57 protein-coding genes and 1 pseudogene (2 of these 58 cut by a window edge) are annotated in these 56,687 nt (G+C 63.0%); 38 read left to right on the top strand and 20 right to left on the bottom strand.

Annotated elements, in window-relative coordinates; genetic code table 11:
• Positions 1-147, bottom strand: the 5' portion of a protein-coding gene (gene add / locus NKI39_RS03295; RefSeq protein ID WP_352684648.1) for an adenosine deaminase. It extends 894 nt beyond the left edge of the window; 147 of the gene's 1,041 nt are visible here — the first part of the coding sequence; its start codon is at positions 145-147; the stop codon falls past the left edge of the window.
• A gap of 200 nt (positions 148-347) precedes the next feature.
• On the opposite strand from add, the gene NKI39_RS03290 reads away from it, so the two are divergent.
• From NKI39_RS03290 to NKI39_RS03190, 21 genes are all read left to right on the top strand, one after another.
• The gene (locus NKI39_RS03290; protein ID WP_352830664.1) at positions 348-674 is read left to right on the top strand and encodes a hypothetical protein; all 327 of its coding nucleotides are present in this window, start codon (positions 348-350) and stop codon (positions 672-674) included.
• A 23-nt stretch (positions 675-697) separates the two neighbouring features.
• Positions 698-1,393, top strand: a complete 696-nt coding sequence (locus NKI39_RS03285) for a Rieske 2Fe-2S domain-containing protein (protein WP_352502546.1) — start codon at positions 698-700, stop codon at positions 1,391-1,393.
• Positions 1,390-2,025, top strand: a complete 636-nt coding sequence (locus NKI39_RS03280; protein ID WP_352502547.1) for a glutathione S-transferase family protein — start codon at positions 1,390-1,392, stop codon at positions 2,023-2,025. Before NKI39_RS03285 ends, NKI39_RS03280 begins: the two co-directional genes overlap by 4 nt.
• Before the next feature lie 36 nt (positions 2,026-2,061).
• Positions 2,062-3,864, top strand: coding sequence for an adenine deaminase (locus tag NKI39_RS03275; protein ID WP_352830663.1), 1,803 nt, complete (start codon positions 2,062-2,064; stop codon positions 3,862-3,864).
• Entirely contained in the window at positions 3,865-4,785 is a 921-nt protein-coding gene (locus NKI39_RS03270) for a LysR family transcriptional regulator (RefSeq protein ID WP_352502549.1), read from the top strand.
• A 90-nt stretch (positions 4,786-4,875) separates the two neighbouring features.
• The gene (locus NKI39_RS03265) at positions 4,876-5,376 is read left to right on the top strand and encodes a thiamine pyrophosphate-binding protein (protein WP_352470589.1); all 501 of its coding nucleotides are present in this window, start codon (positions 4,876-4,878) and stop codon (positions 5,374-5,376) included.
• The gene (locus tag NKI39_RS03260; protein WP_352830661.1) at positions 5,373-5,981 is read left to right on the top strand and encodes a thiamine pyrophosphate-dependent enzyme; all 609 of its coding nucleotides are present in this window, start codon (positions 5,373-5,375) and stop codon (positions 5,979-5,981) included. The genes NKI39_RS03265 and NKI39_RS03260 overlap by 4 nt, the downstream gene beginning before the upstream one ends.
• Before the next feature lie 7 nt (positions 5,982-5,988).
• Positions 5,989-7,557, top strand: a complete 1,569-nt coding sequence (locus NKI39_RS03255; protein WP_352502551.1) for a GMC family oxidoreductase — start codon at positions 5,989-5,991, stop codon at positions 7,555-7,557.
• Positions 7,558-7,596: 39 nt separating this feature from the next.
• Positions 7,597-8,970, top strand: coding sequence for an amidohydrolase family protein (locus tag NKI39_RS03250; protein WP_352502552.1), 1,374 nt, complete (start codon positions 7,597-7,599; stop codon positions 8,968-8,970).
• 14 nt (positions 8,971-8,984) lie between these two features.
• Positions 8,985-9,851: an aromatic ring-hydroxylating dioxygenase subunit alpha gene (locus tag NKI39_RS03245; protein ID WP_352612505.1), complete on the top strand. Its 867-nt coding sequence runs from the start codon at positions 8,985-8,987 to the stop codon at positions 9,849-9,851.
• Positions 9,848-13,018: a molybdopterin cofactor-binding domain-containing protein gene (locus NKI39_RS03240; RefSeq protein WP_352830659.1), complete on the top strand. Its 3,171-nt coding sequence runs from the start codon at positions 9,848-9,850 to the stop codon at positions 13,016-13,018. Before NKI39_RS03245 ends, NKI39_RS03240 begins: the two co-directional genes overlap by 4 nt.
• A complete protein-coding gene (locus NKI39_RS03235) occupies positions 12,990-13,478 on the top strand; it encodes a (2Fe-2S)-binding protein (RefSeq protein WP_352612510.1) in 489 nt (162 codons plus the stop codon). The genes NKI39_RS03240 and NKI39_RS03235 overlap by 29 nt, the downstream gene beginning before the upstream one ends.
• Entirely contained in the window at positions 13,475-14,980 is a 1,506-nt protein-coding gene (locus NKI39_RS03230) for an aldehyde dehydrogenase family protein (RefSeq protein ID WP_352612512.1), read from the top strand. The genes NKI39_RS03235 and NKI39_RS03230 overlap by 4 nt, the downstream gene beginning before the upstream one ends.
• A 207-nt stretch (positions 14,981-15,187) precedes the next feature.
• Positions 15,188-16,360 (top strand): galactonate dehydratase, encoded by a 1,173-nt coding sequence (gene dgoD, locus NKI39_RS03225; protein WP_352502557.1) that lies wholly within the window; start codon positions 15,188-15,190, stop codon positions 16,358-16,360.
• A 5-nt stretch (positions 16,361-16,365) separates the two neighbouring features.
• Positions 16,366-17,142: an SDR family oxidoreductase gene (locus NKI39_RS03220; RefSeq protein WP_352830657.1), complete on the top strand. Its 777-nt coding sequence runs from the start codon at positions 16,366-16,368 to the stop codon at positions 17,140-17,142.
• A gap of 30 nt (positions 17,143-17,172) precedes the next feature.
• Complete coding sequence (locus NKI39_RS03215; RefSeq protein WP_352470579.1) at positions 17,173-18,156, top strand: substrate-binding domain-containing protein; 984 nt, start codon at positions 17,173-17,175, stop codon at positions 18,154-18,156.
• A 96-nt stretch (positions 18,157-18,252) separates the two neighbouring features.
• Complete coding sequence (locus NKI39_RS03210; protein ID WP_352830655.1) at positions 18,253-19,773, top strand: sugar ABC transporter ATP-binding protein; 1,521 nt, start codon at positions 18,253-18,255, stop codon at positions 19,771-19,773.
• Positions 19,770-20,771 carry an ABC transporter permease gene (locus NKI39_RS03205; RefSeq protein WP_352830654.1) on the top strand — a complete coding sequence of 334 codons (1,002 nt, stop codon included), beginning with the start codon at positions 19,770-19,772 and terminating at the stop codon, positions 20,769-20,771. The genes NKI39_RS03210 and NKI39_RS03205 overlap by 4 nt, the downstream gene beginning before the upstream one ends.
• A 2-nt stretch (positions 20,772-20,773) precedes the next feature.
• Positions 20,774-21,574, top strand: coding sequence for a FadR/GntR family transcriptional regulator (locus NKI39_RS03200; protein WP_352684659.1), 801 nt, complete (start codon positions 20,774-20,776; stop codon positions 21,572-21,574).
• A 5-nt stretch (positions 21,575-21,579) separates the two neighbouring features.
• Positions 21,580-22,455: an aldose 1-epimerase gene (locus tag NKI39_RS03195; protein WP_352830652.1), complete on the top strand. Its 876-nt coding sequence runs from the start codon at positions 21,580-21,582 to the stop codon at positions 22,453-22,455.
• A gap of 203 nt (positions 22,456-22,658) precedes the next feature.
• Complete coding sequence (locus tag NKI39_RS03190; RefSeq protein WP_352470574.1) at positions 22,659-23,123, top strand: cupin domain-containing protein; 465 nt, start codon at positions 22,659-22,661, stop codon at positions 23,121-23,123.
• Between the two features lie 65 nt (positions 23,124-23,188).
• Here NKI39_RS03190 and NKI39_RS03185 read toward each other — a convergent pair whose 3' ends face one another.
• From NKI39_RS03185 to NKI39_RS03160, 6 genes are all read right to left on the bottom strand, one after another.
• Positions 23,189-23,692 (bottom strand): sarcosine oxidase subunit gamma family protein, encoded by a 504-nt coding sequence (locus NKI39_RS03185; RefSeq protein WP_352502564.1) that lies wholly within the window; start codon positions 23,690-23,692, stop codon positions 23,189-23,191.
• Positions 23,685-26,639, bottom strand: coding sequence for a sarcosine oxidase subunit alpha family protein (locus NKI39_RS03180; protein WP_352830650.1), 2,955 nt, complete (start codon positions 26,637-26,639; stop codon positions 23,685-23,687). The genes NKI39_RS03185 and NKI39_RS03180 overlap by 8 nt, the downstream gene beginning before the upstream one ends.
• A complete protein-coding gene (locus NKI39_RS03175) occupies positions 26,636-26,917 on the bottom strand; it encodes a sarcosine oxidase subunit delta (RefSeq protein WP_352470571.1) in 282 nt (93 codons plus the stop codon). Before NKI39_RS03175 ends, NKI39_RS03180 begins: the two co-directional genes overlap by 4 nt.
• 13 nt (positions 26,918-26,930) lie before the next feature.
• Positions 26,931-28,187, bottom strand: a complete 1,257-nt coding sequence (locus NKI39_RS03170; protein WP_352830648.1) for a sarcosine oxidase subunit beta family protein — start codon at positions 28,185-28,187, stop codon at positions 26,931-26,933.
• A 10-nt stretch (positions 28,188-28,197) separates the two neighbouring features.
• Complete coding sequence (locus tag NKI39_RS03165) at positions 28,198-29,346, bottom strand: M24 family metallopeptidase (protein WP_352830646.1); 1,149 nt, start codon at positions 29,344-29,346, stop codon at positions 28,198-28,200.
• 74 nt (positions 29,347-29,420) lie between these two features.
• A complete protein-coding gene (locus NKI39_RS03160) occupies positions 29,421-30,611 on the bottom strand; it encodes a M24 family metallopeptidase (RefSeq protein ID WP_352470568.1) in 1,191 nt (396 codons plus the stop codon).
• Positions 30,612-30,853: 242 nt separating this feature from the next.
• Between NKI39_RS03160 and ehuB the strand changes: the two genes are divergently transcribed.
• Genes ehuB through NKI39_RS03135 form a run of 5 tightly spaced genes read left to right on the top strand, consistent with a single transcriptional unit; the run spans position 30,854 to position 34,666 of the window.
• Complete coding sequence (ehuB, locus tag NKI39_RS03155; RefSeq protein ID WP_352470567.1) at positions 30,854-31,723, top strand: ectoine/hydroxyectoine ABC transporter substrate-binding protein EhuB; 870 nt, start codon at positions 30,854-30,856, stop codon at positions 31,721-31,723.
• A 54-nt stretch (positions 31,724-31,777) separates the two neighbouring features.
• Positions 31,778-32,506, top strand: coding sequence for an ectoine/hydroxyectoine ABC transporter permease subunit EhuC (gene ehuC, locus NKI39_RS03150; protein ID WP_352830644.1), 729 nt, complete (start codon positions 31,778-31,780; stop codon positions 32,504-32,506).
• Positions 32,503-33,162, top strand: a complete 660-nt coding sequence (ehuD, locus tag NKI39_RS03145; protein WP_023674259.1) for an ectoine/hydroxyectoine ABC transporter permease subunit EhuD — start codon at positions 32,503-32,505, stop codon at positions 33,160-33,162. The genes ehuC and ehuD overlap by 4 nt, the downstream gene beginning before the upstream one ends.
• The gene (ehuA, locus tag NKI39_RS03140) at positions 33,159-33,938 is read left to right on the top strand and encodes an ectoine/hydroxyectoine ABC transporter ATP-binding protein EhuA (protein WP_023717024.1); all 780 of its coding nucleotides are present in this window, start codon (positions 33,159-33,161) and stop codon (positions 33,936-33,938) included. The genes ehuD and ehuA overlap by 4 nt, the downstream gene beginning before the upstream one ends.
• Complete coding sequence (locus NKI39_RS03135) at positions 33,935-34,666, top strand: GntR family transcriptional regulator (RefSeq protein WP_352830642.1); 732 nt, start codon at positions 33,935-33,937, stop codon at positions 34,664-34,666. Before ehuA ends, NKI39_RS03135 begins: the two co-directional genes overlap by 4 nt.
• Before the next feature lie 145 nt (positions 34,667-34,811).
• Here the strand turns inward: NKI39_RS03135 and NKI39_RS03130 are convergent, their stop codons facing one another.
• Together NKI39_RS03130 and NKI39_RS03125 are read right to left on the bottom strand one after the other, a co-directional pair.
• Positions 34,812-35,243: a VOC family protein gene (locus NKI39_RS03130; RefSeq protein WP_352470564.1), complete on the bottom strand. Its 432-nt coding sequence runs from the start codon at positions 35,241-35,243 to the stop codon at positions 34,812-34,814.
• 92 nt (positions 35,244-35,335) lie between these two features.
• Entirely contained in the window at positions 35,336-36,007 is a 672-nt protein-coding gene (locus NKI39_RS03125) for a helix-turn-helix domain-containing protein (RefSeq protein WP_352470563.1), read from the bottom strand.
• A gap of 383 nt (positions 36,008-36,390) precedes the next feature.
• Here NKI39_RS03125 and NKI39_RS03120 point away from each other — a divergent pair, with 383 nt between their 5' ends.
• Both NKI39_RS03120 and NKI39_RS03115 read left to right on the top strand, forming a co-directional pair.
• Positions 36,391-36,756, top strand: coding sequence for a VOC family protein (locus tag NKI39_RS03120; protein WP_352470699.1), 366 nt, complete (start codon positions 36,391-36,393; stop codon positions 36,754-36,756).
• Entirely contained in the window at positions 36,753-37,118 is a 366-nt protein-coding gene (locus NKI39_RS03115; RefSeq protein ID WP_352470562.1) for a DoxX family protein, read from the top strand. The genes NKI39_RS03120 and NKI39_RS03115 overlap by 4 nt, the downstream gene beginning before the upstream one ends.
• 379 nt (positions 37,119-37,497) lie before the next feature.
• Here the strand turns inward: NKI39_RS03115 and NKI39_RS03110 are convergent, their stop codons facing one another.
• Both NKI39_RS03110 and NKI39_RS03105 read right to left on the bottom strand, forming a co-directional pair.
• Positions 37,498-37,890 carry a GFA family protein gene (locus tag NKI39_RS03110; protein WP_352452141.1) on the bottom strand — a complete coding sequence of 131 codons (393 nt, stop codon included), beginning with the start codon at positions 37,888-37,890 and terminating at the stop codon, positions 37,498-37,500.
• Between the two features lie 167 nt (positions 37,891-38,057).
• Complete coding sequence (locus NKI39_RS03105) at positions 38,058-38,906, bottom strand: beta-keto acid cleavage family enzyme (protein ID WP_352470561.1); 849 nt, start codon at positions 38,904-38,906, stop codon at positions 38,058-38,060.
• 96 nt (positions 38,907-39,002) lie between these two features.
• Here NKI39_RS03105 and NKI39_RS03100 point away from each other — a divergent pair, with 96 nt between their 5' ends.
• The 10 genes from NKI39_RS03100 to NKI39_RS03055 all read left to right on the top strand — a co-directional run bounded on the left by NKI39_RS03100 (position 39,003) and on the right by NKI39_RS03055 (position 50,999).
• Complete coding sequence (locus NKI39_RS03100; protein ID WP_352470560.1) at positions 39,003-39,908, top strand: MurR/RpiR family transcriptional regulator; 906 nt, start codon at positions 39,003-39,005, stop codon at positions 39,906-39,908.
• Positions 39,905-41,236, top strand: coding sequence for an aspartate aminotransferase family protein (locus NKI39_RS03095; protein ID WP_352830641.1), 1,332 nt, complete (start codon positions 39,905-39,907; stop codon positions 41,234-41,236). The genes NKI39_RS03100 and NKI39_RS03095 overlap by 4 nt, the downstream gene beginning before the upstream one ends.
• Positions 41,237-41,329: 93 nt before the next feature.
• Positions 41,330-42,283: a TAXI family TRAP transporter solute-binding subunit gene (locus tag NKI39_RS03090; RefSeq protein ID WP_352502597.1), complete on the top strand. Its 954-nt coding sequence runs from the start codon at positions 41,330-41,332 to the stop codon at positions 42,281-42,283.
• 55 nt (positions 42,284-42,338) lie between these two features.
• Complete coding sequence (locus NKI39_RS03085; protein WP_352540080.1) at positions 42,339-44,939, top strand: TRAP transporter permease; 2,601 nt, start codon at positions 42,339-42,341, stop codon at positions 44,937-44,939.
• A gap of 82 nt (positions 44,940-45,021) precedes the next feature.
• Positions 45,022-45,933, top strand: coding sequence for a DMT family transporter (locus NKI39_RS03080; RefSeq protein WP_502898544.1), 912 nt, complete (start codon positions 45,022-45,024; stop codon positions 45,931-45,933).
• A 147-nt stretch (positions 45,934-46,080) separates the two neighbouring features.
• Positions 46,081-46,800, top strand: coding sequence for a FadR/GntR family transcriptional regulator (locus NKI39_RS03075; protein ID WP_352452148.1), 720 nt, complete (start codon positions 46,081-46,083; stop codon positions 46,798-46,800).
• Positions 46,801-46,851: 51 nt separating this feature from the next.
• Positions 46,852-47,826: a sialic acid TRAP transporter substrate-binding protein SiaP gene (locus NKI39_RS03070; RefSeq protein ID WP_023717039.1), complete on the top strand. Its 975-nt coding sequence runs from the start codon at positions 46,852-46,854 to the stop codon at positions 47,824-47,826.
• Positions 47,827-47,970: 144 nt separating this feature from the next.
• Positions 47,971-48,543: a TRAP transporter small permease gene (locus tag NKI39_RS03065; protein ID WP_352470555.1), complete on the top strand. Its 573-nt coding sequence runs from the start codon at positions 47,971-47,973 to the stop codon at positions 48,541-48,543.
• 3 nt (positions 48,544-48,546) lie between these two features.
• A complete protein-coding gene (locus tag NKI39_RS03060) occupies positions 48,547-49,953 on the top strand; it encodes a TRAP transporter large permease (protein WP_352455844.1) in 1,407 nt (468 codons plus the stop codon).
• Entirely contained in the window at positions 49,950-50,999 is a 1,050-nt protein-coding gene (locus tag NKI39_RS03055) for an L-idonate 5-dehydrogenase (protein WP_352470554.1), read from the top strand. Before NKI39_RS03060 ends, NKI39_RS03055 begins: the two co-directional genes overlap by 4 nt.
• A gap of 189 nt (positions 51,000-51,188) precedes the next feature.
• Here NKI39_RS03055 and NKI39_RS03050 read toward each other — a convergent pair whose 3' ends face one another.
• The 9 genes and pseudogenes from NKI39_RS03050 to NKI39_RS03010 form a co-directional block, all read right to left on the bottom strand.
• Entirely contained in the window at positions 51,189-51,497 is a 309-nt protein-coding gene (locus NKI39_RS03050; RefSeq protein ID WP_352470553.1) for a type II toxin-antitoxin system RelE/ParE family toxin, read from the bottom strand.
• Positions 51,494-51,755 (bottom strand): annotated as a pseudogene (locus tag NKI39_RS03045) (CopG family ribbon-helix-helix protein). Before NKI39_RS03045 ends, NKI39_RS03050 begins: the two are co-directional and overlap by 4 nt.
• A gap of 453 nt (positions 51,756-52,208) precedes the next feature.
• Positions 52,209-53,951 carry a relaxase/mobilization nuclease domain-containing protein gene (locus NKI39_RS03040; protein ID WP_352830638.1) on the bottom strand — a complete coding sequence of 581 codons (1,743 nt, stop codon included), beginning with the start codon at positions 53,949-53,951 and terminating at the stop codon, positions 52,209-52,211.
• The gene (locus NKI39_RS03035) at positions 53,948-54,199 is read right to left on the bottom strand and encodes a hypothetical protein (RefSeq protein ID WP_352470551.1); all 252 of its coding nucleotides are present in this window, start codon (positions 54,197-54,199) and stop codon (positions 53,948-53,950) included. Before NKI39_RS03035 ends, NKI39_RS03040 begins: the two co-directional genes overlap by 4 nt.
• Entirely contained in the window at positions 54,196-55,242 is a 1,047-nt protein-coding gene (locus NKI39_RS03030; protein ID WP_352502579.1) for a lytic transglycosylase domain-containing protein, read from the bottom strand. Before NKI39_RS03030 ends, NKI39_RS03035 begins: the two co-directional genes overlap by 4 nt.
• A 4-nt stretch (positions 55,243-55,246) precedes the next feature.
• Positions 55,247-55,573, bottom strand: coding sequence for a DUF736 domain-containing protein (locus NKI39_RS03025; protein ID WP_023674284.1), 327 nt, complete (start codon positions 55,571-55,573; stop codon positions 55,247-55,249).
• 44 nt (positions 55,574-55,617) lie between these two features.
• Positions 55,618-56,178: a S26 family signal peptidase gene (locus NKI39_RS03020; protein WP_352830636.1), complete on the bottom strand. Its 561-nt coding sequence runs from the start codon at positions 56,176-56,178 to the stop codon at positions 55,618-55,620.
• Entirely contained in the window at positions 56,175-56,606 is a 432-nt protein-coding gene (locus NKI39_RS03015) for a replication initiator protein A (protein WP_352470547.1), read from the bottom strand. The genes NKI39_RS03020 and NKI39_RS03015 overlap by 4 nt, the downstream gene beginning before the upstream one ends.
• Positions 56,607-56,623: 17 nt before the next feature.
• Positions 56,624-56,687 carry the 3' end of a helix-turn-helix transcriptional regulator gene (locus NKI39_RS03010; protein ID WP_352502580.1) on the bottom strand. It continues 227 nt past the right edge of the window, so the window shows 64 of its 291 coding nt (coding positions 228-291); its start codon lies off the right edge, out of view — the gene reads right to left on this strand; the stop codon is at positions 56,624-56,626.

The following is a 56,687-nucleotide window of genomic DNA, read 5'->3' as shown; positions in this document are numbered from 1 at the left end:
GTAGAGCTCCGATGTCAGTCTGCCGTCCGGCAGCGGCACCGCGTTCAGCGCCGCCAGCTCGGCGAATGTCTCCGCGGATACGGCGCCCTCGAGGTGCAAGTGCAACTCGACCTTCGGCATGAGCTGAATGAAACTTGACAACGACATCGACGCTCACTCGCCCGGATCGGCAACCCCAAAGCCGTACCTGGTTTTCTTGGGCGACGGACGGCTGCCGAGTTGTTCGATAATCGCGGCTTTTTCCAACTGTCCGATCACCTGATACGCAACAGATGTCAGGGAAGCGGGGCTTGCACAAGCCAAAAAATGATGCCTAACTAGACACATTCTAAAACTGCTTAAAAAATATGCAGGCCGGGAGAAATATAGGCATGAAGCACCTACGGGAAGCGCAGAACCCTGCGCCTCCGCCTCAAACAACGCGCCTGCGCTTCATCGGCCGACTGGTGTCGTCGAGCTTTGGCGAGTTCGCCGACAGGCGTGCCGCTCGGCTCAATCTCGATCTGCTGGTGCACGAAGCCAAGGACGATTTTTTTGTCGTCCAGGTTTCGGGCCAGCCCGATCTCATCGATGCCTTCGAGATGGCATGTAGCTTGGGGCCAATCGACTGTCTGGTGATGGACTGCGAACGGGCCGAAATTTGGGAATATTCCAGAGGGAAAGACGCAGAATGACGATACGGGCTGGATGGCACCCAGTGGCGCTGTCGGGATCGATCGAGCCGGGCAGTTCGGCCGGAATCCGCCTTGGCGGAAACGAGCTGGTGGTGTGGCGCGACAACAGTGGCGCAGCGCATGTGTGGGAGGATCGCTGCCCGCATCGCGGTATGAAGCTGAGCTTCGGTTTTGTCCGCGGCGATCATATTGCCTGTCTTTATCACGGCTGGCAGTACGATGCGGCCGGCCAGTGCCGATACATTCCGGCCCACCCCGATCTCAGGGTGCCGGCGTCCATTACCGTGTCTGCCCACAGATCGGCCGAGGCGGCTGGGATAGTCTGGACGGCACTGGATCCGGCAGCAGCATTACCCGAACTGCCTGCCTTGCCAGAGGAGGTGGTGCCGGTCCGCAGCCTGTATCTCGACAGTCCCGCCGCAATGGTGATCGATGTCGTGAGGGCCATGCCGCCCAGGCCCTTCTCCCGCGGATCCGGGCTCGCTGATCTGAAGGCGCTGAGCGGGATGCTGTTCAGCCTGACGGTCGGCGAAGACACGTTGCTTCTTGGCCTGCAGGAACTGACCGACAAACGATCGGCCCTGCACGTCGTGATTGACGGACCGGCAGCCAAGTATGCCGGCAAGGGGCAGAAGCATTTCTTCGCTTGGACGAGCGAGCTGCGTCATCATCTCGAGACCGGGCGTACCGGCGCGACCTCGACGACGCGGGCTGCATGATGGCGAGGATCACGCTCTACAACTACGAGCTGGACGAAAACTGCTACAAGGTGCGGCTGGCGCTTTCCATGCTCGGCCTGGAATGGCAGACCGTTGCAGTCGATGCATTTCCGGGGGCGGAGCAGAAGACGCCGCCATTCCTGGCCATGAACCCGGCGGGCAGCCTGCCCATTCTCCGCGACGACGAGGTGACGATGTTCGGCGCCGAGTCCATCATCGTCCATCTGGCGCGCAGCCACGATTCAACGGGTGCATGGCTGCCGGCGGATGGTTCGGATTTCGCCAAGGTGATGCAGTGGCTTTTCTTCGCGGCCGGCGATCTCGGCGTTGCCAGCGCCGCGCGCCGCCATGCCATGTTCGGCGCCGGCGGCGACGAGGCTGCGCTGCGGGCCGGTGCCGCGCACGCACTCCGCGCCATGGACGACCATATGACCGCGCGGGGTTTCGAGAAGAAAGAATGGTTCGCTGCGGACCGCCCGACCATCGCCGACATCGCGCTTTTTCCGGCGTTTGCGCTGAGCCGCGATTTCGGCGTCGACCATGACGAGTATCCGGCGCTGCGCCGCTGGGTGCGTCGCTTCCGCGCGGTTCCCGGCTTCACGACCATGCCGGGCATCCCCGATTACCATTGACGCCCAACATTCGACGAGAACGAGGCAAGCAACAGAATGACCTCTCTCACGCGCTTTTCCGTCCAGCCGCTCTCGTCCATGACCCGGCGGCTGGCCGGCGTCGCTTCCGGGCGAGCCGATCCCGATCTGGTCATTGCCGGCGCACGCGTGTTGTCGACCTATTCGGAGCGCGTGCTTCCAGGCCGCGAGATCTGGTTGTCGGGAGGGCGGATCGCCGCTGTGAAGCCGGCCGGCACTTATAAGGGCGGCAGCGCCAGGATATATGACGCCAGGGGCGGCATCGTCGCCCCCGGCCTGGTCGATCCGCACGTCCACATCGAATCCTCGATGGTGACGGCCTGCGCCTATGCCGAGGCGGCGCTGCTCAACGGCACCACGACCCTCTTCTGCGACAGCCACGAGATCGGCAACGTCATGGACGTTGCTGGCATCGAGGCGATGCTGGAGGACGCGCGCCTGGCGCCGTTGTCCATTTTCCTGACGGTTCCGAGCACCGTCCCGGCAACTTCGCCGTTGCTGGAGACGGCCGGTGGCGACCTGACAGCCGAGAAGATCGGCGCATTGTTCGACAAATGGCCGGAAGCCGTGGCGCTAGGCGAGAAGATGGATTTCGTGCCAGTGGCTATGGGCGATGAACGCAGCCATGCCATCCTCGCTGCGGCGCTGAGACGCGGCCGCCCGGTGTCGGGACACGTCTATGGACGCGAATTCGTGTCGGCCTATGCGGCCTCCGGCGTCACCGATACCCATGAGGCTATCGACCGCGAGATCGCCGACGACATGCTCGAGGCCGGCATCTGGCTGTTCCTGCGTGGCGGCCCGCCGACGACACCGTGGCACAGCCTGCCCGCAGCGATCAAGACGATTACGGAACTCGGAGCCTCGCATAAGCGCATCGCGGTCTGCACCGACGACCGCGATGCTGACGACCTGATGCTCTTCGGCCTGGACTGGGTGACGCGCGAGGCGATGAAGGCCGGCATGACGCCGGAGCAGGCCTGGTCGATGGGCTCGCTGCATGGCGCGACGCGCTTTGCAATGGAAGGCGAAATCGGAGGCCTAGGTGGTGGCCGCCGTGCCGACCTGGTGCTGCTCGACGACGGCTTCGATCCGGTCAGCACGTGGTATGGCGGCGAACTCGTCGTCGATGACGGCAGGATCACGCCGCTGCTCGACCAGGCCCTCTCGACCCGCTACCGCTATCCGGACACGGCCTACCACACAGTGAAGCTGCCGAAGCAGATCAAGCTGACGCCGGACCTGCCAACCGCCAAGGTGGTGGCGCATACCATCCGCACCGAACTGCCGGGGATCACGCTCGGCCACCAGAAGATCACGCTCGATCCGTCCAACGACTGGCAGAACCATTTCGACCGCCACGGCCTGTGCTTCGTCACTGTGGTCGAGCGCCATGGCAAGTCGGACGGCAACGTCGCCTACGGGCTGCTCAGCGATTTCACGCTGCGACGCGGCGCCGTCGCATCGTCTGTCGGTCACGACAGCCACAACATCATCATCGCCGGCCTCAACGAGGCCGACATGCAGGTGGCGCTGCGGGCGATCGAGGAAACGCAAGGCGGCGTCTGTGTCGTCGTCGACGGCAAAGTGACTGCCATGGTTGAACTGCCGATCGCCGGCCTTTTGTCCGACAAGCGCGTCACTGAGGTCGCGGAGGAGGTGAAGATCCTCAAACGGGAATGGGAGGCGGCCGGCTGCTGCATTCCCTATATGGGCTTCAACCTCATCCCGCTCTCGGTCATCCCCGAAATCCGTATCACCGACAAAGGTCTCGTGCTGGTGCCGGAAATGGAGATCGTCCCCGCCTTTGAGGCCGCCTGAGTGGATCCCTTCCGACTTGGGCTGGTCTCACCGCGCATCCATTATTTCCAAATGGTCGCGCGGCTGGGCTCGGTTCGCCAGACCGCGCAGGCGCTCAACGTGGCGCCATCCTCCATCAGTCGCGTCATCAAGGGCCTGGAGGACGAACTGGGCACGCCGCTCTTCGAGCGTGTGCGCCAGCGACTGAAACTGACCAGCGCAGGCGAGCTTCTGCTCTACCACGCGCGTCAGAGCATCACCGAGTTGGCGCGCGCCTCGTCCGAGATCAATGATCTCAGTGGCCTCAACCGCGGCTCGTTGTCCGTGGCGATCGTGGAGAGCGCGGCGCGCGGGCTGGTGCCGAACGCGCTGAAGGAATTCTGGAAGCGCCACCCGCAGATATCGGTCGATGTGCATGTCGCCGGGTCGCAGCGCGCCTGCGATGCGGTTGCCGACGGCGAATGCGATCTGGCGCTTGCTTTCGACGTGCGCGTGCCGCGCAACGTGCGCAAGATCGCGAGCACGCCTCTGCCGCTGGGCGTCGTCGCTCATCCGGACAGCCGCCTTGCCGGCCGCAAGGAAGTGAAGCTGTTCGATCTTGCCGGCGAACAGGTCATCGTCTCGGACAACAGCCTTGCTTTGGGCATTTCGATCGACGATGCGATCGGGCGCTCCATGATCGACATCACGCGACGGTCACGGACCAACTCGATCGGACTGATGACCGAGATGGTGCGCCTCAACCTCGGCGTGGTGCTTCGCACCAAGCTCGGCATCGAACCGGAAGTGGCTGACGGATCGCTCGTTTTCGTGCCGTTGCGCGATTCGCGCATGAACCCGCACCGGCTGATGCTGCTCGCCCGGCTGGAACGCGAAATGTCGGATGCGGCCTCCGCATTCGCCGCGCTGCTGGCCCGCATGGTCGAGGCGTTGCATGATTAGTTGTTGCATTTTGCGCATCGATAAAGAGAGTAATTTGTCCCTATCTCGAACAACTGAGCTTTGCGAGACTTCCCGGCCGAAGGGGATGTCATGAAGCAGAGTGCGGTCGACGCGGTCATTCGGGGGCTTAAGCGGGCGGGAGTGAGCATCGTCTGCTACCTGCCCGATTCGCTGTTCAAGGAGCTCTACCCGGCCCTTGATGCCGATCCGGATATTCGCACGATCCGCGTCACCAACGAGGGTGAGGGCGCGGCGATCTGTGGCGGGGTCTTCCTGTCGGGCAAGCGCGCGGCGCTGGTCATGGAAAATTCCGGCTTGCGCGCCTCGGTCGAGCCGCTGGCCCGCATGGGCCTTGGAGCCGGCATCCCGGTCATGATGCTGATGAGCTATCGCGGCGAGCTCGGCGAGAACAACTGGTGGGCAGTCCCGCATGGCATCACCATGGAGCCGGTGCTGAACGCGCTGCGCGTGCCGTACCGGATCGTCACGGAGGAGGCGAAGATCGAGCGCGCCATCCTTGACGCCTATTCCTGGTCCTATGCGTCCTATTACCATTCGGCTGTGGCGCTCGGCGGCGAGGTGGTGCGGTGAGACGCTTCGACTGCATGAAGGCGCTCGCCGCGCGGCTGAAGGATGAGCTGGTGATCCTTTCGCTCGGCGGCAGCGTCGACGAGTGGTACAACGCCGCGCCGCATATGCGCGAGGCGAGCCTGTTCCAGCAGCAACTCGGCTGCGTCACGCCGCAGGCCTTCGGGCTCGCCGCCGGCCTGCCGCACCGCCGCGTCATTTCGCTCGATACGGATGGCGGCCTGCTCTTCAACCTGGGCATCCTGGCCACGCTCGGAAACGAGCATCCGAAGAACCTCTTCGTCGTGGTCTGGGACAATGAGTGCTACCAGTCGATCGGCGGCCCGCCGACCCATACGGCGCTGGGCCGCGTCGACCTTGCCGCGATCGCGCGCGGCGCCGGCGTCGAGAACGCCCATACGGCGCGCACGGTGGAGGAGTTCGACGCACATTGTGCAAGGGGGCTCGCCATGGAGGCACCCTATGTGGTGGTCGCCAAGGTCTCGGGAACGGTCCAGCCGGACATCAAGCGCAAACACAGCGACGGCCGCGAGGACAAGTATATCTTCGTCCGCCATGTCGAGGCGAGCGAAGGCATCGTCATCATGGGCCCGAGCGAGCACAACTGACGAGATCATGGGCACCCTCGGACCTGTCGTCCCCCGACGCGCACTGAAACGCAGCTACGATTACGTGGTGGTCGGCTCGGGTTCCGGTGGCTGTGCGGTGACGCGGCGACTGGTCGATGCCGGCGCCGACGTCCTCCTGATCGAGGCCGGCCCGACGGGTCTTGGGTTCGAAGAGATCGAGGACCCCGGCAAGTGGGTGCCGCTTGGCCGCAGCACCTATGACTGGGGCTATGATTATGCTCCGACACTGAGGGTGAATGGGCGTACCATCGGCATCCCGCGCGGGCGCCTGCTTGGCGGCTCAAGCGCCATCAACGCGATGATGTGGTATCGCGGCCATCCGCAAGATTACGATGCCTGGGAGGCTGGCGGCGCCAAGGGCTGGAGCTTCGCCGACGTGCTGCCCTATTTCCGGCGCTGCGAGGACTGGCGCGACGGTGCAAGCGAGTTTCGCGGAGCGGGCGGTCCGCTCCATATCGAGCGGCCGGCGGCGCTGCACCCGGTCGCGCAGGCGCTGATCGATGGCGCGGCCGAAATCGGCATCCCCGTAATCGACGATCCGAACGGCCCCAGCAACGAGGGGGCGGCGGCCGCGAATTTCAACATCTGCGACGGCAAGCGCTGGAGTTCGGCGACGGGCTATCTCGTGCCGATCCTGGATCACCCGATGCTGACGGTGCTGACCGGATCCGCGGCCATCGGCCTGACGGTCGAAGGCAGCCGATGCGTCGCGGTCAAGCACCTCGTCGGCGGCGAAATCTGCGAAACGCGCGCGCAAGAGAGCATCGTGCTCGCGGCCGGGGCCATCGACACGCCGCGCCTGCTGATGCTGTCGGGCATCGGCGATCCGATCGAACTGCAGCGCCTTGGCATTGCGCTCGTTCGCGCCCTGCCGGGTGTCGGCAGGAATCTTCAGGACCATCCGCTGGCGCAGGCCTGCGTCTTCCGCGCGAAGCGACCGATCGGACCGATAGTGGGCAATGGCGGTGGCTCGATGGTCAACTGGAAGTCGCGGCCGGACCTGCCGCAGCCCGACCTGCATGCCTTCCCCGTCCAGGGCAACAGCGCCGAACCGGCGATCCGCGCGCGCTACGATCTATCCGGCGATGTCTTTTCCTTCGGTGCGGGCCTGATGCGCTCGAAGAGCGTCGGGCACTTGAAGTTGCTCGACGGCAAGCCCGGCGGACCGCTCGAAATCCAACCGAACTTTCTGGCGGAACCGGAAGATCTCGACGCCATGGTCACTGCGGTCGAGATGGTGATGGAGATGGCGGCTGCAAAGGCGAACGCCGGTGTCTTCCGCAACTTTGCCGCACCTGACCGCCGACTGACCCGCACCGAGACAATCGCCTTCATCCGCGAGGCGTGCACGACGTTCTTCCACACCTGCGGAACAGCCAAGATGGGCGAGGACGCGATGGCCGTCGTCGACAGCCGTCTCGCCGTGCACGGGCTGGACGGCCTGCACGTTGCCGATGCCTCGGTGATCCCAACGATCCCGACCTGCAACACCCACGCGCCCGCCACGATGATCGGCGAGCGCGCCGCCGATTTCCTGCTCGCGGCGGCAGCTTGAGGATGTCATGACCGACGGACCGCACACGGAGTACCCGCGATGACCCAAGGTCTCATCCTCGCTGCCGACACGCTGCTCACCATGGATGAAGATAACCACGTGTTGCCTGATGGCGCCGTGCTGGTCGAGGATGGTCGTATCGCCGCGGTCAGCGCACTCGCAGCATTGCGCGCTGCGTATCCGGCCGTGGCCGTGAAGAAACTCGACAATGCGGTGCTTTTGCCTGGGCTGGTCAATGCGCATGCGCATTCCGGTTTTTTGCGCGGCACGGCGGAGCACCTGCCGGTTTGGGACTGGCTGACGCTCCATATCAATCCGATGCATCGCGTGCTGCAGCCGCACGAGGCCGAGGCGGCATCGTGGCTCTGCTACGCGGAATCCGTGCTCGGCGGCACGACCACCGTCGTCGACATGTGGCGGTTCATGGAAGGCAGCGCCAGGGCGGCCGAGGCGATCGGCAACCGCCTGGTCGCCGTGCCTTACGTCGGCGAGCATCCCGACTACAACTACTTCGACACGCTCGACATGAACGAGGCGATGATCGAGGGCTGGCATCGCAAGGCGGGCGGCCGTATCAATGTGTGGGTCGGGCTGGAGCATCTGTTTTATGCCGACGGGGCCGGCCAGCGCCGGGCGATCGAACTCGCAAGGAAACACGACACCGGCTTCCACACGCATTGCAGCGAGGCCGAGATCGAGATCGCGGAATTTAAGCGGCGCTACGGCAAACGCCCGATGTTCGCGCTGGACGACCTTGGCTTCTTCGAAACGCCGCGCGCCATGATCGCCCACGCCGTCTGGCTCGATCGGGAAGAGATCGAGCTTATTTCCAAGCGCCGCGTTTCGGTGGCCCACAATCCTGTTTCCAACATGAAGCTGGCAAGCGGCATCGCGTTGGTGGCCGAGATGCTGAAGGCCGGCGTGCCTGTCGGGATCGGCACCGACGGCGAGAAGGAGAACAACAATTTCGATATGTTCGAAGAGATGAAGGTGACTTCGCTGCTGGGCAAGCTCAAGGACCTCGACGCCGCCGCCATGGATAGCTGGCAGGTGCTGCGCATGGCCACCATTCTCGGCGCCAGGGCGATCGGTCTCGACCACGAGATCGGCTCGATTGAAGTCGGCAAGCGCGCCGACATCATCGCGGTCCGCACCGATACGCCGCGCATGACGCCGGTCTTCCGCGACGGACCCTATTTCAACTTCCATCACAATCTTGTCCACGCCGTGCGCGGCAGCGACGTGTCTTTGACGATGGTCGATGGCGAGATCCTGGCCGAGGACGGCGCGCTGCGCACCGGCGACCTGCGCGAGATCATCGCCGAAATCCATCGCGTCGCGCCTGGCCTGTTCGCCCGGCGCGCCGCTTTCCTTGCCCAGAATTCCGGCGGCAGCCTGCAATGGACTCAATAAGGCGAGCCCCGGTCATGAAGACGACGGACAGGGCGGCACTGGACGATTGGTACGCGGTGGAGACGGTCGCCGACCTGGATGGCGCGCCGAGCCATACGCGGCTGCTCGGCCAGGACATCGAACTGGTCCGTGACATCACGGGCGAAATCACGGTTCGGGAGGTCCTGGACGACGGCAACCGCGGCCCCGCGCTGCCGGTCCGGCAGCGCTACGGCTGCGTCTGGACGACGCTGGGCCTGCCCGGGAAGGAAATCTTCGAGATCGCCGAGGCATCGGAACCCGACCGCCGCTACGTGCCCTGCGGCTGGGTGACGATGCGGGCGTCGGGTTTGCGTGTCGTGGAGAACTTCCTCGACATGGCGCATTTCCCCTTCGTGCATACCGACATTCTCGGCTCGGAGCCGCACACGGAAGTACCCGCCTATCTGAGCGAGATACGTCGCGAAGTAGACGAGGTCTGGGCGACCAACTGCACGTTTTTCCAGCCGCGCATTGCCGCCACGGAAAGCTCCGGCGCGTTCGTGCATCTGACCTATCGCGTGCCGAGCCCATTCGTGGTGATGCTCTATCGCGTGTGCCCCGTGGCGCCGGACCGGCTCGACGCAATCGCGCTGTTCATCCAGCCCATCGAGGAAGACCGCTGCCGCGCCCAGCCGGTCATGTATCTCGTCGACTCGGCTTCGACGCAGACGGCGTTGCTCAACTTCGAACAGGTCATCTTCCTGCAAGACCGGATCATCGTGGAGAACCAGCGGCCGCTGCGCCTTCCGCTCGAGCCGCGGATGGAAATCCCGACCCGCGCCGACAGCGCCTCCATCGCCTACCGCCGCTGGCTGAAGGAAAAAGGCATCCGTTTCGGCACGACCGCGAGAGCCACATGACCGAGTCGGGTCTCCAGGTGCTTCGCCCGACCTCCGTTGCCGAGGCGCTGTCATTGGCAGGCGAGGGCGCGTCGCAACTGGTCGCCGGGGGCACGGCGCTGCAGCTCGGCTGGGCGAAGGGCCTGCCAAAGCCGCGGCGCCTCATCGACATCGGCCGTATCGCCTGCCTGAAGGGCATCCAACTGGCCGGCGACGGGTTTCGGATCGGCGCACTGACGACCCTGGGTGCCTTGGAGCGTGACCGGGCGATAGGCGAGACTTTGCCTCTGCTCGCAGCCGCAGTCCGCGCCACGGCGGGACCCGCCGTCCGCAATCTCGCAACGCTGGGCGGCAACGTCGCGGGGGGCACGGGTTGCCTTCTGCCGGCCCTGCTCGCGATCGATGCGAAGCTGGAGATCGTCTCACCGGCTGGGCACGCCGTCGTGCCGCTCGCGCAATGGTTGGCCGACGCACCGTCAGCGGGCCTCATTGAGACGGTCATCGTTCCACCGCAGCCTGCCGCTCGCTGGACCCATCGCAAAGTCGGCCTGCGCGCCGCCTTCACCCCAAGCGTGGCCGGTGTCGCCGGGTTGATCGAAACGGCGGACGATCGTGTCACGATCGCGCGGCTCGCGGCCAGCGGCGGCGGGGAAGCAGCCCGTCTCGGTCACGCCGAAGCGCTGCTCATCGGCCGGCGCCTCCAAGAGATCGATTGGGCCGAGCTGCACGCCGCAATTCTCGAAGAGGCGCCGGCGATCGATGATGCATGGCGGTCCGACCGCTATCGGCGCAGTGTCGTGGCGAATGCGCTGGTCTTCGGGCTCGGCGGAAAGTTGTCCCAAGGAGCACATTCGCCGCGCCGGCGGACCGTGCCGTCCGGAAATCCACCTGCCGAAATTCTCGTGTCGCGATCGGAGATCGGCGCACGCTGGCACCAGCGGCCGGACGTTGCACCGAAAATCGCAGGCAGGCTCGAATACCTGACCGACCGTCGCGAGCCCGCCATGCTGGTCGGGCGCATTCGGCGTGCCGGCATTCCCCATGCAAGGATCGTTTCCATCGATACGAGCGCGGCCGAGGCGCTGCCAGGAGTCGCGGCGGTTGTAACGCACCGCGACATTGCCGGCAGCAATGCCTTCGGCATTGTCGTGCAGGATCAGCCGGCACTGTGCTTCGACAAGGTCCGCTATTTCGGCGACGCTGTTGCTGCCGTTGCCGCTGTTGACACACGGACGGCCGAACGCGCGCTTGCTCTCGTCAGCGTCGAATACGAGCCGCTGCCAATTGTGAGCGATCCCCAACAGGCACTCGCCGCTGGGGCCGAGCCGGTCCACGCCTCAGGCAATCTGCAGTGCAGCTTCGAGTTCACGCGTGGCGATGCCGCCGCGGCTTTTGCCAAGGCAGCTCATATCGTCGAGGCTGTCTACGAAACGCCGAGCCAGATGCACGGCTTTATGGAGACGGAGGGCGGCTACGCTTTCGTCGGCACGGATGGTACCCTGAACGTCTTTGCCGGTGGGCAGCATGGCCGCCGCGACCGCATGCAGCTCTCGCGCATCCTCGGTATGCCGCAAGAGCGGATACGGGTGGTCACCAGCCCGACTGGCGGCGCTTTCGGCGGCAAGGACGAGCTGACCGTGCAGCCGGCCCTGGCCCTGCTGGCGCTGAAGACCGGACGCGCCGTGCGGCTGCATCTCGACCGGGCGGAATCCGTCATCGCGGGTACCAAGCGCAATGCCATGCACATCCATATGCGCACCGCCTGCGACGCCGAGGGTCGTCTGCTCGCCCAACAGGTGGATGTGATCGCGGATGCCGGCGCCTACGCGTCGCTCGGTCCGGGCGTGCTTGAGACGGCGCTCGAACACGCCTGCGGGCCATATGTCGTTCCCAACGTCCTCAGCTCGGGCAGGCTCGCCTATACCAATAACGGCGTCTGCGGCGCGTTTCGTGGCTTCGGTGCCAACCAGATGGCCTTCGCGGTAGAGTGCCAGCTGGACCGGCTGGCTGAAGCCGCCGACATCGACATTATCGAGATACGGCGCCGCAATTTGCGCGAGCCTGGCACGCGAGGCCATCTCGGCCAGCAGGTCGCGCCGTCCGAACGTCTGGCCGAGATGCTGCAAGCCGCCGCTGCTGACCCGATCTGGGCCAAGCCGCGTGGTCCGTCGTTCGACGGCTCTGAGACGATCGGCGTCGGGATGGCGATGAACTATCAAGGCAATGGACTAGGCACGCTGCCGCCGGACCCGGCCGGAGGCGCGTTGCGCCTGGCTCCGGATGGCATGATCGAAGCGCTCTATGGCCTGGACGAGATGGGACAAGGCCTGCTCACCTCGGTGAAGGCCGCGGTCGCCGGAGCGCTCGGCTGCGGCCGCGACGATGTCCGGCCGGTCACCGGTGATACGGCGGCGACGCCCGAATCCGGCTCCTCCACCGCCTCGCGCGGCACTCACGTGGTTTGGCGGGTCGCAGCAGTCGCCGCACCACCTTTTACGCGCGACCTGCTGGCAGCAGCGGGCCAGCTGCTTTGCCGCGAAGCCGGGACGCTGGCGCTGGCACCCGGCGGTATCGTCGAGCGACATTCCAACAGCGGGTCACTGCTCTTGAGTTTCGCCGAGCTTGCCGAGGCGTTGCCTCCCGACCGGCTGCCAGCTGCTGCCGTCAGCTTCGAGTTTCCGAAATCGGACTATCTGGAAGGCAATGCACGCCTGATCTTCGCCTTCGGCGCGACACTGGCGCGCGTTGCCGTGAGCCGCATCACTGGGCAGGTACGCGTGCTCGAGCTCCATCAGCATACCGCGGCCGGACCGATGCTCGATGCTGCCGCCTATCTTGGCCAGATCGAAGGCGGCGGCGTCCAGGGGCTGGGCTTCACCCTCACTGAGGACGCGGCTATGCGGGATGGGCGGGATCTTGCCGGCAACCTCGATTTCTACATGCTGCCAGGCATTGCCGACACGCCGGAAAGCTTCGCGACCTTCGCGTTGGAGGATCTGGACGAGGACGACCCGTTCGGCCCGCGCGGAGTTGGTGAGCTTGGCATTGGTGCCGTGACGCCAGCCGTCGTCAACGCGATTGCGGACGCCACAGGGGCTTGGCCCGAGCGCCTCCGGTCGATCCTGAATGGGTACTCGACGCCCTGCAGAGGAGTGCAGCGTGAGTGCCGAGATCGCGATTACCTTTAACCTAAACGGCTGCCGCCAGGCGCTGGCCGTGCCCGCCGAGTTGCGCCTGATCGACCTGCTGCGCGATCATTTCGGCATGACTGCCGCCAAGATGGCTTGCGGCATCGGCCGCTGCGGTGCTTGTTCCGTGCTGATGGACGATCGCGCGGTCAATGGCTGTCTGCTCATGTCGTGGCAACTCGACGGGGCCACCATCATCACGCCGGAGGGTTTCGACGACCTTCCCGAAGCCATTGTCCTGCGCCAGGCTCTGGCGGCCGAAAACGCTTTCCAGTGCGGCTACTGCGCACCCGGCATCACTGTTGCGCTGACCGCTCTGCTGCTGGAGAATCCGGCTCCAGACGAGTCTCAGATCCGCACTGCGCTCGAAGGCAATATCTGCCGCTGTACCGGCTATCATTCCATCATCCGCGGTGCCCTCGCGGCGGTCGAGGCGTTCGCTTGCGGGGTACGGACATGACGGTCATCATTCGAAACGGTGCAGCCAGGCACGCAGGCGTCGAGGCGTTCCTGGCCAAACCCAGAATGCGGCACCTGATCGGCGGCGGCTGGTGCGACGCCAGCGATGGCGCAACCTTGCCCGCGACCGATCCTGCGAATGGCGACACGCTCGCGCTGCTGGCGCAAGGCACAGCCGATGACGCCGGGCGCGCCGTTGCTGCGGCGCGTGCTGCTTTCGAAGGCGAGAGCTGGCGCGACATGACACCGTCGGCACGCGGCAAGCTGCTATGGCGCATCGCCGACCTGATTGAACGCCATGCCGATGAGCTTGCAGAACTCGAGACGCTTGACCAAGGAAAGTCGCTGAAGACCTCGCGCTTCGCCGAGATTCCCGCCTCGGCCGAGCAGTTCCGCTATTTTGCCGGTTTTGCCACGAAAATCCTCGGCACGACCATCCCCACCTCCATCAGCTACCAACCGGTGGGCAGCAAGATTTTCGCCTACACGGTGCGAGAGCCGATCGGTGTCGTGGCTGCCATAACGCCATGGAATTCGCCGCTGCTTATGGCCTCGATGAAGCTCGCCCCGGCGCTTGCCGCCGGCTGTACGATCGTGCTCAAGCCAGCTGAGGAAACGTCGCTCACCGCGCTCAGGCTCGGCGAACTGATGATCGAAGCCGGCTTGCCGGACGGCGTCGTCAATATCGTGACCGGTCTCGGTGAAACCGTGGGCGCAGCATTGGCTGCAGATCCCGATGTCGATAAGGTCGCCTTCACCGGCTCGACGGAAGTCGGAAAGATGATCGTCTCCGCAGCGCGCGGCAATCTGAAGAAGCTGACGCTCGAGCTGGGCGGCAAGTCGCCGGCCATCATCATGCCCGATGCGGACATGGGGCTCGCAATCCCCGGAGTGGCTCGGGGGATCTTCGCCAATGCCGGCCAGGTCTGCGTCGCCGGCTCGCGTGTCTATGCGCATCGCTCGATCTACGACCGTCTGGCGGAGGGGCTGGCGGAAGAGGCGCGAAAGCTGCGTCTCGGACACGGGCTTGGCCCGGATACCGACCTTGGTCCGCTGGTCAACGGAACCCAGGCTGCGCGCGTCGCCTTCTACGTCGGCGATGGTGCTTCCAGCGGCGCCGAGATCATCGCCGGCGGCCGGCGCTTCGACAACTTCTTCGAGCCGACCGTGGTTACCGGCGTGCGCCCGGACATGCGCATGATGCGCGAGGAAATCTTCGGCCCGGTCGTTGCCGTGACACCGTTCGACGATGTCGCGGAGGCGATAAGCCTTGCGAACGACTCGCCCTACGGCCTCGCCGCAAGCGTCTGGACCCGCGACCTATCCACTGCGCATCGCCTTGCCGCACGTATCCGGTCGGGCACCGTCTGGATCAATTGCCATTCCTACTTCTCGCCGGAACTGCCGAAGGGCGGCCACAAGCAATCCGGTTGGGGCTATGAGAACGGCGCACCGGGCCTGGAGAACTATCTCGAGACGAAAACGGTCTGCGCGGTGATTTAGCCGCGCCTTTTCCGCGATGTTCGCGGATCGGAGGCGGACAGCCCTTCCATCGGCGGACAAGGATTGATCAAAAATTGCTCGGATCCTCCTGAGGACCAGTTCCTTGGCGGCGCTGGTCCACATCGACGTTGCACTTGACTCGTCCATATTATCCGTAATAAATCATACATATTGCCATCGAAAAAGGCGGCAGGTCTGGGAGGACCGATGAAAATCACGGCCATCAAGGCGCGCGTCTGCAATGCGGAAATGCGCAACTGGGTCTTCGTCCGGGTCGAAACCGACGAGCCCGGGCTGTTTGGCTGGGGTGAGGCAACGCTGGAATGGAAGACCCGAGCCGTCGTTGGGGCGCTTCAGGACCTTGAGGCCCTGCTCATCGGGCAGGATCCGCGCAACGTGGAGCAGTGCTACCAGATACTTACGCGCCACGGATTTTGGCGTCTTGGCGTCGAGGGAATGTCTGCCGTCAGCGGCATCGAGATCGCGCTCTGGGACATCCTGGGCAAATCATTGGGAGTCCCCGTCTGGCGCCTTCTGGGCGGACAGGTTCGCGACTATCTGCGCACCTACACGCATCTCGGCCTCGGAGACATGAAGGCGGTCTATGAGACCGGATCCGCGGACGCGATCGTGGAACGCGGACGCATCGTGACGCAGGCAGGCTACGACGCTGTCAAGGTCGTCTGCATTCCCTACACCCACTACCTATCGCCTGCGAAAGCCGTTGATTCTGTCGCCAACATGGTTGGCTCACTTCGCGAGGCCATAGGTCCGGACATCGACATCATGGTCGATTTCCATGGACGCCCTGCATCCGTTAACGCTGCGATGGATTACCTCAGAGCAATCGAGCCGGCCCGCATCATGTTCGCAGAAGAGCCCGTTCCACCCGAAGATGTTGCCGGACTGGCGCATATCACGGCGCGATCGGCCGTGCCGATCGCTTCCGGCGAGCGGCTGATCGGGCGTCGCGAATTCACGCACTCGATCGCAGCCCGTGCCTTCAACATTGCCCAGCCTGATATTTGCCACACTGGCGGTCTGCTCGAGACAAAGAAGATCGCGGCCATGGCGGAAACGGCAGGCATCGGCCTTGCGCCGCACAACCCGCTCGGTCCGATCGCTGGCGTCGCTGCTCTTCACTTCGGCATATCGACGCCAAACGTCGTCATTCAGGAGGAGATGTCCGGTGCCGTCGCCTGGTACGACGACGTCGTTACCTGGCCAATTCGGCGTAAACCAGGCCGCTGGGACCTGCCCGATCTGCCGGGCCTTGGCGTCACCGTCAATGAGGACGTCATCGCGCGTCACCCCTTCAAGCAGGAAGTGCTGCATGCCCGCAATGCCGTCATGCCGGACGGCACCGTGGTTGACTGGTGAATGCAATGGCAGGCCGGCTGCAAGGAAAGATCGCAATCGTCACGGGCGCCGGCCAAGGCATAGGTGCCGCCACCGCCCGGGCTTTTGCCATGCATGGGGCAAAGACCGTCATTGCCGAACTGAATGCGGCAAGCGGCAAAGCGGTCGCCGACGAATTGCGTGCCGGAGGCGCCGACGTATTGTTCGTCGAGACGGATGTCACGGACGCATCCGCGGTCGCGGACATGGTCGCCCGCACGATCACGGCCTATGGCGGCGTCGACGTTCTGGTCAACAATGCCGGTGCCAACGTCTTCTACGAACCATTGCTGATGCCGGATGAGGAATGGGAGCGCTGCCTCAAGCTCGACCTCCAGGCCGCGTGGTTCTGCGCCAAGGCGGTTTTGCCGACGATGCTGGCGAAGGGCTCGGGGTCCATCGTCAACATGGCGAGCTGTCACGCCTTCCAGATCATTCCCCATGCGTTTCCGTATCCCGTCGCCAAGCATGCACTTTTGGGCCTGACCCGTTCGCTGGCCATCGAATATGCCGCACGCGGTATCCGGGTGAACGCGATAGCACCCGGCTATATCGAGACGCCGATCGCGGAAGCCTACTGGAACACATTCCCGAACCCCGCCGAGGAGAAGCGGCGAGCCTACGACCTCCATCCGCCCAAGCGAATTGGCCGGCCGGACGAGGTTGCAATGACGGCGGTTTTCCTCGCTTCGGACGAAGCGCCGTTCATAAATGCCGAGACGATCACCATCGATGGTGGGCGCTCGGTTCTCTACCACGACTAGCAACCACCATTGAGCTCAGGGAGGATCTTCATGAAAACCACAACAAAGGCTTTGGCGACATTTGCGGTACTGGCTGCCGGACTGATGAGTGGCGCAGCAAGCGCAGACGACATCAAGATCGGCTACATCAACAAGATGGGAGACCACCCATGGTTCGTCGCCGAAGTCGGCGGCGCCAAGAAAGCGGCTGAGGCGGCAGGGGCCGCGTTCGTGTCGCAGGACGTTCAGTTCGACGCCAATTTGACGATCACGACCTTCGATACGATGGTCGGCGATGGCGTGAAAGGCATCGCCATCGTTGTCCCCGACAAGGCGCTGGGACCGGTCATCGCGGAGAAAGCAAAGGCCGCAAAAATTCCCTTGGTGGCGGTGGACGACGATATCTACTACCAGGATGGCACCCAGGTCCCCTATGTCGGCATGAATGCTTACAATATCGGTGCGCGGGTGGGCGAAGAGCTTGCCAAGCTCTACAAGGCTGAAGGCTGGGCGGGCAAAGAGGTGCGCATCGCCTCGATCGAGGACCGCAAGGCCGATACCTGCATGCAGCGCAACAAGGGCGCGGAAGAAGCGTTCCTGAAGGCGGTGCCCGATTTCAAGCCGGGCAACATCGTTCGCGTCCCCTACGACAACACGATGGTCAACGCCATCGACGTGATGACCACCACACTGACGGCCAATCCCAGCGTCACGAACTGGATATTCTATTCATGCAACGATGATGGCGTGCTGGGTGGTGCGCGAGCACTGGAGAATGCCGGCTATTCCGCAGACCAGGGCATGGGGATCGGCATCGACGGTAGCCGCGCCTGCGATGCCTTCGGATCCGGAAAGCCCTCGGCGTTCCGTGGTACGATGTGGCTCAATTCGGAAAATCATGGCGCGCTGGCGGTGAAGATTCTCTTAGCCTCCATCAAGGACGGAACGAAGCTTCCCGTTCAATCCTTCACTGACCCGGAATACATCACCGCCGACAATTTTGCGTCGGACTACAAAGCCAAGCTCTGCCACTGAACCAGATATGCGTCATGCGCCGCAGTGCGCATGACGCTCTTTGGGCGGGCAGTTCGTCGACGGGCACACGGATCGGTCCTCGGGAGTGAGCTTTTGATGCAATCGGATTTCTTCTCGCTCGACAGGATATCGAAGCGCTTCGGCGTCGTGCAGGCGCTCGACAATGTCTCGATTGCCTTTCGGCCAGGAGAGGTGCTTGCCCTGGTTGGCGAGAATGGCGCCGGCAAGTCGACAATGATGCGAATTCTCGAGGGCGTGTTCGCACCGGACACCGGCACCGTGCTGCATGGCTCCACGCCGATCGTTTTCAGCGAACCGCGCGACAGCCACAGAGCCGGAATACGCGTCATCCATCAGGAGCCGGAGATCGTTCCGAACCTGACCGTGGCCGAGAACATTTTCGTCGGCGAACTGCCGCGGCTGGCAGGCGTCCTGCTCGACTGGCACAGGCTCGAGGACCAGACCGATAAGGTGCTTGCGACCTTCGGCATGCAGCAGGATATGCTGCCGCGTCAACTCTGCAGCACACTCGGTCCGGCACAGCGCCAGATGATCGAAATCATGCGCGCCATACGTGCCGGCGGCCGGCTGATCGCATTCGATGAGCCGACCTCGTCACTGACCGACGACGAAGCGCGCCGTCTGTTTTCAGTAATTCGCCGGCTGCGCGGCGAGGGCACTTCGATCGTCTACATCTCTCACAGGCTGAACGAGGTCATCGACCTTGCGGATCGCATTGTCGTGTTGCGGGACGGCCGGCTGGTCGATGATTCCCCCGCTGCCGGTGCCAGCGAGCAGACCATAGCCAAGCTCATGGTGGGCCGCGACATAGCCGATCTGTTTACGCGCGAGACGTGGCAATCGGGGCAACCGTTGCTGGAGGTGGCGGGCCTGACCACCGATCACGTCACCGATGTGAGCCTCAAGGTCCGCCGTGGCGAGGTGCTCGGCATTGCCGGCCTTATGGGTGCGGGTCGATCCGAACTGGCAAAGGCGATTGTCGGCTATGATAGGCGCCTCGACGGAACCATAACGATGAATGGTGTGCCCGTTGGCCCCAACAGTCCGCATGCAGCGATCGTGGCGGGCATCGGCTTTGCCCCAGAAGACCGCAAGCACGAGGCGCTGCTGTTGTTCCGAAGCATTCTTGATAACGCCTCGCTTTGCGTGCCCGACAGAACGTCGACCTTCGGCTTCTTCAACCGGCGCAAGGCACTGGAGATCGTCTCACCGCTTGCAGCAAAGATGTCGATCAAGGCGCCTAACCTCGACGAACAGGTTTCGAAATTATCGGGTGGCAACCAACAGAAGGTCGTTCTCGCGCGCTGGCTTGCGCGGCAGCCGATGCTTCTCATCCTCGACGAGCCGACCCGCGGCATCGACATCGGCGCCAAGGCGGAAATCTATCGCCTGATCGACGAACTCGCCGCCAGCGGCATCGGCATAATCCTGATTTCCTCGGAAATGCCGGAACTGATCGGGCTGGCCGACAGGGTGCTTGTTATGGCTGGAGGCCGGATCACGGCCGAACTTTCCCGCCCTGACATCGACGAGGCCACGATCCTGAGACATGCCATGCCTCAATCTGCAGCATCGCTTGGAGGACAAATTCAGTGAACAGCCTTGAGCTCAGGACAGCAACAACGCAAACCGGCAAAAGGCGCGCTTCCTTGCGCATCGCAGAGCGCATCGGCATTCACAACATAAGCCTTCTTGTTGCTCTCGCCATTCTCGTGCTCATTTTCGGCACCCTGAGAGGCGACGTGTTCTTCTCCAGCCGAAACCTGCTGAACATCGGTCTAGGCATTACCATCTTGGGCGTTCTGGCGATGAGCCAGACCGTGGTTATTGTCGCCGGAGGGCTCGATATTGCCGTCGGCGCAATTGTCGGTCTGACCACAGTATCGACGGCAATGGCCATCCAGGCCACCGGATCACCCGGCGCGGGCATTCTTGCCGGCCTGGTCCTGGGCGGTCTTGCCGGCCTCGTGAACGGCATCATCATCACCTATGGGCGGGTCAACGCTGTCATCGCGACTCTCGGTACGATGGCGATCTTCCGCGGCATCGCGTTCATCATGTCCGACGGGCAATCGATCGCGATTTTCAGCGAGACTTTCCGCTTCATCGGGATCGGACGAATCCTCGGCCTGCCTCTGCTGATCTGGATTCTCTTGCTGACCGCGATCGTGTTCCATCTCTTCCTTGCCCGCTCGATCGTTGGCCGCAACATCTATGCCCTGGGCGGCAATCCCGTTGTCGCACGCTTCTCCGGCATCGACATCAACCGCTACCGCGTCGGCATCTACATCATGAGTGGAGTGGCGGCCGGATTGGCCGGGATTCTGTTGGCTGCCCGTACCGGCTCCGGGCAGCCCGTATCCGGATCCCAAGGCCTGGAACTCGAGGCCATCACAGCGGCCGTTCTTGGTGGCTGCGCCTTGCAGGGCGGCAAGGGCACGATCGTCGGCGCACTGCTGGGCGTCGCCATCATTGGCGTCCTCAACAACGGAATGATACTGACGTCCGTGCCAACCTTCTATCAGTTGCTTGCCAAGGGCTCGCTGCTGATACTTGCTGTGGTAATTGCCGAGTACCACTTGAACAGGACATGACGATGGACGCGGCGATCGCTTCGACTGGCCAAGGCAAGCAGGACATTCCTGCCGCAGATGGCACCACGTCATCGCTCAAGGATCGCATCGCACGCGATCTCGGACAGCGCATCCTCGCCGGCTCCTACGCCCAGCACTCCGTCCTGCCGACGGAAGCCGAGCTTTGCGTTATCTACGGGGCGAGCCGCACCGCGCTTCGCGATGCTCTTCTGACGCTTTCGGCGAAAGGATTGATCGAGGCGCGCAAGCGGGCCGGGACGCGTGTGCGCGTGTCGAGCGAATGGAACAGGCTGGATGCACAGGTTCTGGAATGGATGCGCGATATCGAGCCCGATCTCGATTTCGTCCGAGGATTGATCGAGGCGCGGCTGGTCATTGAACCCGCTGCCGCCCAACTTGCGGCCAAGATGGCGACGTCAGGCGATCTCGCGGTCATCGAAGCGGCCTATGAAGCCATGCGCATTGCTCCGCAGGATGATCTCGCTGCGTGTCTCGATGCCGACGTCAGGTTTCATACGGCCATCCTGCGTGCCAGCCGCAACCCGGTGTTCGCCAATCTCGGCAATATGCTTGCGGCCGCCCTCAGCTTCTCCTTCCGCTTGACCACATCGGCCACCGCTAATTACCAGCAGACGCTGAGCGCGCATGGCGACGTGCTGGAGGCAATCAGGATGCGGAGGGCCGACGATGCACACGATCAGATGAAGGCGCTCATCGGGATCGCGTCGAACGACCTTCTTGCAGTGGCTCGCAAAGGCCGCCATCAACAGCCGATCGCCGCTGCCAAGGCCAGTACCGTCTGAAGCGGATGGTCGGGACGATCAAGATCAGAAGCGGAGACCTGTCTGCTGAAATCGTCCCATCGCTTGGGGCAGGTCTTGCGAGACTGGACCATGGACGCGTGCCGCTCTTCAGGCCTTGGCCGAACGGCGGGAGCAGCAACCCGTTCGACCTTGCCTGCAACCTGCTTTTGCCATGGTCAAATCGCATCTCGGGCGGCGGGTTCACATTCGACTGCAAATTCCACGAACTGCCTGCCAATGTTGCACGCGAGCCCTTTCCCATTCACGGCAATGGATTTTCGAGCGAGTGGGACGTCGACAGCGTAACGCAGGACAACGCAAAGCTGTCGCTCATCAGCAACGGGCCCGGCCCATACCGATATCGCGCCGAGGTGAGCTACGCGCTGGCCGGACAGGGGCTCGAGCTGAAACTTCGCATCGTCAATCGGGCCTCGATCAGATTGCCGTTCGGGCTTGGCATCCATCCATGGTTCCCGAGAACAGCGTTGACCACGCTTCACGCCGCGGCATCACAGGTTTGCCTCGAACGGCTCAACCATCTCCCTGAACGATATGTGGATGTCAAAACCCATCCTGACTGGGATTTCGGCGCCCCGGCCGCCTTGCCGAGCGGATGGATAAACAATGTGTTCGCTGGCTGGGATGGTGTCGCCTCCATATCTTGGCCAGAGCACAGTTGCAGCCTGCGGATTGAAGCTTCATCGCCCTTGAATTTCTACCTGGTCTATTCGCCATCGGACGAGAGCGACTTCTTCTGTTTTGAACCGGTCAGTCATGTTGTCGATGCTCATAATCGGGGTTCGATCGACAAATGGAATGGACTATCGGTGCTTGGGCCCGGCGAGAGCCTGGCGGCCCGCTGCAGCTTTGCCGTCAGTTAGGCGGACCTCTGCGGCGCCCTCGAATTAGCGGATGTCGGCCAGCATGTCCGGTGACAACGAAGCCGGCTTTTCGTCCGAACGGAGCTTGGGAAGAGGGAACTCCGGCGACCGGGAACCCGCGAGCCAGTTCGACGTTTGCCGGATGTCGCTGCGCAGCTCGTCTGCTTGACGGCCCACCAAATGTGCCTGGCAGGATTGGATCAATGACGGATGTTGAACCAAAAGAATTCGTGCTCGCGGGCATCGTCATGAAGCGACTGGTCTCCGGCGAACAGACGGGAGGCTTGTTGAGTCTGTTCGAAAACAGAAGCGACGGGCACACCAAAACGCCAATCCATGTTCATGCGAATGACGACGAGACGGTCTACGTCATCGAAGGGCACTTGACCGCAATTGTGGACGGTGTGGTCCGAACGCTCTCGCCCGGCGAGAGCATGTTTTTGAAGCGGGGCATCCCGCACCAGCTTATGAATCCCGGCAACCAGCTCGTTCGCTATATCCTGATAGACACGCCAAGTGTGTTCGAGCAGTTTCTCGCCGAAGGTGGCCATGAACGCAGCAAGGGAGAGGTGGTCGGGCCGCCGACGCCTGCCGATATCGAGCGGCTCAAAGTAGCCGCGCCGAAGTTTGGGATTACGCTCCTGCAGGACTGGCCGGCAAGAGAGTAGATGGCTTCGTGCTGGCGGCTTGGATCGCCGCTAAAGCCGGCCCTTGCCCGAAGAACCGGTATTGGCTAGCCGTCGGCAATCCAATCCGAGAGGCTTCGCGCAAAACTTCGCGGCACGATGAGTTCGCACGCGGTCTCGCCGGTGCGCAGGAAGAGCACGGGCACGTGATGGAAGGATGTTTGCACGGCGCGGCCCGGAGCGGCGGTCGGCGCGTGCCAGTCGACGGCAATGCAGCCGGACAGAAGCCTTGCGATACCAGGGCCGGCCATTTTCAAACGAACACGACCTTCCCCGAGGGGCACGGAACAGCCGAGATCGGGGTCGACGACAAGGGCTGGCGCTTCTGTGCCTTCGTCGAGAGCCAGCCAAAGGCGGCGAGGTGCAACGCGGATGGTCAAAAGGCCCTTGTGGCGAACCGTCTCTCCCACCGAAGCGGGAAGTTTCGTGTTGAGCGACGCCGAGACGCTCTTTTCGAATTGTCTCAGTGTCGCGTCCCAGCCCTCGATCTGGATAAGCGGACAATCCGCCACGGACAGACTGAAATCCCGAGAAGAGGTCAAGCTAGCCATGCAGCCGTTCTCCCTGCGGATCAATGAATACCGGCCAGACAACGCGGGCGCGAACCGTTTCGGCCTTCATCGGATAGACCGCCACGACCTCGCTTCCTTCTGCCGCGACATCACCGGCAAGCAGGGCCAATCCGACATAGCGGTCGAGTTCTGGGCTAAAGGTGATCGAGGTCACCCGGCCGCGGCCATGGCCCTCGATCTTGTCGTCGGGCAGGAACAGGATCGCCCCGCCGCGGAGGCGCTTGCCGTCTTCGGCGCATTCCAGTCCGACCAGCCGCTGGCGCTCAGGCGCCTGATAGGCCTGGCGGCGGCGCAGTACATCGCCGACGAAGCCGCTGCGCTTGCCGGCCATGCGGCCGAGGCCGAGATCGTCGAGCGTCGTGCGCCCATCGATCTCCGGTCCGGCGACATGGCCCTTTTCGACCCGCAGCGCGCCGAGCGCCTCGACACCGTAAGGCTTCAGGTCGAAGGGTCTGCCGGCTTCGAGCAAGAGGCTCCAGAGCTGTTCACCGGCAGTGGCGCCGACATAGACTTCGTAAGCGCGCTCGCCGGAATAACTGAGGCGCAGGATGCGGAGCCCACGGCCCTGCCACTCGCTTTCGAGTAGCCCCATATGCGGAAGCGCCGCGTCGGAAACGTCGAGACCAGGAAAAGCAGCACCGAGGATTGCGCGGCTGTTAGGCCCGGCAACCGACATCGCCGCCCATTCATCGCTGACCGAGGTAACGGCCACACGCAAATCCGGCCAGGCCGTGTCGAGCAGGAATTCGAGACGCGACAGCACATCGGCGGCCTTGGCGGTCGACGTGGTCATGAAGAACCGGTTTTCCGCCAGCCGCGTCGTGGTGCCGTCGTCGAAGACGATGCCGTCGTCGCGCAGCATGACGCCGTAGCGGGCGCGGCCGACCGGCAGCCTGGCAAATCCGTTGGCATAGACGCGGTCGAGGAAGATTGCCGCATCCGGGCCCTGGACATCGATCTTGCCGAGCGTGGAGATGTCCATCAGCCCCGCGGCCTGACGCACGGTACGCATTTCGGCAACATAGGCCTCGTTCACGTCGCGGCCCGACTGCCGGTAGAAATAGGGCCGCATCCAGAGCCCGACCTCGAGCATCTCGGCGCCGTTCGCCATGTGCCGGTCGTGCATCGGCGTGCGGCGGATCGGCTTGAAATGATGGCCGACGGCGCGTCCGGCAAGCGCGCCGATCGCCACCGGCGTATAGGGCGGGCGGAAGGTCGTGGTGCCGGTCTCGGGAATCGTTGCGCCGCGCAGCGCTGCCATGGCGGCAAGTGCGGGAAAATTGCTGGTCTTGCCCTGATCGGTGCCCATGCCGAGCGTGGTGTAGCGCTTCAGATGCTCGACCGATTCATAGCCCTCACGATGGGCGAGCTCGATATCCCCGGTCGTCACGTCCATCTGGAAATCGACGAAGGCCTTTCCGCGTCCAGCGGGCAGGGCTTCGCGAAGCACGGTCGAGGCGGTCTCATCGAGATCGAGTTTCGATGGAGCGGGCACCGGCGCCGACTTGCCGCAGGAGGCTGCCGCTTCGATGCCGGCCCGATGGCCGTGCTCGACGGCAGCGGCGGTCGCATAAGCTCCTATCATTGCGCCGGCGCCGAACTGGCTGGCTGAAAAGACGCCCGGCACGAAGCCGTCAATGTCGTCGCGATAGACAGGTTTGACACCGAGGTGGGAGGTGAGATGCACGGTTGGCGACCAGCCGCCGGAGATGCAGACCAGGTCGCAGGCGGCCGAGGATTGTCCCTCCGGTCCATTGAGCGTTACGCGCCTGACGGTATGGCGGCCGTGCAGGTCGACGATGCGCGTTGCGGCCCGCACCACCACGCCGAGCCGTGCGGCTTCCGCGGCAAGTGCTGCGGGCGGGACGGCGCGCAGATCAGCAACCGTCACCTCCGCGCCGGCTGCGGCATAGTCGAAGGCGGTGCGCCAGGCACCGTCATTGCTAGTGGCGACGACGATTTTCCTGCCCGGCAGGACGGCGAAACGGTTGAGATAGGTCCGGGCGGCCGAGGCAAGCATCACGCCGGGCCGGTCATTGTTCGAGAACACGATCGGCCGCTCGATGGCGCCGGTGGCGAAAACAATCGAGCGGGCGCGCAGCATAGTGACCGTTTGCCGGGCCTCGCCGGCCGGCTTCGGATCGGTCGGATCGCGCTGTTCGACCAGTCCAAGGACATTGCCGTCATAGCTGCCGAAAGCCGTCGTCCGCTTCATCAGCGTGATGGTTTCGAAGCCCTCCAACTCGGCCGCGGCCTGCCTCAGCCATGCGGCCGCTGCGCTGTCGGACGGTTCCGCCAGAAGCTGGCCGCCAAGCAGGAAATCCTGCTCGATCAGCGCGACCCGCGCGCCGGCCGCGGCGGCCGCCCGCGCCGCCGACAATCCCGCCGGGCCGCCGCCGACGATAGCGACATCGGCGAAGGCATGATGAACCTCGTAGCGGTCGGGATCGGGGCCGGTGGCGGCTCTGCCCAGGCCGGCCGCCTTGCGGATGAAATGTTCGTAAAACATCCAGGCGCGGCGCGTCGGGCCCATGAAGGTCTTGTAGTAGAAGCCGGCGGACAGAAACGGCGCGAAAAGGCCGTTGACGCTTTGCACGTCGAAGGCAAGCGACGGCCAGCGGTTCTGGCTCTCCACGACCATGCCGTCGGCGAGTTCCAGCGTCGCCGCCGGCAGGTTCGGCTCGCGCCTGCCGGCGCTCCCGAGCGTAACCAGCGCATTCGGCTCTTCGGGCCCGGCGGAAAAAATGCCGCGCGGGCGATGATATTTGAAGCTGCGACCGACCAGGGTGACGCCATTGGCGAGCAGCGCGGAGGCGAGCGTGTCGCCGCGATACCCAATCAGCTTGCGGCCATCGAAGGTGAAATCTACCGGCACCTCGCGACTGATGCGGCCACCCGCTGGCAGGCGTTTGCGGTTCGAACTCATGCCGGTTGTTTCCTGACAGTCGATTTCCTGGCGAAGTCGACGGATGCGATCGCGTGGTTGCGGGTGTCGCGTTCGACCACCAGCCATTGCCGGCAGCCGGTCACGTGCTGCCAGAATTCACGGTGCGGGCCGGCCGGGTTTGTCCTGATATAGACGTAGCGGTACCAGGCCTCCGGATCGGCATCGTCATGGGTTGGACGCGTGACCGAGGCATCGCCGCCATAGCGGAACTCGTCATGGTCGCGCGGGCCGCAGCAGGGGCATTCGATGCGCAGCATTTTGTCCCGCCTCCTATTGCAGCCAGGCGGAAGGGCCGATACCGGCCTCATCGAGCGTGTGGCCGGTGCGGAAACGATCGAGTCCGTAGGCCGCGATCAGGGGATGCGGCTTGCCGGTGGCGATCGTGTGGGCGAAGCACCAGCCGGAAGCCGGCGTCGCCTTGAAGCCGCCATAGCACCAGCCGCCATTGAGATAGAGGCCGTCGATCGGCGTCGGGCAGATGATCGGGCTGGCATCGGGAGTCATGTCCATGACGCCGCCCCAGTGGCGCAGCAGACGGACGCGCGAAATGCACGGCATCAAAGCAATCGCCGCCTCCGCCACCTCGCGCACGACGCCGAGATTGCCGCGCTGGGCGTATGAATTGTAGCCGTCGAGATTGCCGCCGAAGACCAGTCCGCCCTTGTCGGACTGGCTGACGTAGAAATGGTCGGCGCCGTAAGCGACGACGTGATCTACCAGCGGCTTCAGCGGCTCGGTGACAAAGGCTTGCAGGACGTGGCTTTCGATCGGCAGGTCAAGGCCGGCCTTGGCACCGAGCACGGATGTATGACCGGCAACAGCGAGGCCGACCTTGCCGGCGCCGATCCGGCCTTTCGTCGTTTCGACGCCGACGATACTGTCGCGGTCGCGGAGGAAGCCTGTCACTTCGCAGTTCTGGATTATGTCGACGCCATGGCTGTCGGCGGCGCGCGCATAGCCCCAGGCGACGGCGTCGTGGCGCGCCGTGCCCGCCCGGCCCTGGAAGATGGCACCATGGATCGGAAAGCGGGCGGTGTCGGAAAAATCGAGATAGGGCACGAGACGGCGCACCTCGTCGCGGTCGAGGATATCGGCATCAATGCCATTCAGCCGCATGACATTGGCGCGGTGGCTGAAGCCGTCGAGCTGATCGGCCGAATGCGCCGTGACGAGCTGGCCGCGCTGCGAGAACATGACGTTGAAGTTCAGCGCGCGCGACATGCCCTCCCAGAGCTTCATCGAGAATTCGTAGAACTGGGTGTTGCCGTCGAGCAGGTAGTTGGAGCGGATGACGGTGGTGTTGCGGCCGACATTGCCGCCGCCGACATAGCCCTTTTCGAGTACGGCGACGTTACGGATGCCGTGGTTCTCGGCGAGGTAAAAGGCGGTGGCGAGGCCGTGTCCGCCGCCGCCGATGACGATCACATCATAGGACGGTTTTGACTCCGCCGCACGCCAGGCGCGCTGCCAATTCTTCTGGCCGGCGAGCGCGTTGCGGAAAATCGAGAGTGCCGAGTAGCGCGCCATGCGTGCGGGCCTATCGAACGATCGGGCCGGCCGGCGTGCGGGTGAGCACTTCGGCGCCCGCGTCGGTCAAAAGCACCGTGTTGGAGACGAAGTCATTGCCGTGACCCGTTCCCATCAGCCATGACAGGATGTGGAAGCTCATCCCCGTTTCGATCTCGAGGTCGGAATCGTGTCGCAAGCCGGTCACCGAATTGCCGCCGGTCCATGACGGCGGCTGGCCGGCGCCGACAAGGTAGCCGCAGTGATGGCGGCGATAGTGGGAAAGGCCGGCCTCGTCGGCGACGGCCTGCCAGGCGGCGTAAACATCACGCGCCTTGGCGCCCGGCCGCAGCGCCTCGACGACCGCGTTGAAGGCCTTGGCGGTCACCTCCGCCATTGCGGCGTCTTCATCGCTGATGTGGCCGATGCGAACGAGCCGGCCGAGCGGGGCATGGTAGCGCGAGATGCACCCGGACAGTTCGACAAAGACCGGCTCGCCCTTGCGGTAGATTCCGTCGCCCCAGGTCGTGTGCTCTTCACCCAGGCGCGCGGCCGGGCGGATGAACGGTCCGAAGCCCGGCGCATGACCGCCGGCGCGGATCATTGCCGAAACACATTGGGCGGCGACCTCCTGTTCGGAAGCGCCATCGGAGATCGCGGCGATCGCGGCACCGGCGGCGGCGTCCGTCACCTTTGCGGCACGCCGCATCAGCGCCTGTTCTTCGGCGCTCTTCACCCGCCGCATCTCGTCGATCAGACCGGAGACATCGCTCCACGTTGCATCGGCTTGCGTCTGGAGCGCCACGGCAAGTCCATGGCTAAGGCCGGCCGTCCAGTATTCGAGGCCGATCCGCTTGCCCGACAGGCCGAGCTCCGCAAGCACCCGCGCGGCAAGGTCGGCCGCCGTTTCGCTGTCGGAGTGGCCGCGGAATTCCGCTGCCTTCACCTGCTTCTCGATCGTCACCTTCTCCATCGAGCGGGTGACCAGGACGGGGTTTCCCTGGAGTGGAACGATCAGCAGGTGAGGGGCAAAATACCCCCAGTGATCAAGCCCGGTGAGATAGAAGACGTTCTCCGGTGAAGCGAAGACCGCCGCGTCGAGCTCGCGCTCGGCCAGTGCAGTACGGACCTTTGCCAGGCGGCCGGCGATTTCGGCTTCGGAAAACGGATTGCGGTCCATCGGGCGTCCTCGTGCTTGTTGCCGGCTTGCTGGCGGGCATGGTCTTTTCGGCAGCCGGTTTCCCGGCCGCCATGTCAGTCGATGACGATGAGGTCGCGCGCCACGTCGCAGAGGCGTTCGCCGCCGCGTTCCGTGACGACGAACGATTCCGAGATGGCGATGCCGAAATCGTCGAGCCAGACGCCGGCCATGAAATGGAAGCACATCCCGGACTGCATCTCGGTAGTATCGCCGGGACGAAGGCTTGCGGTGCGTTCACCCCAATCGGGCGGGTATGCGAGCCCGACCGGATAGCCGACCCGGCTTTCCTTCTTCAGCCCGTTCCGTCGCAGGACTGCCTGCCAGGCGGCTTCCACCTGTTCGGCGGTGTAGCCGGGGCGCGCCTTCTCGAGGCCGGCGTCGACACCCTCGACGATTGCCTTGGCCATGTCGAGGATGGCTAGCGGCGGCTTGCCGAAATGTATGGTCCGCGTCAGCGCCGCGTGATAGCGGCGCCTCACGCCGGCAATCTCCAGAATGGCGGGGCCGCTGTCCGGCAGCGGCGCGTCGGACCACGTCAGATGCGGCGTGCTGGTGCCCTCGCCGACGGGCATCAGCGGACAGATCGCGGCATAGTCGCCGCCCGCTCCGGGCACCCCCATGATCTGCGCGTGATAGATTTCCGCAATGACATGGTTCTGAGGCACACCGGGCCGCATTTTCCCGATGGCGCGGTTCATGGCATGCGTGCAGATCGCACCCGCCTCGCGGATCAGCACCAGCTCGGCTTCGGATTTGACCAGCCGCGCCCAGTTAACGAGATCGTGATTGTTGGCGAAATGCGCGTCGGGCAGCCCCTCGACAAGGTGGGCGTGGCAGCGCGCAGTGTAATAATGCGCGTCCATCTCGACGCCGATACGGGCCTTTCCCCAGCCGCGCGACCGGATCAGTTGGGCGAGTTCGTCATAAGGGTGTTCGACGGGCTGCTGCACCAGCCGTTCCGAGAACGGCACGATGTTTGTCTCGGGCAGGCCGGTGGTCAGGCGTGCGCTCTTGGCATCCTGCGCCCTGCCGAACCAGATCGGCCGGTCCTCCTCCAGATGGACGAGCACGCACTGCGGAACGTAGAACGACCATCCGTCATAGCCGGTCAGCCAGCACATGTTGGCTGGATCCTGACAGACGATGAGATCGAAGCCGGCTTGTTGCATGCGTGTCTTCACGCCGGCGAGGCGCTGCCCATACTCCGCTTGCGTGAATGTCCCGAAGCCCTTCGCGGTCGCCACCGAAATCCTGCCTTCCAGTACGCCGCTTGCCCTTTGATAAAATATGGGCAAGCAGGCCCAAATTGTGCACAACTCGACGTCAATTTGTTGGCTAACTACGAATTATCGCCGAATTTCCATGGTTTCTATATCTCTGCTTGCGAAATGTCTAGGGCAGTTGTATACGTCTGATCAAGCAGGCGCCGACCTCGAAGAAGGCCGCGCCCTGGGAACCATCCACAGTTGTCCAATGGGAGAAAAGCATGTTCAATTCATCGATATCGCGCCGCATGGTCGTGAAAGCGGCTGCCTGCATCGCGCTCGCCGCGACGTCATTGACCTCGCTGTCCGCTCACGCGGAAACCACCCTCGAACGGGCCAAGAAGGACGGCTACATCCGCGTCGGTTTCGCCAACGAGGCGCCGTTCGGTTACGCCACGCCAGACGGCAAGCTGACCGGCGAGGCGCCGGAAGTCGCCAAGGCGGTGCTCGCCAAGATGGGCATACCGCAGGTCGACGGTGTTTTGACCGAATTCGGCTCGCTCATTCCAGGTCTCAAGGCCGGCCGCTTCGATATCATCGCCGCCGGCATGTTCATCACCCCGAAGCGCTGCGCCGAGATCAACTACTCCGAGCCGTCCTACGGCATCGGCGAGGCTATGCTGGTGGCAAAAGGCAATCCGAAAGGCATCAAGGATTTTTCCAGCATCAAGGATAATCCGGATCTCAAGCTTGCCGTGATGGCCGGCGCCGTCGAAGGCGGCTTCGCCAAGGAAGCGGGCGTTGCCGATGGGCAGATCGTCTCCTTGCCCGACCAGTCCAGCCTGGTCGCCGCCGTCCAGTCGGGCCGCGCCGATGCTGCCGCGCTTACCGCCCTTTCGATCGCCGACATGGCCAAGAAGGCCGACGGTGTCGAATCGACCAAGCCCTTCGGCGAGGTCGCCGGCAAGTCGGTGAAAGGCCATGGCGGCTTCGGCTTCCGCAAGGAAGACACCGACCTGCAGCAGGCTTTCAACGCCGAGCTGAAGAAGTTCATCGGTTCGCCGGAGCATATCGCGCTGGTCGAGCCACTCGGCTTCGGCAAGGATTATCTGCCCAACAAGACCACCGCAGAGCTCTGCGCTGGCAAATAGGTTCCCAACTGCTGGCGGCGCGAAAGCGCCGCCCTTTTTTCCCGGGGGAATCGCATGGGAATCCGTACGCTCATTGCCATGCTGGTCATCGCGCTAGTCGTGATCGGCGCGTTGGCAACACAGGAAAGCTATAGAGTGTTCATGCCGGGGCTGCTGCAAGGCGCGGTCCTGACGGTCGAGATCGCCGTCCTCGGCAGCCTGCTGGCAATTATCATGGGCGTGCTTTCAGCACTTGCAAGGATGTATGGCCCGACGCCGCTCAGATGGCTGGCCACGGTTTACGTCGAGATCTTCCGCGGAACGTCGGCACTGGTGCAATTGTTCTGGCTGTTTTTCGTGCTCCCGCAATTCGGCGTCACGATCAACGCGTTCGTGGTGGCAGTGCTGGCGCTCGGCCTCAATGTCGGCGCTTACGGATCGGAGTGCGTGCGCGGCGCGATCCAGTCCGTCGCCCGCGGCCAGTGGGAAGCGTGTACTGCATTGAACATGAGCCGCCCGCAGATGCTGCGCCGGATCATCCTGCCGCAGGCCTTTGTCGCGATGATCCCGCCCTGGGGCAATCTGTTCATCGAGCTTCTGAAATCGACGGCGCTGGTCTCGCTGATCACGCTTTCGGATCTCGCCTTCAAGGCGCAGCAAATGAACCAGAACACGTTCAAGACCATTCCGATCTTCACCCTCGTTCTTTTGATGTACCTGGCAATGTCGCTGGTTGTGACCATCGGCATGCGGCTTCTTGAAAGGCGAGCGTCGCTCGGACTGGCGCGGGGGAAGGCGGCATGATCTGGGATTGGGGATTTGCCCTGGAAATCCTGCCGGTGCTTGCCCGCGCCGCCGTCATTTCCATCGAAGCGACGCTGATCGGCTTTGCGCTTGCCGCCTCGCTCGGCCTAGTGCTGGCCGTTGTCCGCATCGCCGTGCCATGGACCAGCTGGACGATTTCGGTGCTGGTCGAGCTGATCCGCTCGACCCCGCTGCTCATCCAGATATTCTTTCTCTATTTCGTCTTTCCGAAATTCGGTGTCGTGCTCGACGCTTTCACCGCCGGGGTGCTGGCCATCGGCATCCACTACGCCGCCTATTGCTCCGAGGTCTATCGCGCCGGTTTCGACAACATCCATCGCGGCCAGTGGGAAGCTTCGATCGCGCTCAATCTCTCGTCCTGGACGACGTTCCGCGACATCATCATTCCGCAGGCGATCCCGCCGATCGTTCCGGCGCTCGGCAATTATCTGGTGGCCTTGTTCAAGGAAACGCCGTTGCTTTCCGCAATCGCCGTGATGGAACTGATGCAGACCGCCAAGATCATCGGCTCCGAAACGTTCCGCTACACCGAGCCGATCACGCTGGTCGGCCTGTTTTTCCTTGCCATGAGCCTGGTTTCGGCGGCGCTCATCCGCTCCCTCGAAGGGCTGCTCAACCGGAGGACCACCCGATGACTGAACAACCGATGGTCCGCTTCGACAATGTATCGAAACGCTACGGCACGTTAACCGTTCTCGACGGGCTCAATCTCGAAATAGCGCGCGGCGAAAAAGTCTCCGTCATCGGTCCGTCGGGTTCGGGCAAGACGACGGTGCTGCGCATGCTGATGACGCTGGAGACGATCAATGACGGCGTCATCTGGGTCGAAGGCGAGCCGCTGACCCATATGGAGAGGAACGGCAAGCTTGTTCCCGCCGATCTCGCCCACATCCGCAAGATCCGCGCCAAGATCGGCATGGTGTTCCAGTCGTTCAACCTGTTTCCGCATATGACAGCGATGCAGAACTGCATCGAGGCGCCGATAACGGTGCTCGGAATGAAGCGGGCGGACGCCGAGGCAAGAGCGGCCGAACTGCTGGAGCTGGTCGGTCTGGCCCAGAAGAAGGACCACTATCCGTCACAGCTTTCTGGCGGCCAGCAGCAGCGCGTCGCCATCGCCAGGGCGCTGGCAATGCGGCCCAAGATCATGCTGTTCGACGAGGTGACGTCGGCGCTCGACCCGGAGCTTGTCGGCGAAGTGCTGCAGGTGATAAGGCAAATCGGGCGCGAGCATGATCTCACCATGCTGATGGTCACCCATCAGATGGGCTTCGCCAAGGAGTTTTCCGACCGCGTTTGTTTCTTCTATCAAGGCAAGATCTGCGAGCAGGGGCCGCCAAGCGAACTGTTTGGTGCTCCCAAGAACGAGCGGACACGGCAATTCCTGCATGCTGTCCTGGAGGCTGGGTGACGATCGAGACAGAGGCCAAGCCGCCCACGACGGTGACCGCCGCGCCGCCGCGCCCGCTCTCCGCGCGGGAGCGGTTCGAGCGCATCTACCGGATATTGCGCGACCGCATCTGCCTGCTCGATTATGCGCCGGGAAGCCACCTGTCCGAGGAAGAACTTGCCCAGGAATTCCAGATCAGCCGCACGCCGGTCCGGCGCGTGCTGGCGCGCCTTGAATCCGAGGGTCTGGTTCAATCCGTCCACGGCGTCGGCACGATCGTCACCGACGTCGACATCGAGGAATTGCAGCAGGTCTATCATTTGCGCCTGGAGCTGGCGCTCCTCGTCGGCAAGCTTTCGCCGATTCCGCGCACGGCGGACGATCTTGACCGGATACGGGCGCTCATCGCGCGCTGCGATGCCGATATACTCAATCCCGACCAGCGCGCTTTCCTGCGCCTCAACATGGATTTTTTCTACGAGCTCACGGCGATGACCGGCAACCAGCCACTGCGCGAGATCAGCGAGCGCCTGTATTTTCAGGTCGCGCGCGTCGTCCTGAAGCTGATGCCGCAATTGGGCCTCGTCGAGGAATTCACCGCATTCCGCCGCGAAATGGAAGAGGTCCTTGCCGCGGCCGAAATCGGCGACTGGGAGTCCATCGGGCACATAAGGCGGGCGCATATCTCAATGAGCTTCCGCCGCATGATGCGCCATGCAGGCGTGGCGAATCTGGATAGAGCTACATAATCAGCCCCGTAAGATTATGCTGGTGGACTGCCGTCGAACTGGCTTCGTTTGCCAGGGAAAGCAGGCCGCCCGCCCCGATGCCGATAGAATTTGCCAGCACCGGGAATGACCGGAACGGCCCGATCCTACAGGGCCATACCTGCCCTCAGAGAGCGTCCTCATTCGGTATGTTGGCGGGGTTCCAGACGACCTCCCACAGGTGTCCGTTCGGATCGCGGAAGTATCCGGCATATCCGCCAAAGAACGTGTCCCGGGCAGGCTTGATGATCTCGGCTCCGGCGCGAGCGGCCTCATCCATCACTTGATCGACTTCTTCGCGGCGCACAACGTTGTGTCCGACTGTGAACGAGGTCGAGCTGATCGGCGCCTTGGGCAGGCCAGTGTCGTAGGCGAGGTCGTCCTGCGCCCAGATCGCGAGCTTCAACCCGCCGGACAGCGTGAAGAACGCGACGGCGCCATGCTCGAACTCGCGGCCAATGATCCCTTCCGTCGGCAAGCCGAGACCGTCGCGGTAGAACGCCAGAGAACTCTCGAGGTTGGCGACAGCGATAGTCAAAACCGAAATGCGCGGTTTCATGGCGATCTCCTCTGGTTGTCGGAGACACCAGGATAAAGTCGGGCGACAGTGACGAATTGAACAAAACGGCCAATGAAGAGCGCGACGTGGTTTCACCCGTTCTGCAGCAGGTGATGAATCTGTCGCGGGGTGCTTCCCGTCAGGCGTCGGCTCTCGCGGACAAGATGCGCCTGATCGGAATAGCCCGCCTCGGCTGCCAGGATGGCCGTGGCGCTGTTTGATTGGCTCGAAAGCCGCAGAAAGCGCTGGTAGCGGAGGATACGGTCAAGCGTCTTGGGGCCATAGCCGAAGCTCTCGTCGAAGCGCCGGCGCAACGTCCTTTCGCTCATCTCGAGTGCGCGCATCAACCAAGGGACGAGCGGCGCGTCGGGTGGCGGCCCGCGCTCGATCAGGCGATATGCCGCCTGCATGGGAACGTCTGGCGCGCGGGAGGCCGCCTCCTCGGCGACGACCTGTTCGAGCGAACAGGCCAGATCTTCGAGATTGTCGCCTGCGCGCACGCGGCTGGCGAGGCGCCGGGCTCGCGCGCCCCATAAATCGTCGAGCAACAGCCTCTGGCCGACAAGCTCGATTTGTGGCACGCCGAGCCATGCCGCCGCCGTGGCAGGATGAAAGCGCAAGCCGATCACGATCTCGCCTGCCGCCAGGACCTCGGTCTGCGGCTCCTTGTCGGGGCCGGCAATTCGGAAGCTGCCTCCGATCCATTGCAGGTCGATCGTTGCATCGGGCATGACGACGATTGGCGGTGCGCCCGCCGGGTCCATTCGATGCGCCCACACCGAAGCAAAGCTCCCGTGAAGCCGCGCCGACGCTGGACGTTGCTGAAATGAACCCGTTGCCTGCGCTGGGACGGGATCGCTCATCTCGCTCCTCTTCGGATTACCGGCGGTGAACCTACGACGCAGTGGCTGCGCCCGCCGTCGCTCGAGACAACAATCTGCACGACCGACAACGTCTGCCAATCGAAAACGGTTGCAAGAATCGGTTGTTTCTTCCGGCCGGAAGGAAGAGGGCAGGTGAATAATCATGTCAGATGCATCGCCTCGGCGGCGCCGTGTGAAGCCATACGTCGATGGCCGTTTTGTTCAATCCGGCAGGCGAGATGCGTGCTTATCTTTCGCCGTCGTACATCACACGAGAGGTATGCATCATGAGCAACAACAACGATCAACGGATCGACTACGTCGAATTCAACGTGAAAGACATTCAGCGGTCACGCGACTTCTACGGAAAGGCCTTCGGCTGGACCTTCACTGACTACGGCACGCAATATTGCGAGTTCAACGACGGGCGCTTGTCAGGTGGCTTCGCCGCTGGCCCAGCGAGGTCCGGAGGAGGCCCGCTCGTCATTCTCTATGCCGATGATTTGCCGGCAACGGTCAAGCGGGTCGAGGAAGCGGGAGGCACGATCGTCAGGCCGATTTATGGGTTCCCCGGCGGCCGGCGCTTTCATTTCGCGGATCCGGATGGTTACGAGCTAGCGGTTTACACCGAGGACGGCAGCAAGGAATGATCGCGTTCCTCCACCACCTTGGATTGGTTTTGCTCGGCGGCGTCTTTATCTGGGCGGGCGCCGAGCATTTCCTCAGGTTCCGGGCAGTTACAGCGTCCCTGGCCGAGCGGGGCTTTCCTGCTCCCAGGCCTCTTCTCGCGGCCGGATCGGTGCTGGAGATCGCAGGCGGCTTTTGCCTAGCAGCGGGCCTTGGTGGACCCTTTCCCGCCGCGACCTTGGCCGTATTCACCATTGCGGCGTCGTTCATGGCGCTCAACTTCTGGCGCTACAGCGGCGATGAACGCGAAGCGCTTCGTACCGGCTTCACCATCAATGTCGCCGTCTTGGGCGGGTTGATTGTCGCCGCGACCACTAGCCTGTGATCATCGTTTCGAGGCGGCGGGCCACTGGACCACGACAGAGCCATTCCACGACGCTGCGCTGCTTGGGCATTTCGTTGATGGCTTCCGCAAGGCCGATCTTCCGGCGTGACCTCCTAAACGGCCAGCTTTGAACGCGGCGCTCTGTACAAAGCCTGCGTCAGGATCGCGACGATGAATCCCATCCCCTGCGATCCTCCTCTAAGGTCCGGCGCCTTGGCTGTCACGGGTCGCCTTAGGCGCTCACGAATGCCCATGGGGCAATGTGGATGAAGGCAGCGCACCTTGTAAGCATGCAAGTTCACATTTTAGCGGCGTGAGCAGGCGGCCTGTGAAAATCCATGTTCTGATGTCGTTGCCTCCTCGGCACCGTTCCTGCGACCTATTCCTCAAAGCGACCCGTGGCGTCACGATCGCGCTCGTACCGTCTGGTGAGCGGAAACGGCGGCAACCAGGACTCGCGTCGGATGATCCAGCTTTCGTAGGTTGGCATCAGCTGGTCAGGCGCATCCAGGGACCCCAGGTTTACTTCGATTTCGTCTGCGGTGCGTCCGAAAACGGAGGAGCCGCAGCGGGGACAGAAAAACCGCCCGGCGTAGTCGCGTGTTTCGCCGTCGATCGTCACCGCATCCTCAGGAAAAATCGCGGAAGCGTGAAAAAGGGCGCCATGATGCTTGCGGCAGTCGAGACAGTGACAAAGGCCGACCCGGTATGGGCGCCCTGACGCGACAATTCGGACGTTGCCGCACAGGCAACCGCCGGTGAATCGGTCCATGCTGCGTCTCCTCCAATATCAAGCGGCCGGAATGGTTACAACGACCGGCACTGTTGTTGCAATCGCCGCGCCGCGGGCGGGGACACGTCGTTCTTCCGTGGCGATGACATTGCAGCCGCCTCTCTATGTCTTGCGCGAGCTTGCCGCCGAAAATAGGCTTTGGTTTGTCATATGGAACGAAACGGCGCGTTCCATTGAGCCGCCAACTCGGCGGCCGAGGCGATCTTGACGCCGCAGTCGGCGAGTATGCGTGCGACGGTCGCTACCAGTTCGGCGTTGGACGAGGCTATGCTGCCGTCCGGAAGGAAAAGATTGTTTTCGAAGCCGACCCGGACATGGCCGCCAAGCAACGCGGCGGCGGTCACGCACGCCGCTTCGTTGCGGCCGAAGGCGCAGACGCTCCAATGGTCGAAGCGCGGCATGTTCGCCGCGAGGAATGGCAGGAGATCGGCAGGAACGGACGCCTGTCCCGGCGTGTATCGGCCCAGCACGTAGAGAACCGGTATGCTTGCCCAGGGGATCAGTCCGCGCTGCTGCATGTCCGAAAGCCTGACGGCCTCCTCGGGCGAATAGAGGATGATCTGCGGCGCAACCCCCTCGGTGTGCAGCCAGGCCATGAAGCGCACACAGGCGAGTTCCGATCCGGCATCAGGAACGATTTCGCGAAGCGCCAGCGAGACAGCTTGCGGCTTCACATCTTGTACGACGGCCATCTGTTGGGCCGGCGAATAGATACCGAGCGCTTCGGAGGTGATCTGAATTATCAAGCGGTCGCCGGCAGCACCGCGGATGGCGGCGATCGTCTGGCGGTAGGCGTCGGGGTCGAGCAGATGATTGCCGCTTCTGTCGCGGACATGGACGTGGATCATAGCCGCACCGGCATCGGCGCATTCCGCGGCCGTCCTCGCAAGTTCGGCTGGTGTCAGTGGAATCGCCGGATGGTCGGCCTTGCTGCGACGTCCCCCATTCGGGGCGACGGCTATGGCGATGCGGTCGAGACCAGTGGCCGGCTTCATGGGGACGTTCTGTGAGCGACAAGATTCATATGAATCAATCTTTGATCACACTGAAACAGACGTTGCAATCGCTGGGCTGGCGAGCTAGCAATATCCATGGACCAGGGAGAGCTTGCTGGACAGATCGTCACTGCCTTCGACGGCATGTCGGCGCAGCTTCGGTCCGCTGCGCGCTATGTCCTTGACAAGCCGTATGATGTCGCGCTGTTGTCCATGCGCGAGCAGGCCCGGCACGCAGGAGTGCAGCCGGCGACGATGACGCGGCTGGCCCAGCATCTCGGCCTTGATGGCTACGAGGCGGTACGCGATATCTACGCCGCCGCGATCCGGGACGGCGAAATCGGTTTCGCCGGCAAGGCGGGCCTTCAGGTGGCCAGCCAAAAGCTCAAGGGCGACCACGCGCTGGCGGCCGATATTCTGGATTCGATTTCCAGCCAGCTTGCCCATCTCGCCGAAAGCAGGTCGATCCACCGTCTGGTCGAGACGGCCAGGGCGCTGAGTGCGGCAAGGCGCGTCTATTGCCTCGGCCTGCGCTCGAGCCATGCGGTGGCCTGGCATCTGCATTACATCCTGTCGCTGATCGGCGAGAAGTCGGTGCTGTTGCACGGCATCGGCGGAACCGATGGCGACGCTCTGGCCCATGCGACCAAGGACGACGTGCTGATCGCCGCCAGCGTCCTGCCCTACACGCGCTTCACCATCGAGCTTGTCGAGTATGCTGCCGGCCGCGGCGTACCGGTCATTGCGATCACCGACAGCGGGGTAGCCCCCTTGGCGCTGCTTGCCGATCACCTGGTCGTCGTGCCGACCGGCAGCCCGTCCTTTTTCCACACCATGACGCCAGCTTTCATCGTTGCTGAGATCCTCGGTGCTCTTGTCGCAGGACAGGCAGGCGAGGGCGCCGTTGAATCGCTGCGACGCTTCGATGAGCAGGGCGCCGCCCTCAAGACCCACCTGAACCAGCGTGCGCCGAAGAAAATGCCCCTGAGGGACCGTCGATGACACACATTCTTCATCGAACCATCCACTCGACGCTGCCGGTCGCCGTTCGCGGCCAAGGCATCGAACTGTTCGACGCAGAGGGCAAGTCCTACATCGACGCATCGGGCGGCGCGGCCGTGTCCTGTCTCGGCCACGGCCATCCCGACGTGATTGCCGCGCTGCACGCCCAGCTTGACCGCATCGCCTACGCCCATACCAGCTTCTTCACCACCGAGGTGGCGGAGCGCTTGGCGGACCGGCTGGTCGAGGACGCGCCGAAAGGGTTGGACCACGTCTATCTGGTCAGCGGCGGCTCGGAGGCGGTCGAGGCCGCGCTCAAGATGGCCAGGCAATATTTTGTCGAGAAAGGCGAGCCGCAACGGCGCCATCTCATCGCACGCCGGCAGAGCTATCACGGCAATACGCTCGGCGCTCTCGCCACCGGCGGCAACGAATGGCGGCGCGCCCAGTTCAGGCCGTTGCTGATCGAGACCCACCATATCGACCCCTGTTACGCCTATCGCTATCAAAAGCATGGCGAAAGCGACGAAGCCTATGCGGCGCGCGCCGCCCAGCAGCTCGAAGACAAGATCCTCGAACTCGGCCCGGACGAGGTCATCGCCTTTGTCGCCGAGCCGGTGGTGGGTGCCACGCTCGGCGCGGTGCCGCCGGTCGCGGACTACTTCAAGCACATTCGCGCGATTTGCGACCGCTACGGCGTGCTGCTCATTCTCGACGAGGTGATGTGCGGCATGGGCCGTACCGGCACGCTGCATGCGTGCGAGCAGGACGGCATCGCTCCCGACCTGCTGACCATCGCCAAGGGACTCGGCGGTGGCTACCAGCCGATTGGCGCGGTGCTGCTCGGCCGGCATATATTCGATGCCTTTGCCCAAGGCTCGGGCTTCTTCCAGCATGGACATACCTATATGGGCCATCCAATGGCAGCGGCGGCCGGCCTTGCCGTGCAGGAGGTCATCCGGCGTGACGGTTTGCTCGACAACGTCAGCGCAATGGGCGCGCAGCTGGACGAACGCCTGCACCAACGCTTCGATAACCACCATCACGTCGGCGACATTCGCGGGCGGGGTCTATTCAGGGGAATCGAGCTGGTGGTTGATCGCGCCAGCAAGGAACCATTCGACCAGAGGCTTGAACTCAACGCCCGCATCAAGCGCGAAGCAATGGCCCGCGGCCTGATGATTTATGCGATGGCCGGGACGATTGATGGTGTGCGGGGCGTTCATGTGCTTGTGGCGCCGCCATTCATCATTTCCAAACAGGATATCGATCGGATCGTCGAACGGCTCGGTGAGGCGATCGACGCTGCGATCGCTTCAGCGGCCTGAGCCGCACGACGCGGACCGCCTCAACCAGTTCCAACGCGTCATCGGCGACGGGCCGGGACACCCACCAGAGAGGTAGCAACCATGTACAGTTCAATGAAAACCCTGATCGGCGCGGCGGCCTGCATGCTGCTGGCGCTGCCATCCGTCGGAGCCGAGCAGCGCTTCGTCACGGTCGGCACCGGCGGGGTCACCGGCGTCTACTACGCCGTCGGCGGCGCCATTTGCCGACTGATGAACAAGGACCGGCAGAAAACCGGCATCCGATGCTCGACGGAGTCGACCGGCGGTTCGGTCTTCAACGTCAACTCCATCCAGACGGGCGACCTCGATTTCGGCTTGACCCAATCGGACGTTCAGTACCAGGCCTATGAGGGGACCGGAAATTTCGACGGCAAGCCGTTCAAGGATCTGCGGGCCGTGTTCTCTGTCCATCCCGAGCCGTTTACCGTGCTGGCGCGGCCAGACGCCGGCGTCACCAAATTCGAGGACTTCAAAGGCAAACGCTTCAACGTCGGCAATCCCGGGTCAGGCACCCGCTCGTCCATGGAGGAGTTGCTCAAGCAGATGGGCTGGACGCTCGGCGATTTCTCGCTTGCCGCGGAGCTGAAGGCGGACGAGCAGGGCAGCGCGCTGTGCGACAACAAGATCGACGGTTTCTTCTATGGCGTTGGTCATCCTTCCGCGGCGATCCAGGATCCGACCACGGCCTGTGGTGCCAAACTCATCGCGCTGACCGGTCCGGCAGTGGACGCGCTGCTGGCAGCTCATCCGTACTATTCAGTCGCCACCATCAAGGGCGGCATGTACGCCAACAATCCGGACGACGTGACGACATTCGGCGTCCGCGCGACCGTGGTGACGAATGCCAGCACGCCCGATGAGGTGGTCTACGAACTGGTGAAGTCGGTCTTCGAAAATTTCGACGACTTCAAGAAACTGCATCCGGCTTTCGCCAATCTCGATCCCAAGGAGATGATCAAGACCGGTCTGTCGGCGCCAATGCATCCGGGCGCGGAGCGCTATTACAAGGAGAAGGGGTGGCTCTAGGCCTTCAATGCGAGGCGCCACAGGCGCCTCGCATTGCAAATAATTGTGGGGAACGATGACAGATCAAAGCCAGCGGGCGGCAGGGCCTGACCAACCCGTTATCGACATTGACAAGCTTAGCGAGATCGTCGCCGAGGCCGACACCGGTGGGCGCAAGCCGACCGGCCGCACCGCGAAGCTGATCCTCGGCGTATCGCTGGCATGGTCGCTGTTCCAGCTCTGGTATGCCTCGCCCCTTCCGTTCATGCTCAATTTTGGTGTCGTCAGCGACGGCATCGCCCGCTCCATCCATCTGGCCTTCGCCCTGTTTCTGGCGATGCTGACGTTTCCGGCCTTCAAGACCTCGTCGCGCAGCCGGGTGCCGCTGTCCGACTGGGTGCTAGGCATCGCCGGGGCGGCGTCCGCCCTCTATCTGTTGGTCTTTTACAGCGATATCGCCCATCGGCCGGGTCTTCCTACTACGGCTGACCTGGTCGTCTCGATCGCCGGCGTCCTCATCCTGCTCGAGGCCGCCCGTCGCGCCGTCGGGCCTGCCATCACCGTCATCGCGGCGAGCATGCTGATCTATATCTTTGCCGGGCCTCACCTACCTGGCCTGCTCGGCCATAAGGGCGCGACGTTATCGCGCGCAGCCTCGCAGATGTGGCTGACGTCGGAGGGGGTCTTCGGTGTTGCCCTCGGTGTGTCCACCAACGTCGTCTTCATGTTCGTTCTGTTCGGAACATTGCTGGAGCGCGCCGGCGCCGGCGGCTTTTTCATCCAGCTTGCCTTCTCGCTGCTCGGCAGATACCGCGGCGGTCCGGCCAAGGCCGGTGTCGTGGCTTCCGGCCTGACCGGCATGATTTCCGGGTCGTCGATCGCTAATGTCGTGACCACCGGAACCTTCACCATCCCGCTGATGCGCCGGGTCGGATATTCTGCGGTGAAGGCGGGCGCCATCGAATGCGCGGCCGGCGTCAATGGTCAGCTGATGCCTCCGGTGATGGGCGCCGCCGCGTTCTTGATCGCGGAATATGTCGGCATTTCCTATGCCGAGGTGGTCAAGCACGCCTTCTATCCGGCGCTGCTGACCTACGGCTCGTTGTTCTACATCGTCGATATCGAGGCGATGAAGACCGGGATGAAGGGCCTGCCGTCACGCAGCACGCACTCCGCATTTCAGGGCGCGCTGCGCGGGCTGATGGGCGTATGCGGTTTCATCATCCTCGCAGGGCTTGTCTATTACGGCATTGGCTGGACGAAGATCGTTTTCGGCACGGCCGCGACCTGGATGATCACTGCCGCGCTGATCGCCGTTTACATCGGCCTTGTCGCCTACCGGGCGCGTTATCCCGACCTGCCGCTGGAGGATCTGGAGGGCGAGATCGTCAGGATTCCCCACTTCGGCGAGACGGCACGCACCGGCCTGCATTTTCTGCTGCCTGTGATCCTGCTGATCTGGTGCCTGATGGTGGAGGAGTTGTCGCCCGGCCTGTCGGCATTCTGGGGCGCTGTCGCCCTTATGGCGCTGATCGTCACGCAGCGGCCGCTCACCGCCTTTTTCCGCAAGGACCGCGCGCTGGCGCAGCATTGGCTTCACGGTTTCGACGATCTGGTCGGTGGTCTGTCCGCCGCCGCACGCAACATGACGACGGTCGGCATTGCCACTGCGACGGCCGGCATCATCGTCGGCACGGTTCTGCTCACGGGCATCGGGCTGGTAATGACCGAGCTGGTCGAATTCATCTCGGGCGGCAGCTTCATCGTCATGCTTTTGTTCACCGCGGTGATCTGCATCATTCTCGGCATGGGCATGCCGACCACTGCAAGCTATGTCGTCGTCGCCACCTTGATGGCGCCGGTCATCGTCGATTTGGCGGCGCAGAACGATCTTGCCGTGCCGCTGGTCGCCGTCCACATGTTCGTTTTCTATTTCGGGCTGATGGCGGACGTGACGCCGCCAGTGGGCCTGGCGGCTTATGCAGCTGCGGCAATTTCCGGCGCCGATCCGGTGAAGACCGGCATTCAGGGCTTCAAGTACGAGATCCGTACCGGCCTGCTGCCGTTCATCTTCATCTTCAACACCGGACTGCTGATGATCGATCTCGAAGGTCCGTTCGATTTCGTCGCGATGGTGGTGACATCGACGCTGGCCATGGTCTCGTTTGTAGCAGCGACGCAGAATTGGATGCTCGTGCGCAACCGCTGGTACGAGACGATTGCGTTGCTTGTGGCCTGTTTCATCTTGTTCAGGCCGGGATTGTTGCTCGATCAGATGAGTGAACCGTATCGGGCAGTACCCGCCACCGAACTCAGCCGTATCGTCGACGAGACGGCCGAGGGAGGCGCGGTTCGCTTGCGCCTGACGACACTGAACCTCAACGGCGATGAGATATCGAAGCTGGTTCGGCTGCAGCTCGGGCCTGCAAATTCATCGGCCGAACGCCTGAAGGCTGCGGGCCTGGACGTCAGTGCGCTTGGCGATAGCGTGACGGTCGGCGTGGTGCGACTGGGCAGTCAGGCGGCCAAATTCGGCCTGCAGCCCGGCGACGAGATCAACCAGGTGCTAGTCCCTGCGGAACGGCCATCGCGCTATTGGTTTACCATCCCGGCCCTGTTGTTGGTCGGTCTCGTCTTCTGGGTTCAGAAGCGGCGAAGGAGGACAATCGCTCCGTAAGCGTCTTGTGAGCGGAAGAGTCTTGGCCAGCATGTCAGTAACAAGAGAACCAAACGGCGCCGCGGAACCGGCTAGCTTGGAAATGCGCTTGACGACGCACGACCGCCCCTTCGAACCGGTCGACTACGGGCTTTACGCGCTGACGGTCATTGCCTGGAGCGCATCGTGGTTCGCGATCGAACTTCAGGTCGGCAGCGGCGTGTCGAACGAGGTCAATCTGGTCTGGCGCTTCGCCATCGCCACGCTGCTGATGTTTGCCTGGGCGGGCTTTTCCGGTCGGCGGCTCCGCTTTCCGATCACCGATCATTTGCGCTTTGCTGTGCTCGGCATCCTCATCTTCTCGTCGAACTTCCTGTTTTTCTATTACGGCGCCGGCTATCTCGTCAGCGGCTTGCTCTCGGTCGTCTTCTCGCTCGCCTCGGTCATCAACATGCTGCTCGCTGCCTTGGTCGTCGGCGAGCGCCCGGCGCCGCGCATTCTCGCCGGCGGCCTCATCGGCTTCGCTGGCATAGCGCTGATGTTCTTTCCCGAAATCGCCGCCAACGGGCTTTCCGGCGGCACGTTGGTGGGCCTTCTTCTGTGCCTCTGTGGCACGCTGAGCTTCTGCGCCGGCAATCTCGTCTCCGTCGCAAACCAGCGCCGCGGCCTGCCGCTCGTTTCAACGAGCGCCTGGGGCATGCTTTATGGCACTCTGTGGTCGACGTTGCTGGCCTTCCTGCTTGGTGAGCCGTTCGTGTTCGCGACGACCGCCTCTTATATTGGCTCGCTGGTCTTCCTCGCCGTCATATCGACCGTCGTCGCTTTCGCCGCCTACCTGACGCTGCTCGGACGCATTGGCGGCGCCCGCGCCGGCTATGCGACCGTCATATTTCCCGTCTTTGCGCTTTTGATCTCCACGGCGCTGGAAGGCTATGCCTGGACCGCTTACGCGGTTGCCGGGCTCGCCCTCGTCGCCGCCGGGAACGTCCTGGTCATTCGCGGGGGACGGCGCTGACGCATGGAATGCTTGCGCAATGCCGCCGCGTTCCGGTTGTGCGGGCCGCGGTTCCATCGAGCTTGACTCTCCGCGTCCTCTGTCTAAGCTGCGGTCAATGGGTCAGACCAATGTACCAGGGTTGGCCCGGGAGGGAACTAAACGCACATGCCGATCCAGGCCGTTGAACCACGCCGGCTTTACCGACAGGTCGCCGATCAGCTCAGGCAGCTGATCGATGCCGGCGAGTTTTCCGTCGGCGACCGCCTGCCGACCGAGCGGGATCTGGCCGACCAGCTCGGAATTTCCCGCCCGACAGTCCGTGAAGCGCTGATAGCGCTGGAGGTCGAAGGCCGCATACGCATCCGCGTCGGCTCGGGTATCTACGTCACCGATCCGCCGAGCGCCGCCGCCTCCGAACCCGAAGTCGAGGAAGGCCCGTTCGAGCTGTTGCGCGCGCGCGAATTTGTCGAAGGCGCGATCGCCGCCGAAGCGGCCCTCCATGTCCGGCCTGCAGATATCGAACGGCTCGACGACGTGCTGCGACGGATGGAGGCCATGCGTCACCCCAACAAGATGACCATTGCGCTCGACCGGGAATTTCACACCGCTGTCGCCGGCATTCTCGAGAACGCGGTGCTGGTGCGCTTCATCGGCGAGCTTTTCGACCAGCGCATGAACCCGTACTTCGAACGCCTGTCGATCTATTTCGAGACCAGCGATTCCTGGCAGGTCGCGGCAAAGGAACATCGTGCTGTGCGCGATGCAATTGCCGCGCGCGACCCCGAGCGGGCCAAGGCCGCCATGCAGCAGCATCTGCGCCAGTCGCAAATCAGATTCTCACGCAATTTCGATGAGAGAGCCGCGGCCAAGGAGGTTGCGGAATAGCAGTTGGCCGGGGGGAGATCCGGCCGTCAAGTTCAACCAGGGAGGAATTAGATGCTGAGAAAATACGCAGTTCTGCTCGGTGCGATCGCCGCAATTGCCATACCCATGGCGTCGGCCTCGGCGGAAACGGTCCTGAAATGGGCGCATGTCTACGAGACGACGGAGCCCTTCCACACCGAATCCGTGTGGGCGGCCGACGAAATCAAGAAGCGCACCCAGGGCCGCTACGCCATCGACGTCTATCCGGCCTCGCAGCTTGGCAAGGAAGCAGACATCAACCAGGGCCTGATGCTCGGTACCGTCGATATCATCATTTCCGGATCGAGCTTCGCGGCGCGCGAATATCCACCGATCGGCGTCACCTATTTCCCATACACTTTCCGCGATGCCGACCATTTGCTGAAATACACCAAGAGCGACGTCTACAAGGCCCTGACCAAGGGCTATGAGGACAAGACCGGCAATCACATCGCCGCCACCACCTATTACGGGACGCGGCAGACCACCTCGAACCGTCCGATCGCCAAGTGCTCCGACATGCAGGGCCTGAAGATGCGGGTTCCCGACGTGCCGGCCTATCTGGCCATGCCGCGTGCCTGCGGCGCCAACACCGCGCCGATTGCCTTCGCCGAGGTGTATCTGGCCCTGCAGAACGGCACGGTCGAGGCCCAGGAGAATCCGCTGACCACCATCGAGGCGAAGAAATTCTACGAGGTGCAGAAGAACATCGTGCTCACTGGCCATATCGTCGATCATCTCAACACCATCATATCGGCGTCGCGCTGGGCCTCGCTTTCCGACGAAGACAAGAAGATCTTCACCGAGGTGATGCAGGAGGCTGCCGCCCGCGCCACGGCAAAGATCGTCGCCCGCGAAAAGGAACTGGTGCAGGTATTCAAGGACCGCGGCATCAGCGTAACCGATGTCGACCGTGCCGACTTCGAGAAGAATGTGCTGGAGAAGGTCACCTTCGAGGAGTTCGGCTACAACAAGGCCGATTGGGAAGCGATCCGCGCCATCAAGTAGGCCATCGGCAAATCGAATGCTTAATCAAGAGGATAGAGCGGCAATCGGATTTGCTGCTTTAACCTGCTCTTCGGTCCGGCTCCAAATTGCGCCGGACGGCCTTTTCAATCCTTGACGACCCACCAGCTTCGGGAGCCCGCGCCGATGGCCGAGGAACACCACATCGAGATCACCGTCGGAGAGATCGCGCACGCCTTCGAGGAGGTGCCGGTACACGTCGACCTGTCGGACCACGGCATCGAGGACTGGATCACGCTTGCCGTATTCTGGGGCATGGTCGTGTGTGTCTTCCTGCAGTTTTTCACCCGCTATGCGCTGAACAACAGCCTTGCGTGGACCGAGGAGATCGCCATCAACGCGCTCGTCGTCGTCGTTTTTCTGGGCGCCGCCATGTGCGTGCGCCTTTCGCGCCATATCCATGTCGACGTGCTTTACCACTATCTGCCGGAGCGCGTCGGCCGCTGGCTGGCGCTCGCCGTCGATGTTATCCGCATTGCATTCTTCGGCTACGGGTCCTGGCTGATGTGGCGCTACGTCACGATCGTGGCGCATGAGCGCATGGTCACCGTCAACCTGCCGCGGCGCTGGTTTTTCTACGCCGTACTGGCCGGGTTCGTGCTGATGCTACTGCGCTCGATCCAGGTCTTCATCGGCAATTACAGGCGCGGCTATTCGGTGCTCGAGCGTCCTGGCGCGTTCGAGACGGCGGGGGTCTGAGCGATGCTGCTTCTGGTCGGGGGCTTTCTTGTCCTGATGCTCATCGGCGTGCCGGTCGCCGTTTCGATGGCGGCCGCGTCGATCCTTTACCTCGTCATCTACGGCGTCGCGCCCGATATCATCGCGGCCCAGCGCATGATCGCCGGGGTGGAGAGCTTTCCGCTGCTCGCCGTTCCGTTCTTCATCCTGGCCGGCAACCTCATGAACATCGCCGGCGTGACCGGGCGCATCTATTCCTTCGCCCTTGCCCTGGTCGGCTGGATGAAAGGCGGCCTGGCGCAGGTCAACATCATCGGTTCGGTGATCTTTTCCGGCATGTCGGGCACCGCTCTCGCCGACGCCGCCGGCATCGGCACCATCGAGATCAAGGCGATGAAGGACCACGGCTATCCTATCGACGCCGCGGTCGGGGTTACCGCCGCTTCCGCCACGCTCGGGCCGATCTTTCCGCCCTCGCTGCCCTTCGTCATCTACGGCATGATGGCCAATGTCTCGATTGGCGCGCTGTTCATGGCCGGCATCCTGCCCGGCGTGGTCATGACCGTGCTGATGATGATCACGGTCGCCATCTTCGCCTACAGGCGCGGCTGGGGCTCCGACACATCCTTCGAGCTTCGGCGGCTGGCCGAAGCTGCGGGCGAGGTGCTGGTGGTGGCTGCCTTTCCGATTGGCTGCTATGTGCTGGTGCAGCTTGGCCTGTCGATCAATATCGCGGTCGGCATAGCGCTGCTGGTGCTGATCGTGGCGGACTGGTATTTCGATTTCTCCGCGGTCATGGCGCTGATGACGCCGGTTATCCTGATCGGCGGCATGACGATGGGCTGGTTCACGCCGACCGAGGCGGCGATGGCGGCTGTGATCTGGTCGCTTTTCCTCGGGCTGGTGCGCTACCGCACGATGACGCTGCGTTTGCTTGCCAAGGCCAGCTTTGACACGATCGAGACGACCGCCTCGGTGCTTTTCATCGTCACCGCCGCATCGATCTTCGCCTGGCTGCTCACCGTCAGCCAGGCAGCACAGCTGTTCTCGAACTTCATTTTCGCGCTCACCGAAAACAAGTGGGTCTTCCTGATCCTGGTCAACATCCTGATGCTGGTGGTCGGCTGCTTCCTCGATACGATCGCCGCGATCACGATTCTGGTGCCGATCCTGCTGCCGGTCGCCGCCGTCTACGGCATCAACCCTGTGCATTTCGGGCTGATCATGACGCTCAACCTGATGATCGGGCTTTTGCACCCGCCGCTCGGCATGGTGCTCTTTGTGTTGTCGCGCGTTGCCAAGCTCTCGGTTGAGCGCACCACCATGGCGATCCTGCCGTGGCTGGTGCCGCTTATCGTGGCGCTGCTTCTGATCACCTTCATACCCGCCATCACGCTTTGGCTGCCGACCGAGATGGGCTTGATCCGGTGAGTGGCCAGGCGATTGCCGCGACGCTGTTCGGCCCGCAGGACCTGCGCGTCGTGGAGCGTCCGCTTGAACCGCTGGCACCAGGTATGGTGCGGGTGCGCTTTGGGGCAGGGGGCATCTGCGGCTCCGACCTGCATTATTTCCGCCATGCCCGTACCGGCGACTTCGTCGTCACTTCGCCGCTTGTCCTCGGCCACGAAATCTCAGGCGAAATCGTCGAGATCAACGGCGCCGCGCCCGGCCTCGGCATCGGCGACCATGTCGCGGTCAATCCGTCGCGCTGGTGCGGGCGTTGCGCGCGATGCCTGGAAGGCCGCGCCAATCTCTGCGAGAACATCTATTTCATGGGCTCGGCATCGAAGACGCCGCATATGCAGGGCGGATTCGCCAGTCTGTTCGACGCCACGCCCGCGCAATGTTTCAAGGTTCCATCTGACGTGGCCTACCAGGCGGCCGCACTTGCCGAGCCGTTGGCGGTCAGTCTGCACGCCGTCGCGCGGGTGGGCGACGTCAGGGGCCGCAACGTCGTCCTGTTCGGTGCCGGCCCCATCGGTCTCTTGACCATGCTCGCGGCCAGGCTTGCCGGCTGCGCTGAACTGACCGTCGTCGATATCGCCGCCGCGCCGCTCGCCTTCGCCCGCCGGCTTGGCGCCGACAGGACGATCGACCTTTCCGGCGGCGACGCCGAACTCCAGGCGCTTGCTGCCGGGGATTCGCTTGATGTCGCGTTCGAGATTTCAGGCACTGCCGCCGGCCTTGCCGCGGCGATCGCCAGTGTCCGGCGCGGCGGCACGGTGGTCCAGGTCGGCAATCTTCCCGGTGGCCACATCCCGCTGCCTGCCAATGCAGTAATGGCCAAGGAGATCGACCTCAAAGGCACATTCCGCTTCGGCACGGAGTTCGGCCGGGCGGTCGATCTCATCGTGTCGGGGGAGGTGGACGTCCTGAAGCTGATGACAGCGGAGCGCACGCTTTCTTGCGCCACCGATGCCTTCCGACTTGCCGCCGACCGTTCACAGAGTGTCAAGGTCGTGCTGACCGCGGACTGAATCGTGGTTCTTGCCAGATCGTTAGCAGCCATAACTCATTGCGAACGGACGAAACTCAGAACGTGCTCGACGTATATGCTCCCACCCAGGTCTCCGGTTAAACTCGGGAGCAATACCCGGCAGCTTGCTGTCAAAATTGTTGGCAGCAAATCCGCTCGCGATTAAAGCCCCTTCGTCGCGAGATTTCGTTCAGTTCGGCCATTCCTCGTCCTGCCAATCGCGCGCTGCGTGGATCACCCGCAAAATTGAAATGCTTTCTCGGCCGCCCTTGGCGGTCACGGCATAAGCGATGATGTAGGGCAGGCGACTCATAGGCTTTTCATAGGTGCCGGATACACGGCCGGGCCGCCCGGTTGCCATTTCCCCAAGCGCGGCCCCTGCGTCCAGAATCCGGTCTGCTGCCAGGCGCGCAGCGCGCGGATTATCCTGCGAAATATAGGCGATCTGTTCCTTGATGTCGTCCAGCTCACCGCGAGACCACTGAACGGCTCGCGTCACACCTTGCGGCCCGTGCCGGCATCAATCGCGGCATAAATTTCTGCCATAGCCTTATCATGGGACACGATGCGCCCAGCTTCGACATCAGCAAGGCCGCGCTTGATACCTTCAATGATTTCAAGCTCGCGATCGACTTACGCTGCGACGGCTTCACCTGCGAGGAATGACTTGCTACGCCGGGTGTCGGTTTGCGATCCGGTCGAGCTTTTCCTTTACATCGGGACTGACGCGAATTGTCATAGTGGTGCTAGCGGCCATAGCGGTGTCCTGTGTTGATCGGTGTACACCTTAGCACAGAGCGCCGCGCTGGTTCATTATCCCCTGACCGCCGAGCCGACGATCGAATCCACAAAGAAGCGCTGCAGCAAGACGAAGAGCACCAGTGGCGGGAGCACGGCAAGCGTGGCGCCAGCCATCACCAGTCCCGTGTTTAGAGCGCCTCTGTTGTAGCTGAGCAGGCGACTAAGGCCGATGACGATCGGATATTCGTGTGCATTGCCCTGTAGAACGGTCAGCGGCCAGAGATAGCTATTCCAGTGATAGACGAAGGCAAACAGCGCCAGTGCCGCGATTGCCGGCGCCAGACTGAATCGAGGATGCGCAAAGTCCCTGTTTTTTGCGAGGCAATCGGCGCTTCACTGTGCAGGTACAAATAGAATGTGCGACCGTGCTGGCTTCCCAGCATCAGGATAGAGCATACGCCTGGAACCTTCATAGCCCGATGCCGCGCTTCTTTCCCAGGTTCCAATCCACGCCCCCCATATCCGAGCACACGACCCCGATGACTTGATTACCCAATCGCTTTTCGAGCGACGGCGACCAGGGCACGAGCTTGAATTCGAGTCCATTGTCGATCATCGCGAGCCGGCCTGAAGCCAGCGAGAAACGCCGCCGGTAAATCCCAGCCACATGATCGCCGTTGGCAGCCTTCGAGAACGAGAGGCCCGTCTGGGCGGCGAGGCGGGCACCGAGCGATTCCACCTCATGATCGTGTAAAGTATCGATCAGATTGCGCACAAGAATGACGCGCTGTCCCTCGCGCTTGGCCAGATCGCGGCTGACAAGGTGGTCGACCCGATCTTGCAGTGCCTGTCTTACGTCCCTACCAAAGCCGCCGTCACCGAATTCGGCAGGCTCGCGTGCAACGAGTTGGCGATCGAGCCAAGTCGCGCCGGAAGCATGGACCTGCTGTTCGATTGACAGGTCGGAGCGGACCGCGAGCGTGACCCGGCCACCGCCATTTGCACTCGCATCGCGGCACAACTCCACGACCGAGCCCGGGTCGGAGTCTCCGGCCGCATCAGGGTCATCGAAGCGAATGTGGTGCGTGCGTCCATCAATGCCATCGACGATGGCATAGGCCGCGCCGCGCCGTTCGTCATAAAGACCGCGTTCGAGCAGTCGGCCGATCACGGGCGCATCAATCCTTTCGGCGGCTAGCACATAGTCGGCCGTCCCTTTTTCTAGCCCATGCACAGTGAGGCTGCGGTGCATGCGCTTGATGATGTCGCCGCGTTCACCGAGGGCGCGCAAAGTGGGCTCGGCCTGTTCGACCACTATCCACTGGCCGGGACGGATCTCGTTCGCGAGGCCCAGGCTTTCCAGTTGCCGCAGCCGGCCGACTTTGAGCCCCAGGAACTCGTCGGGCCGGCGATCAGGATGTGGCGCGAGATCAATGATACCATGACGGTCGGCGTCACGAACAAGCTGGCGATCGAGCTGCGTCCAGCGCTCAGTGTCGACCTGGCGCTCGATGGCCCGGCGGATGTCGAGGTCCATGCGGAGCCCAAGCGTCTGGGTGAGAATGTCGCTCGCCCGATCGCGCATGCCCTGGCGGATGTAGTCCCGCGAGATGACAAGGCTCTCGCCATCGTCGGCAACGCCGCGAACGAGGATGTGAACGTGCGGATGTTCGGTGTTCCAGTGATCGACGGCTATCCAGTCGAGCCTCGTGCCGAGGTCGCGCGCCATGTCGGCCATCAGGTCACAAGCGAAGTTCTTGAGGTCGCCGAGCTCCATTGCATCGTCTGGCGAAACGATGAAACGGAAGTGATGCCGATCATCCTTGCAGCGGTCGCAGAAGGCGTCATGATCTGCATCTTTGGTGTCGGGACCGAACATCCTCGCCTTCTCACCATCACGTGTAACACCTTCGCGGCGAAGATATTTGAGATGGGTGGCGAGTGGCCCAGACCCTCTGAACTGCGGTACCACACGGGTCTTGACGACGGCGCCGCGTGACCGGTCAGAGATGAGGCGACTGGCGCGGATGCTCGCTGACCTGCCGCGGCCAAACGTTGAAGCTCGCGGGGAGGTGATCCGACCCTGGCGTGTAAGGTGACCGCCGGCGCGCTGTGTGGCCGCAAGAGCCTGGAAGATGAAGGGTCGTGCGCGCTGGCCGGCGCGGGAGCGGATGCGACCAGGGCGGACGCGAAAGCTATCGTCACGCTTCATGCTAGACGGCCACGAGGTGCGGTTTCCATTGAAACACTGAAAAATTGGGAATAGCGCACATCGCTGATTGTGCCAGCACATTGCGAAATGAGACGAAAATTGTAAGGAAAACAATCGGCCGAACCGAGCCGCACCTCGCGGCCCTTTATCCTGCCAATCTCTCTGTTCTCATCCACAGCCAACCCTTCCGCCGGAATTTCCGCGACGGAACAGGCCGGAATGCAATTGAGGAGGAACGTGGCGATCATTGCGATATGGCTAAAGAGGGCTGAGCGAATAGGCCGGAACCAGCGTGGTTCGATTGGAAATCGGTTTCACCCGGCTGTGGCTCGATCGCGGTCAGGTCCGCAACAGGATTGCCCATTGGCGACCGCATTGCAGACGAATGAATCGCCGCAAAGATCGTCTCGGCATAACCATTGCCATCCGATGCAGCGGCGTTCCGAATGTCATGGGGATGCGGAAAGATCGTTGCACGGAGTGAGCTGGCTCTGCCCCTTCCGTGCCGCGCGCGCCGCGGAGTGAGAACTGCACCATCGAGCAGCGGCGCAAGTTTCCTGACGTAGTCGACCGTCTCGCGTGGCAGCGGACGGCCGGTTAAGAGATGTTCCGTGTACCGACCAGGACCGGCATTGTAAGCGGCAAGAAAGCCGCTGCGCCCGAAGCTGTCGAGCATTTCGCGAAGATATGCTGCACCTGCAAGAATGTTGTCACGCGGTTGATACGGATCGTCACCGAGACGGTATTTGATGCGCAGTTCTTGCCACGTCGCCGGCATGATCTGCATCAAGCCCATTGCGCCCTTGCTTGAAAGCGCACGAACATCGCCGACGCTCTCAACATGCATGACGCCGCGCAGCAACTGCTCTGGAATGGCGAAGCGTTTTGACGCTTCCCGGATATGCCGCGACCACGGGCCAGCCGACAAGATCGTCGACTCGGAGTGCGCCGGCCGTTCACCAGCAGAGGAAGCCGCTGCACCAGTTTCGGGCGCCACGAAGCCGAGCATCACACATGCGGCAAACGTCGTCATGCCTCTGTGGGCTGCGTCCCGCAGACCGCAGAACCGATGCGCCGCCAGCCTGCGACGGTGTTCGCTTCCGTTAAGGGCAGGGGCTCGCCAATCGAACCGGCTTTGCCAAAATTGTGATGAAATCGGCGTCCGCAGCCACAAGCAAGTGTCCGGCCCCCTCTGGGCTGCCTCGCGGGCGGTCGGGTCGAAGGGTTTGACCGGCGCGCAATGGATCAAAAGGGTTGGCGAGAAAGATTCGTCGAAGGGCTCCAGAAGCATCTGTTCAGCCTCGCCCGTCGCGCTTCGATGATCGGTTCCAGTGCAGGCTCCAGACGCTGTTCTCTGCATCGGACCGAAACAGCTTGGCGCGGATCGGCTGCGTAAAGGACGGGTCGTCAATTGAGACGGAGAGGTAATCCCCAGCCTTGTCTCCGGCGCGGTCCCAAGCCGCACCGACCGCCATCCCTTCGCAATAGATCAGATGGTCGGGCGCGTTTTCGGTTTTGGATTTCTCGGCAGGCAGGATGGCAATCTTCGCCTCGATTGTTAGCGTGGAGAGATTGCCGAAGAAGCCGTCATCATTGCGCGTGAAGGTTCCGATCTGGGTCATTGCAGTGCTCCTTTCTGAGTGTTAGTGCGCGTCGAGCCGAGCCCTCACGGCTCGCTAGCGAGGGGATCGTTGGTGATATCCAGTACCGGAGTGGTGCGCTCCGTGGTCCAGACTGGAACCGCGCGGCCAACTATCGATGAGAGCGGGAGCGGGCCGAAATAGCGGCTGTCAAAACTGTCGGCTGCACCCGGGTTCATAAGGAAGACGTCGGCCTCGGCAACGTCGCGGCAGCCCTGCCAGATGGGCAGGGATCGACCACGACTGTCACGCTCGCGCGCATGTCCATACGTCTTGCCGTTGACGATGATCATTGTGCCTTGGCGACAGACGGTTGCGCCCCCGAGTGCCAAAACATGCTTGAGGAACGGCACATTTTTCGGCAGATAGCCGCGTCTTGCCATGAAGGCCGCCAATGGCTCGGGCGGCATGATGACGGCGATATTGGCAATACCGATTTTGTCGGCCGGCTGGACGCGATAGAGCCCGACGGGGATGCTCGCCGATGCGTTCCAGATGGACAGCGGCGGATGGCTAATCCATGCCGGCGCCGCGGCGAGCACTGCGCCGCCAACCATGGTGGCGATGATCTTTGTGCGTTTGCTCATGACTCGATCCCGGGGCGCAGCAGGAAAGCTTTACGACGCTTGCCGGTGTATGGACTCGGCTGCTCGCGTGCGGCTATCCGGCTGTGGACGTGCCGCCGTTGACGCGGCGACATGAAGGTCAGGATTTGCTGCTGTTTCGCCGCTACCAAGCGGCGCGGTTGCAATCTCCTGGCTTGCGCGTGGATGGTTTGCGACGCAGCCCAGACCAGGATGGCAGCGTTCCAAATCGTTCCCATGCCGTGCACACTTGCCGCCTCAACGCAGGTCGATTCTTCGCCCGCATGAGGGTGGATCGGTGTCAGGCGGCGGGATTTCACCAATAAGACGAGCTGCCGCGCCACGACGTCCCGCGTGCCGCGTGGAGGGAAGCCGGTTGAGGGGACATAAGACAGCGCAAATTGCTGCTGAACGGTCTCGCGATACTGCATTTTCGGTGCGCCACAGATCAGGAGCTGCGGTCGCGCCGGCCGACATAGGCGGGCGCGCGGGCTGCATGGGGTTTTGCCGGC

Origin of the sequence: Mesorhizobium sp. M0664 (genome assembly GCF_040320565.1) — a bacterium.
Lineage (GTDB): Bacteria > Pseudomonadota > Alphaproteobacteria > Rhizobiales > Rhizobiaceae > Mesorhizobium.
This window is presented reverse-complemented; position numbering and strand designations above follow the sequence as displayed.

Coding starts and splice junctions, on each gene's coding strand:
- NKI39_RS03125 (WP_352470563.1), bottom strand. CDS start 36,007: ATGGACCCGGCGGGCGCACCGCCAATCGTCGTCATGCCCGATGCAACG.
- NKI39_RS03185 (WP_352502564.1), bottom strand. CDS start 23,692: ATGGCTAGCTTGACCTCTTCTCGGGATTTCAGTCTGTCCGTGGCGGAT.
- NKI39_RS03195 (WP_352830652.1), top strand. CDS start 21,580: ATGGTCGGGACGATCAAGATCAGAAGCGGAGACCTGTCTGCTGAAATC.
- NKI39_RS03085 (WP_352540080.1), top strand. CDS start 42,339: ATGACAGATCAAAGCCAGCGGGCGGCAGGGCCTGACCAACCCGTTATC.
- NKI39_RS03220 (WP_352830657.1), top strand. CDS start 16,366: ATGGCAGGCCGGCTGCAAGGAAAGATCGCAATCGTCACGGGCGCCGGC.
- NKI39_RS03170 (WP_352830648.1), bottom strand. CDS start 28,187: ATGGCGCGCTACTCGGCACTCTCGATTTTCCGCAACGCGCTCGCCGGC.
- NKI39_RS03090 (WP_352502597.1), top strand. CDS start 41,330: ATGAAAACCCTGATCGGCGCGGCGGCCTGCATGCTGCTGGCGCTGCCA.
- NKI39_RS03280 (WP_352502547.1), top strand. CDS start 1,390: ATGATGGCGAGGATCACGCTCTACAACTACGAGCTGGACGAAAACTGC.
- NKI39_RS03105 (WP_352470561.1), bottom strand. CDS start 38,906: ATGAAGCCGGCCACTGGTCTCGACCGCATCGCCATAGCCGTCGCCCCG.
- NKI39_RS03095 (WP_352830641.1), top strand. CDS start 39,905: ATGACACACATTCTTCATCGAACCATCCACTCGACGCTGCCGGTCGCC.
- NKI39_RS03250 (WP_352502552.1), top strand. CDS start 7,597: ATGACCCAAGGTCTCATCCTCGCTGCCGACACGCTGCTCACCATGGAT.
- ehuA (WP_023717024.1), top strand. CDS start 33,159: ATGACTGAACAACCGATGGTCCGCTTCGACAATGTATCGAAACGCTAC.
- NKI39_RS03210 (WP_352830655.1), top strand. CDS start 18,253: ATGCAATCGGATTTCTTCTCGCTCGACAGGATATCGAAGCGCTTCGGC.
- NKI39_RS03240 (WP_352830659.1), top strand. CDS start 9,848: ATGACCGAGTCGGGTCTCCAGGTGCTTCGCCCGACCTCCGTTGCCGAG.
- NKI39_RS03175 (WP_352470571.1), bottom strand. CDS start 26,917: ATGCTGCGCATCGAATGCCCCTGCTGCGGCCCGCGCGACCATGACGAG.
- ehuC (WP_352830644.1), top strand. CDS start 31,778: ATGGGAATCCGTACGCTCATTGCCATGCTGGTCATCGCGCTAGTCGTG.
- NKI39_RS03130 (WP_352470564.1), bottom strand. CDS start 35,243: ATGAAACCGCGCATTTCGGTTTTGACTATCGCTGTCGCCAACCTCGAG.
- NKI39_RS03100 (WP_352470560.1), top strand. CDS start 39,003: ATGGACCAGGGAGAGCTTGCTGGACAGATCGTCACTGCCTTCGACGGC.
- NKI39_RS03110 (WP_352452141.1), bottom strand. CDS start 37,890: ATGGACCGATTCACCGGCGGTTGCCTGTGCGGCAACGTCCGAATTGTC.
- NKI39_RS03070 (WP_023717039.1), top strand. CDS start 46,852: ATGCTGAGAAAATACGCAGTTCTGCTCGGTGCGATCGCCGCAATTGCC.
- ehuB (WP_352470567.1), top strand. CDS start 30,854: ATGTTCAATTCATCGATATCGCGCCGCATGGTCGTGAAAGCGGCTGCC.
- NKI39_RS03115 (WP_352470562.1), top strand. CDS start 36,753: ATGATCGCGTTCCTCCACCACCTTGGATTGGTTTTGCTCGGCGGCGTC.
- NKI39_RS03255 (WP_352502551.1), top strand. CDS start 5,989: ATGGGCACCCTCGGACCTGTCGTCCCCCGACGCGCACTGAAACGCAGC.
- dgoD (WP_352502557.1), top strand. CDS start 15,188: ATGAAAATCACGGCCATCAAGGCGCGCGTCTGCAATGCGGAAATGCGC.
- NKI39_RS03065 (WP_352470555.1), top strand. CDS start 47,971: ATGGCCGAGGAACACCACATCGAGATCACCGTCGGAGAGATCGCGCAC.
- NKI39_RS03265 (WP_352470589.1), top strand. CDS start 4,876: ATGAAGCAGAGTGCGGTCGACGCGGTCATTCGGGGGCTTAAGCGGGCG.
- NKI39_RS03020 (WP_352830636.1), bottom strand. CDS start 56,178: ATGAGCAAACGCACAAAGATCATCGCCACCATGGTTGGCGGCGCAGTG.
- NKI39_RS03165 (WP_352830646.1), bottom strand. CDS start 29,346: ATGGACCGCAATCCGTTTTCCGAAGCCGAAATCGCCGGCCGCCTGGCA.
- NKI39_RS03080 (WP_502898544.1), top strand. CDS start 45,022: ATGCGCTTGACGACGCACGACCGCCCCTTCGAACCGGTCGACTACGGG.
- NKI39_RS03245 (WP_352612505.1), top strand. CDS start 8,985: ATGAAGACGACGGACAGGGCGGCACTGGACGATTGGTACGCGGTGGAG.
- NKI39_RS03180 (WP_352830650.1), bottom strand. CDS start 26,639: ATGAGTTCGAACCGCAAACGCCTGCCAGCGGGTGGCCGCATCAGTCGC.
- NKI39_RS03215 (WP_352470579.1), top strand. CDS start 17,173: ATGAAAACCACAACAAAGGCTTTGGCGACATTTGCGGTACTGGCTGCC.
- NKI39_RS03025 (WP_023674284.1), bottom strand. CDS start 55,573: ATGACCCAGATCGGAACCTTCACGCGCAATGATGACGGCTTCTTCGGC.
- NKI39_RS03075 (WP_352452148.1), top strand. CDS start 46,081: ATGCCGATCCAGGCCGTTGAACCACGCCGGCTTTACCGACAGGTCGCC.
- ehuD (WP_023674259.1), top strand. CDS start 32,503: ATGATCTGGGATTGGGGATTTGCCCTGGAAATCCTGCCGGTGCTTGCC.
- NKI39_RS03275 (WP_352830663.1), top strand. CDS start 2,062: ATGACCTCTCTCACGCGCTTTTCCGTCCAGCCGCTCTCGTCCATGACC.
- NKI39_RS03030 (WP_352502579.1), bottom strand. CDS start 55,242: ATGCTTCTGGAGCCCTTCGACGAATCTTTCTCGCCAACCCTTTTGATC.
- NKI39_RS03290 (WP_352830664.1), top strand. CDS start 348: ATGCAGGCCGGGAGAAATATAGGCATGAAGCACCTACGGGAAGCGCAG.
- NKI39_RS03035 (WP_352470551.1), bottom strand. CDS start 54,199: ATGATCGCCACGTTCCTCCTCAATTGCATTCCGGCCTGTTCCGTCGCG.
- NKI39_RS03060 (WP_352455844.1), top strand. CDS start 48,547: ATGCTGCTTCTGGTCGGGGGCTTTCTTGTCCTGATGCTCATCGGCGTG.
- NKI39_RS03040 (WP_352830638.1), bottom strand. CDS start 53,951: ATGAAGCGTGACGATAGCTTTCGCGTCCGCCCTGGTCGCATCCGCTCC.
- NKI39_RS03230 (WP_352612512.1), top strand. CDS start 13,475: ATGACGGTCATCATTCGAAACGGTGCAGCCAGGCACGCAGGCGTCGAG.
- NKI39_RS03200 (WP_352684659.1), top strand. CDS start 20,774: ATGGACGCGGCGATCGCTTCGACTGGCCAAGGCAAGCAGGACATTCCT.
- NKI39_RS03190 (WP_352470574.1), top strand. CDS start 22,659: ATGACGGATGTTGAACCAAAAGAATTCGTGCTCGCGGGCATCGTCATG.
- NKI39_RS03015 (WP_352470547.1), bottom strand. CDS start 56,606: ATGCAGTATCGCGAGACCGTTCAGCAGCAATTTGCGCTGTCTTATGTC.